The following is a 56277-nucleotide window of genomic DNA, read 5'->3' on the forward strand; positions in this document are numbered from 1 at the left end:
CAAGATGACGGGTCAACTGCATCGAATTGCTCTTCACAAAAAATCACGAAAATAAGGGATGAAAGCATCATCGCAGATCCTTTTGCCAATGCGACCGATCAAACCCGCATGCCGGAGGATTAGGCATGAGACCCGGAGGAATCGTCATGGCCGGACCGACAGTCGGCGCCCAGAATGCGCCGCCTCACTTGTTCCTGCTTTTGCGAGGTTTCACATGTATACCGCCATCGGTTATGCCGCCCAATCGGCCACCACCCCCCTCGCCCCGATGAAATTCGAACGCCGCAGTCCTCGTGCCGACGACGTAGCGATCGAGATCCTTTATTGCGGCGTCTGCCACTCCGACATCCACCAGGCGCGCAACGAATGGGGTATCGCCGTTTACCCGCTGATGCCCGGCCACGAGATTGTCGGCAAAGTCACCGCCGTCGGTGCGAACGTCACCCGACACAAAGTAGGCGATCTGGTCGGCGTCGGCTGCATGGTCGACTCGTGCCGCACCTGTGAAGCCTGCCAGTCGAACCTTGAGCAATATTGCCTCGAAGGTCCGACCATGACCTATGCCACCCCGGACCGGGTCGACGGCAGCAACACCATGGGCGGTTATTCGGACAGCATCGTCGTCAGCGAACACTTCGTCGTGCGCATCCCGGAGAAACTGGCACTCGCCAGCGCCGCGCCGATTCTCTGTGCCGGCATCACCACCTACTCGCCGCTCAAGCACTACGGCGTCAAGGCCGGCGACAAGGTCGGGATTCTCGGCATGGGCGGTCTGGGCCACATGGGCATCAAGTTCGCAAAGGCCATGGGCGCCGAAGTCACGCTGTTCACCCGCTCGGCGAGCAAGGCTGAAGAAGGCCGTCGTCAGGGCGCCGATCATGTGATCGTCTCCACCGACGCCGAGCAGATGAAAGCGGCTGCCGGTTACTTCGACTTCCTGCTCGACACCATTCCGGTGCAGCACGATCTCAACCCGTACCTCGACACCCTGCGCTTCGACGGCGTGCACATTTTGGTCGGTCTGATCGAACCGATTGATCCACCGGTACATGCAGGCAAACTGGTGATGAGCCGTCGCGTGCTGGCCGGCTCGTTGATCGGTGGCGTCGCCGAAACCCAGGAAGTCCTGGATTTCTGCGCCGAGCACAACATCACCTGCGACATCGAAATGCTCGACATCCGCCAGATCAACGAGGCTTATGCGCGCATGATCGCTGGCGACGTGAAGTATCGTTTCGTGATCGACATGGCGACGCTCAAAGTTTAAATCTTTAGACCGAGTTCCGCCGAGAGCCGGGCTGTGACCCCTTTGATCAGGGGAATCAGCTCGGCCATTTTTTCCAGCGGCATGTACGGCACGGTGCTGGCGATACTGATCGCCGCCACGATGCCCTTACTCGCATCACGAATCGGCGCCGCCACGCAGCGGATCGACGGTTCGTTGTCCTCCAGATCGAATGCGTAGCCACCGGCGACGTACTCGGTCATGCGCTGTTCGAGCTGTTCCCACGACTGCTGGGGATGCTGCGGCCAGAACTGACTTTTCCCACCCGCCGGCAGGCTGATGTCGTACAGGCGCTGCCAATCTTTCGGCGAGTCATCGAGCATCAACGCCTTGCCAATCCCGGTGCGCGCCAGCGGCATGCGATGGCCGACCCGCGAACGCATTTCCGGGCCGTTGCGCCCCGGATTTTTCAGCAGATACAACACTTCATCGCCTTCGCGAATGCCCAAGTGCACGGTGTCACCAGTCAGCGCCGACAACTCGTCCAGATACGGCCCGGCCAGGGTCACCAGCGGCAACTCTTCACGCGCCTGGAAACCCAGCTCGATCAGCTTCGGTCCGAGCAGGTAACCGATTTGCGGCACCACGCGCAGATAGCGCTCATCCACCAGGCAACTGGCCAGACGATGGGTGGTGCTGCGCGTGGTGCCGATCAGCCGGGCGATCTCCTTGAGATCGCGAGCGCCACTGGCGACCGCTTGCACCACACCCAAGCCACGCAACAGCGTCTGGGTGCCGGTGGGCGCGGCGTCCTTGGTTTTTTCCGGGGCGTCTTCCTGCATATCCAGCCTTTTACCGTTGAGCGAGGGAACGGGCGGCATTATGGTCGCCCGACGCAGACCACTACAACTCGATACGCTCGACCTTGCCGACCAGCAGCACATAGGACAACGCACCGACCAAGGCGAGCACCGCGATGTAGGTGATCGCCGGCGCGAACGAATCGCCGCTGGCAAGGAAGCCAATCACGATCGGCGTGGCGATCGCCGACAGGTTGCCGATGAAGTTGAACACCCCGCCGGTCAGCCCGAGCAACCGTGCCGGCGCCAGCGTCGACACCAGCGACCAGGTGATCGAGGCCAGACCGTTGCCGAAAAATGCCAACGCCAGAAAGGCAATCACCAGCGGCGTCGATTCAACAAAATTGGCACCAATGATCGAAGTGGAAATCAGCAGCCCGCCAATGATCGGCAGCTTGCGCGCAAAACCAACCGTGCAGCCGCGACGGATCAGCAAGTCGGAAAAGAATCCCGAGCACAGCACGCCAATGAACGCAGCGAGAAACGGCAGCGATGCCAGCAGGCCGGACTTGATGAAGTCCATGCCGCGATATTTCACCAGATAGGTCGGGAACCACGTCAGGAAAAACCACAGTGTCGAGTTCAGGCAAAACTGGCCGAGGTAGATGCCCCACAATTTGCGCTTGGTCAGCACGATGCCCAAATCGGTCCAGCTGAATTTGGCTTTGACCTTGGCGGACTCTTGCTGAATATCGACCAGACCACCGCCCTCGCGGATCAAGTCGATTTCGGCTTCATTGGCGCCTTTGAAATCCCGTGGCTCACGATAGACCGCGTACCAGATCGCCGCCCAAATGATGCCGACGGCGCCGGTGGCGACGAACACCATGTGCCAGCCGAACTCATGTTGCAGCCAAGCGAGTACCGGAGTGAGAAATGCCAGGCCGACAAATTGTCCGGAGGTATAGAAGCCGATGGCCGTGGCACGCTCGCGCTCGGGGAACCAGGTGGTGACCACGCGACTGTTGATCGGATAAGCCGGCGCTTCCAGCGCACCGACCGCCATGCGCAACACGAACAGCGCAATGAAGCTGGCCGCGAAACCGAGCATCACCGTGGCAATCGACCACAGCAGCAACGCGACGCTGTAAAGAATGCGCGGCGGCACGCGATCGACCAGCCAGCCGCCGGGGATCTGCATGGCGGCGTAGGTCCAGCCGAATGCGGAAAAGATCAGACCGACGTGAATCGGATCGATGCCCAGCTCACTGGTCAGCGCCGGTGCGGCAATCGACAGGTTGCTGCGGTCGAGGTAGTTGATGACCACGGTGATAAACAGCAACACCATGATGAAAAACCGCTTGCGGCTAGGCGTGACTAAAGACGCCTGCCCGGTGAGGGTTTGCGGTTGCATGGGGAGAGCCTCTTTTTATGTTTATTGAGGTCGGCCTGAGGCCTTGCATCTGATCGTTCCCACGCTCCGCGTGGGAATGCAGCCCGGGACGCTCCGCGTCCCAAAAGCGGACGCAGAGCGTCCATTGAGGCATTCCCACGCAGAGCGTGGGAACGATCTCATCGGGTGTGTCAGGCAATACTCACCACTCGGCAAAACTGCCATCGGCATGACGCCAGATCGGGTTGCGCCAGCGGTGGCCAACGGCCGCACGCTCGATCACGTATTCCTCGTTGATCTCGATACCCAACCCCGGGCCGTTGGGGATCTTCACGAAACCTTTGTCGTAATCGAACACCCGTGGATCCTTCACGTAGTCGAGCAAATCGTTGCTCTCGTTGTAATGGATGCCCAGGCTTTGCTCCTGGATAAACGCGTTGTAACAAGCCGCGTCCAATTGCAAACACGCCGCCAGCGCAATCGGCCCCAGCGGGCAGTGCAGCGCCAGTGCCACGTCGTAGGCCTCGGCCATGTTGGCGATCTTGCGAGTTTCGGTGATGCCGCCCGCGTGGGAGGCATCCGGCTGGATGATGTCGACGTAGCCTTCGCTCAACACACGTTTAAAGTCCCAACGCGAAAACAGCCGTTCACCCAGAGCAATCGGCGTGCTGGTCAACGGTGCGAGCTCTTTCAGCGCTTCGTAGTTTTCGCTGAGTACCGGTTCTTCGATAAACATCAGTTTGTACGGGTCGAGTTCCTTCATCAGCACCTTGGCCATCGGCTTGTGCACGCGGCCATGGAAGTCGACACCGATGCCGACGTTCGGCCCGACCGCGTCACGTACGGCGGCGACGTTGGCCAGCGCCAGATCGACTTTCTCGAAGGTATCGAGGAACTGCAGTTCTTCGGTGCCGTTCATTTTCACTGCAGTGAAACCACGGCTCACCGCCTCTTTCGCCGCACGCGCGGTGTCGGCCGGACGGTCACCGCCGATCCACGAATACACGCGAATCTTGTCGCGCACCTGGCCACCGAGCAGATCACTCACCGACACCCCAAGCGCCTTGCCCTTGATGTCCCACAGCGCCTGATCGATACCGGCCAGCGCGCTCATGTGGATCGCGCCGCCACGGTAGAAACCGCCGCGATACAGGACGGTCCAGATGTCTTCGATATTGCGTGGGTCTTTGCCAATCAGGTAGTCGGACAATTCTTCAACGGCAGCCGCGACGGTATGCGCGCGCCCTTCAACCACGGGTTCGCCCCAACCGGTCACGCCTTCGTCGGTTTCGACTTTGAGGAAACACCAACGCGGCGGGACGATAAAGGTGGTGAGTTTGGTGATTTTCATCTTTTTTGTCTCTCTTGTAGATGCAGCGCACACAGCGCCAAAAAGTCTTAGCGAAGGGCCTTCCAAGCAGCCACGTAGGCCTTGGCGTTCACCGCTACTTGCTCCGGCGTTATGCCCGGTTTGAACAGCCCGGAACCGAGGCCGAAACCTTTTACACCGGCATCGATAAACGCCTGCATATTGTCCGGCGTGATGCCGCCGACCGGCGCCAGCACCGTTCCGGATGGCAACACCGCAAGCCAGGCTTTGACGACTGCCGGCCCCATCTGCTCAGCCGGAAACATCTTGAGAATGTCCGCGCCCTCCTCCAGTGCCGCGAAGGCCTCGGTCGGCGTGGCGACACCCGGCGACAGAAACAGCCCCGCCGCTTTTGCTGCGCGTAAAACCTTGGCGTCACTGTGCGGCATGACAATCACTTGGCCGCCGGCTTCTTTCACCAGCTCGACCTGTGCCGGGGTCAACACCGTGCCGGCACCGACCAGGCAATCGGCGGGCAGGGCCTTACGCAGGATGCGGATACTTTCGTACGGCGAAGGGGAATTGAGCGGTACTTCGATGACGCGAAATCCGGCGGCATACAGGACTTCTCCGACAGCGGCGGCTTCCTGCGGATGCAGGCCCCGCAGGATCGCGATCAGACCGTTTTGCGCCAGTGCTTGCTTGAGCATGTCAGGCCTCCAGTCAGGTTTAACGGAATGAGGTGTCGATCAGTCCGGCGGCCAGCGCCAGTTGCCACAAGCCACGCTCGGTGGCCTGCTCCGCCAGCGTCACGTTGGCGAAACCACAGGCATCGAGCGCACGGCTGTAGCGCGCACAGAGCTGCGCGTTGCCGATGAGGATGATCGAAGGAAGATTCGTGTTGTTGCGACGACGTCGCTGAACCGTGGCGAGCGCCGCCAGCTCATGGCCGATCATCAGGCCGGACAGATAATCGGCCTGCGCGGTCGGGCTGAGTTCGCCGGTCAGGCCTAAGGTACGGGCGCTGAACAACGTCGACAGCACTCCGAGTTCACCGTCCGCCGACTGCGCAATCTGCACACCACGGTCAAACGCCAGAGCATCGAACGTCGCGCCTTGCTTCAGGGTCCGGCCGAGGATGCTGTGTTCACTGAGCACGGCGAACACTTCGCCGGTCATAAACGTGTCGAAGTGAATGATGCAGCCATCGACCACATCCACCCATTTCGAGTGGCTGCCCGGCAGGCCGATCAACAGATCAGCGCCTGCCTCAATCGGCAGATTCTGCAGCACGCCAAGCACCTGGGTTTCTTCGCCGCGCATCACATTCGGCAGACGCGAACGTTGGATCACGCCCGGCACGATATGCACCACGGTGCCGCGCAGACTGATCAGTGTTTGTAGGGATTTTCCGAGATTGGCGACGTTCGCCGGCGTCTCGCAGTAGGCCGCTTCACGCCAGCCCTGTGCGCTGCCAACCATGCCACAGGCAATCACCGGCAGATCCGGCTGCACATCGAGCCAGTCGCCGCACGCCTCGTCGAACGCCAGTTCAAAACCATCGGCGCATTCGCGACCGTTGATGATTCGCGGGGTCTTGGGCAACTGCATAATCCCGGACGACAGCGCGCGCTGCTCCAGCACCACACCGTCCGCCGCGAGTTTGTAAGCACGTAATGAGGTCGTACCCCAGTCGAGCGCGATCAATTGCGCCAGCATCGCTTCACCTGTTTTGTTTTTGGCAGTGAGTGCGACGGACTATAGACCTCTCAGACGGTAAATCTCAATATGTAATTTTGCATCCCATATTTTGGGATGATTACATCTACCCAACCTCCTCGAACAGATCCGTGATTCACCGTTATCAATATCACTACTGACGCTCTATCGCCTGAACGAAAACACTGGCAGGAATATTCATCGATTTTGAGTAATACGGACCGTAAGCGTAGGCAGCTGTCCTGAACTTACATGCCACGACCTGACGCGCGCTCAATACCATCAACAGTTGTTTTTTATTGAAGTACGTACTCAGCGTTCCACCGTCCGGTGTATGCACCGCAGAGACCTCAGCCGAATACACATATGGCCCCGCAGCAGATTCATTTAATACCGCGACGACCTCCCCTTCGAGATACCGGGTCAGGTCCTGTTTTGTTTCGAAGAAGCCACTCTCATCCAATGAACAGATCAAGGCATTGCCGACCTGATGTTGGCCGGCATTGATCTCGAAGAATCGCAACAGATCAGTCATTGAACTGAAGCGAACATCCAGAAGAGCACTGTCTCCAGGCTTGGTAACAGAAACAAATTCAATTTCGGTCTCTGGTAATGGCACTCTTTTTGCGCACGAAGCACACAAACAAAGAACTAGAACTGCAAGCAACACTCGCATGTCAAGACTCCAGGTATTTGATCATTTTTTCAGCGATGAGATCACATGCGGACTGTTCGCCAAGAATCCTCGCCTTGAACATTACGCCTGCATCTTCGTGGTTGGTGTCTACCGCTTTATTGATATCAGGACCCGAGCTCATAACCCAGCGTTCTCCCATCTCGGCGACATCATCGGACTGATTGGGTTTCGCCGGTGCAGCCAATATATTGATCCAGTACTCTGCACCAGGCTTCGGGGTGGTGGCGTAAATGTCTGAAATCAGCCAGACACCCAGTCCGCCGCCCACAGGATCAAGCGTGACCAAGGACTTCACCGTAAATCCCTGTTCTTTGAGTATGGCTGTCAGATGAGCGCCGTTCCATCCTCCCAGACTGTGACCGACGATACTTATATAAATTGATTTATCACCTTTCAGATAACTCAGCACATACTTTTCTATGTCTTTCTTGCCGCGCACATCCTTATAACTAAGGTACACCGACTTTATTTTTCCAATTTGCGCGTCGCTGAATTTTTTAGGCAATAAAACCTGCGCACTGGTTACGTTACCGTGAGGTGGTTGATCTTGATAATACGGCTCCTTGTCTCCAGCCCCGCCAATGAAAAACACGACGATTTTTTTGATTTTGATTGCCACGGTTTTTACAGTCTGATCGGTTTTGCAAGTCAACTCGTGACTCACCACCTCGTTTTTGCAATCTTTGAGTGCAGGGTTTGCGACTTCCATTTCGATCACTCTACAAACAGTTTGATTGTTTCGGCCAAATGCGAGCTGACCATATGAGTAAAGCCCTGCTCATTGGTGATTCCGTGTTCCATGCTGCCATCGCCCCGTTGAATCACATAGGGATGATCGGGCACCGGCTCGCCAGTTGCTTCATTCACCACTTGCAACCTGTCCGTAAAATGCACCGGCATCGGCAACAGCCCACTAAACGCTGCCCCTCCGCCACTCTGGCCAATAATCACCGTCCCCGACCCACCGACCACGACATTGCCGTGGCCTCCGGTGCTATCGAGCGTGGCAGCATTCAGGCCGTTGATGAATACGGTGCCGGAAACGGCGCCGGTAATCGGGCTGCCACACGCCGATTTATCGGTCATGCGCGCAGCCGCGAGGCCGTCGAAGAAGACGTTCGGCGAGCCGGAGGCAATCGGGTTGGTGCCATGCCCTGGCAATGGGCAGGCGGTCGGGTCGGTGACGCGTGCAGCGGGTTTACCACTCAATTCAAAGCTCCTTGCTTCAGGGGTTCCGGGTGCGGCTGGTGGAGATCGACATCGGTCGCGGCGAAGCGCCAGCGGTTGTCGACGGGGTCGAACAGGGCGTGGCAGTGTTCACGGCTGTCGGGGGATGTAGCGATTTGCAGATGCTGCCAGGCTTGATCGACATGCCATGCCAGCTCGGCAGGCGTCGCGTCATCCAGCTCGTTGAGCCAGGCGTTGTAGTTGCGCAGGTGATTGCGTTCGTAAGTCGATTGCAGCAAATCGGCCATTTGTGCGCCGAGGTCGAGATGATGCTGGGCCGTCCACTGGCCGATCTCGGAATAGACGTACCAGCCCATCGGCATCAACCCGCCGTCCTTGAGCAGCGAATGCCCGGCAGGGGCGACGAAACCACAACAAATGTGCAGCGTCAGCCAACCTTGATGGGCGTCGATAAACGCCGTTGGATCGAAGGTGCGTAGCGGTATCACGCGGTAATCGGCGAGCCCGGCACTGCGCGTCATCAACTCGGCATCAAGGCGTGACACGAACGCACGAATCGCGCTGCCGCCCGTGCGGTTTGTCATGCAGAGAATGTCGACCGGTTGCCGCTTGGGGTTGTCGCTTGAGCCTGAGTTTTTCACCAGGCCATACAGACGCATTGTCGCCCGTAGTCCGCTCATCGCTGGTCACTCGTTGACGCAGCGAAGGCTCCACGGGCGTGGAGAAATTGTGCCAGAGGCATTGCAGGTGTCGTCCGTGAGCGCGCAAAAATGGCGCGTAGAATGCCGGACTAGAGCGTTGGCGACAATCGAATTAGTACCGCAATGCCATCATTGTGATCAGCCCTCGGCAAACTCACGCAGAACCTGGCCATCCATGCGGTAGCGCACCCACTCTTCCTGGGGTTGTGCGCCGAGGGATTTGTAGAATTCGATGGCCGGCGTGTTCCAGTCGAGCACGCTCCATTCGAAGCGGCCGCAGTCGTTATCGCAGGCGATTTTCGCCAAGTGACGCAACAAGGTTTTGCCAGCACCGCCGCCGCGTTGTTCGGGGGTGATGTAGAGGTCTTCGAGGTACAGGCAGTTGCTGCCGAGCCAGGTCGAATAGCTGAAGAAGAACACCGCGAAACCGATTGGCAAACCGTCGCGTAGGCAGATCAGGCCGTGGGCGGTGGCGCCTTCGCTGAACAGGCTGCGTTCGATGTCGGCAACGCTGGCGATGACTTCGTGACGGGCCTTTTCGAAATCGGCGAGTTCAGTGATGAAGGCGAGGATTTGCGGGGCATCGCTGGGGGTCGCCGGGCGGATTTCGATCGTCATGGACGGGCCTTGTCGGAAAAAGGAAAACGCCATACTAAGGTGGTGAGCGGCGCTCGTCACATGGCAAAACACACACACTACCCTGCGCAATGTTGCAAACACTGCAGTTCCCTGTGGGAGCGAGCCTGCTCGCGAAAGCATTCTGTCATTCAACAATGCAAGTGACTGTAAGGACGCCTTCGCGAGCAAGCTCGCTCCCACAGGGACTTCGACAATCTGAAAGGATGCTCATGAACCCAGCGTTTTTTACCCCCGTAGAGGCACTCGCAGTAGCCCTGTTGCCCCACGCCCTCGAGCCATCAGACGACGGCGCTCACGACCTCGCTCACCTGCAGCGGGTCTGGCATAACGTGCGTACGCTGCAAGCAGAAGAAGGCGGCGATCTTGAGGTGTTGTTGGCCGCCGTGCTCTTGCACGATTGCGTCGCCGTCGAGAAGAACTCGCCACTGCGTTCGCAGGCTTCGCGGCTGGCGGCAGATAAAGCTTCGTCAGTGCTGGCCGATCTGAACTGGTCCGAAGAAAAAATCGCCGCCGTCGCCCACGCCATCGAAGCCCACAGTTTCTCCGCCAACATCACCCCGCTCACCCTCGAAGCGAAAATCGTCCAGGACGCCGATCGGCTCGACTCACTCGGCATGCTCGGCGTCGCCCGCACGTTCTACGTCGCCGGACGCATGGGCTCGGCGCTGTACGACCCGCAGGATCCCGAAGCGAAACAACGCGATTACGATGACACGCGTTTTTGCCTCGATCATTTCCAGACCAAACTGCTGCACCTCGCCGACGGTTTCCAGACCACCGCCGGCCAGCGTCTTGCGCAGGTCCGTCATCTGCGCCTGAAGGGATTCATGGAGCAGTTCAAGGAAGAGATCGGCCTCGCTTGAGCATTACTCCGGCGTGCAGTGATCCTGACTTCGCCAAGCTCAGACCTAAGCCGCCTGCCTGACGTGTTAAACAGATGACGCTGAATTTTTCCGCTTAAGGATTCACGTCATGTCGCAAGTAACACCCAAGGTTTCAGGCAAGTTGTTCGGCCTGTTCTGCCTCGCCAGTTATCTGTTGTCGCTTTCGTACGGCTCGACGTTTTTATTGTCACTGTTGATCAGTTCTCGCGGCGGCAATGAGCACGATGCCGGCAGTGTGATTTCGGCGGCGATGCTCAGTACGTTTGTGGCGGTGCTGGTGTCCGGGCATCTGTCGGACTGGCTCGGGGCGGCGCGCTCGATTGCAGTGTTCGGGTTGTTGCTGGTCGCGGCGAGTCTGGGCTTTGCGATGACGCCGGGGGTCGGCCATCTGCTGCTGTTTTTCGGTTTGCTGCTGGGTTTGGGCTGGGGCGTTTTCTATACCTTGGGGCCGATCATCGTCGCCAGTCTGGTGACTCCGGCGCAGCGGGCGAAATATTTCGCCTTGCTGTCCGGCAGCATGATGACCGGCATTGGCAGCGGCCCGTTGCTCGGGCGTGCGGCGAGTGCGTTGGGCCTGTCGCTGACCTCGGCGTTCTATCTGGCAGCGCTGGCGAGTCTGATCGGTGTGCTGCTGTTCTGGCGGCTCGGGGCTCGATTGAAAAGCACACAAGCCGCTTCAGCGGCGAGAATCACCTGGCAAGCGACCACTCAAGTGCTCGGCTCGCGTGCGCTGTTTCCGATCATCATGGTTGGTCTCGGCGGTTGCGTATTTGGCGGTCTGTCGAGTTTCCAGACCAGTTACGCCGCTGCGCGATCGCTGGATTATTCGCTATTCTTTCTGGGGTTCATGAGTGCGGCAATCAGCAGCCGCATGCTGATCGCCGGCTATGTGGTCAAGCGTGATCCGCTGCGCGCTTCTTGCCTGTTGTCGGGACTGATGCTCGGCTCGATCGTGCTGTTCGCCTTCGGCGTACACAGTGGATTCACCTATTTGCTGGCGGCGTTGATGCTCGGCGTCGGGTATGGGCTGACCTATTCGGTGATCAACGGCCTGGCGGCCAACGAAGCACCGGCCGGTACTACATCGCAGGCCTTGTTGCTGTTCAGTCTTTCGTACTTCATCGGCGTGTTTGGTTTCCCGCTATTGGCCGGCAAAATCATCGTTGAGCACGGCATGAGCACACTGCTTTTGACGGTCTTGATCGTCGCGTTGGCCAACTGGCTGATTACCCTTGGCCGCTTGCTCTGGCGGCGGATCAGTCTGAAAGCCGCGCAGGCAACCTAGACCGTTCGTCGCTGATCAGGCACCAATCCGATCACTGGGCAGACCAACGACAGGTAAGGATTCCAATCACTGGAGAAGCCCTATGATCCCGTCAAGGTTGACCGCTTTTGTATTCAGCGCCCTGCTCTGCCCTGCGGTTTTCGCCGCATCCGCCACCGCTGCGGGCACCGGCCCTACCGATCCGACTCCGCCACGCGCCCCCGCCATCAACAGTGCTCCCGGTATGAATACCGATGGCTCGGGCGTTCCCTTGATCAATCAGCCGCCCGCCACCGGTACTGATCCGCGCACCCAGGGCAGTGACCCGGGCCGGCAGGGCGGCATGAATACCCCCGACGCCCCCGCCACGCCAGACAACGCGGGCCCCGGCGTCGGCTCGAAAACCACCACCGGTGGCTCCGGTTCCGAAGGCTCCGGTCAGTAGTTCGCCGACGCGAGCGTCCTGTTCAACCCAATGAAGAGGTAACCATGAACGTCGATAAAAACCTGGAAAAAGAAGTCCTCACCCGTCTGTTGCACGCCCATCCGAGTGGTCTGGGAAAAGAGGTGCTGGATAATTACCGGGGCGAGAAGGTAGTGGCCAGCGCCCTCGCCGCTTTGCAGGATCGTGGACTGATTCACCACGGGCATGTGACCTGCAACGAGGCTGGCGAACATTCGTTGAACCTGCCGATCAAGCTCAGTGCGGCTGGCGTTGAGGTAGCGCGCAAGCTGGATAGCTGAGCGATATGATCGTGTGATCGCTAATCATGCAGGAGATGCAGTTGGCTGCGATCTTTGCTTTTATAAGATCAAAAGATCGCAGCCTTCGGCAGCTCCTACATTGGATCTGAGGCGAACATAAATCCCCTGTGGGAGCGAGCTTGCTCGCGAAAGCTATCTATCAGGCGCCGCCGGACTCGCGGATAAACGCATCCACTTCAGTCGCACCCGGCGAAGTCGCCGGCCCCCACCGCGTCACCGCCAAAGCTGCCGCCGCATTCGCCCGTCGCGCTGCTTCATGCGCTGTCAAACCCTGCGCCAGTCCCGCGACAAAGACGCCGGCATGGGCATCGCCGGCACCATTGCTGTCCACCGCTTTCACAGCAAACCCCGGGACATGCCGACGCTCATCGCGCTGATGAATCCAGCACCCTTGCGGCCCGTCACGGACCACGATCAGCACTTCATTGGGCAGATGCTCAGCGAGACGATCCAGCGCACCCCCAATATCCTCAGCCCCGGTAAAGCGCAGCGCTTCAACACTGTTGCTGGTCCACACATCAATGCGCGGCAGCAGCGCCTGCATCAGCGGCGAGTCCGGCGATTCCACCAACGGGCCCGGATCGAACACTACGTTGATCGACTCCGGTAACGCCAATGTCCAGTCGAGCAACGCCTGCGCTTTGCCTTCGTGCAACAGGCTGTAGCCACTGAGATAAACGTAATCGCCCGCCTCGACCGCAACGCTGTTCAGATCCTCCGCCGTCACCTCACCTTCAGCGCCGATGTAGGAAATGAAACTGCGCTCCGCCGACGCATCGGTCAGCGCCACACACAACCCGGTGTCGCGCTGCGCAGGCTGGCGAATGCCGATGTGAATCCCCTCGGCATTCATCGCTTCACGCGCCAGATCACCGAAACGCCCGCTGCCATGGCGGCCGAGATAAACCACCGGCAGGCGATTGCGCACGGCCGCCGCCATCACATTGAAACCGCCGCCCGCTTCGAAACCCGCCGACTGCGCCAGCACGTCGCCGCCAACCTGCGGCAGCTTATCCACGGCCATGACCAGGTCGATGATGACTTGGCCGGTGTGCAACATCTTAGGCATGAGCATTCTCGGTTTGCGCGGCGCGGCGGTCTTTCGCCCCGCCGAGGACAAAGTAAATGCCACCAGCCACCACGAAGGTCACGATCCAGCCGAGGCCGTTGTGGCCCAGCCACGAGTCGGACAAAAAGCCCTTGAACCAGACGTTCTCGGCGGTAGTGCCAATGGTGGTGAAACTGAAGCCAAGGACGATGGCAATCGCCCACGCGCCAAACGCGCGCCACTCGATACCGCCGTGATACCAGTAGGCACTGCTCGGGCTGACGTCGAGCAGGTCTTTCGGGCTGTAGTAATGACGGTGAATCAGGTCAACGACGAAGATCCCGACCCACGCGGTGATCGGCACCGCCAGCAGGGAAATGAAGGTAATGAACGGGCCGTAGAAGCTGTCGGCGATCAGCATGAAGTAGATTGAGCCGGCGAAGATCGCGACGATATCGACCACCACCGCGTAGACGCGTTTGACCTTCAGGCCGAGGGTCAGCGTGGTCAGACCGGCGGAGTACACCGACAGGTTGTTCGACAGCAACAAGCCACCGAACGCCGTGATCAGGTACGGCACGGCCATCCACGTTGGGAGCATGTCGCGGATTGCAACAATCGGGTCAGTCGCCGAAGCGAGGTCGTTGTTGCCCACCGACAGCAAGCCGCCGAGGGTGATCAGCAGCACCAGCGGAATGCCCGCGCCGAACGCGGCGGACGCGACCAGTCGCACAGCCTTGACGCTGCGATGCTGATAGCGCGACATGTCGGCGCCAGCGTTGGCCCAACCGATGCCGGTGCCGGCGGCCATGGTGCCAATGCCGATGATCATTGCGCTCATCGGCGCTGGCGTAGCGTTGAACACCGCGCTCCAGTCGATGGTCGCGCAGAGGAAACCGCCGACCAGAAGATTCAGCGCGCCGAACACGTAGGTCGCCCACTTCTGGATCACCAGCAAGGTCGCATGGCCGAGGCCGGATACCGACAGAGTCAGCAGCACGAAAATCGCGATAAAGATCAACGTCAGTATCGGCGCACTTTTCGCTTCCACTGGCGAGCCGAACAGGATCGAGCACAGCGACAACAGCACAAATGCAGCGGTGGTGGTGTTGACGGTTTCCCAACCCAGGCGCGACATCAGCGAGACCAGCGTCGGGCCGATATTGCCGCGCACGCCGAAGATCGCCCGCGACAAGGTCAGGCTCGGCGCGCGGCCACGGCGACCGGCAATCGATATGATCCCGACCACCGCGAATGAACCGGCAGCACCGATGATTGCGACGATGATCGCCTGCCAGATCGCCAGCCCGCGAAACGCCACCAGCGTGGCGCCCAGCGGCAGACCGAGGATGGAAATGTTGGCGGCGAACCAGACCCAGAACAGTTGCAGCGGATGGCCGTTGCACTCGGCTTCCGGCACCGGTTCGATGCCGCGGGTTTCCAGTTGCCCGGCGCTTTGCCCGGCGTTTGATGAACTCATGAAGGTGCTCCTGTTTGCCTTTTTTGTGGTTGTGGCAATGATGCAAAACGACAAGACATCGCGGCCGTCCTCGGCCTGTCTGCGCGATCCATTGCGGGTTAAAAATTCGAAATTCGCGGTGCGGCTTTCGCGAGCAGGCTCGCTCCCACAGGTACCGTGTAATCCTTGTGGGAGCGAGCCTGCTCGCGAAGGCGCTAACCTGGTTAGCGCAAGGCCAACAGCCCCTGCACCAACGGCTCCAGCTCCAGATGATTGACGGCCTTCACCGTGTCGATCATCGGCACTGGCCAGCTCTCAAGACCCAGGCAGGCCCCGAGCATGGCGCCGAGAATCGCCGCGATGGTGTCAGTGTCACCCCCAAGACTGGCGGCCATGCACAACGCATCAAACGCGCTCATCTCGCCGACGGCCACTTGCTGCGCCAGGGCAAACGAGACCACCACCGATTCCTGCGACGCCACCGAAGTACCGATCACGTCGTAGAGCAGATCCGCCAGCAAAGCCTTGTCGCTATCGACACTGATGGTGCGCGCCCAACTGATTCGCGAGCCAATGCGCCCACCGGCCACCCAGTGCCCGTGCGCCTCGGCTTGCTGAGCGATGTGCTGGCCGAGGTTCAACGCCTCGCCCAGGTCCATGCCATTGATGCCGGCAGATACCACCGCTGCCACCGCCGCCGCACTGGAAATCCCCAGTGTGGTGTTGTGGGTGACCTGACAGGCCTGTACCACCGCTGCGATAAACCGCTGAGGATCGGCAACATCCGCCGCGATCCCTACCGGCGTAATGCGCATGGCCGCGCCGTTGGTGGTGCCGTAGCGTCCGGCCTCTTCCGGCGAATGGCCGGCGAGGATCATTTCGATGGCGCGCTTGGTCGACGGCCCGAGCAAGTCCTGCGAGCCCTTGGCCTGCATCTCGGCTTCCCACTCGATCAAGCGTTGCGCGAGGATCGCCGGTTCGATGCGGCCTTTGCCTTCGACCAGCAACTCACCGACCAGAATGGCTTGTTCAGTGTCGTCGGTGATCGAGCCTTTGGGCAAGTTTGCGGCGATCGGTTGCAGTGGCCCGGCATCCTGCAGATCAGTGATCTGGCCGAAGCGGGTCTTGATCGTTTCGCGGTTCAGCGATTGCGTCGGCATGCCCAGTGCATCACCGAGGGCCAGGCCATAGAAAGCACCAAGGGCACGGTTGAGCGCGGTCATTTCGATTCTCCAAATTGCAGGTGCAAACGGAAATGCACCGGATCGAGCAGGCTTTCGACCAACTCCATGAAACGGTTCTGGCGATCATAGGTGGTACGCAACGCCTTGAGGAAAACGGTGCCGACCGGGCGCCCGAGCAATTCGGCGTCTTCGGCATTCAACGGCTCGGCACCGATCCACTGATCACCGCGTTCGCCGATGTAGCCGTATGCGGCAAGGGTGATGGTCAGGGAATTGTCGATCAGACCGACACGCGGCAGGCTTTCCAGGCCGCCAGTGGCCGGCATCAAAGAGCGTTCGAGGGAGACCAGTGTGCCTTCGTTAGAGCGGCGGCGACGGTCGAGGGTGATGAATTGGTCAGTGCCGAACCGCGAGAGCAGATCGGGCCGGGTCACGGCTTCCAGACGCAGCACTTCGGTGTTGATCAGCGCGCCGCTGTCGGCCAGCGCCTGCGCCCAGCCGCTGCGCTGGTCGAGCGCGACACCGTCGAAAGTGACGATGGAGCCGACGCCGCTTTGCGTGGCGATGTAATTGCGCCGTTTCAGTTCGGCCAGTGCTTCGCGCAGCGTGCCTCGGCTGACTTGGAATTCTTGAGCCAACTGATGTTCGCCGGGCAACAGAAAGCCGTCCTCCATGAGGCCGCTTTCGATGCGCCGGACGAGTTCGTCGACCACCCGTTGTTTCTTGTCAAATCGTACCTGTCTAATCATGTACAAGTTGATACCCGAAACGGGTGCGGGCGGGCAAGGAATATTTGGGGAGAGTGACGAAAGGCGGGAGAATCAAAAGCCCCTCACCCTAGCCCTCTCCCGGAGGGAGAGGGAACTGATCGAGGTGTTTATTCCAATTACATCGACCTGAAATATCCAGTCGAACTCAGGTTTGAAAAGCTAAGAGATCTGCTCCCTTTCCCCTCTCCCTCTGGGAGAGGGCTGGGCGGGCGGCGTTCCGATGAGGGTAGCCTTTGACTCAGCGTTGCTTCAGACGGTCAATCACTACGGCCAGCAGCAGGATCGAACCACGAATCACATACTGATAAAACGTGTCGATGTTCTTCAGGTTCATCGCATTCTCAATGATCGCCAGAATCAACACCCCGGCAATCACATGCCGAATCATGCCGATCCCACCGCTCAACGACACCCCGCCCAACACGCAGGCCGAGATCACCGTCAGTTCAAATCCCTGACCAATCATCGGCTGCCCCGAGGTCATCCGCGACGCCAGAATCACCCCGGCCAACGCACCAATCACACCATGCACGGCAAAGATAATGATCTTGGTCCGGTCAACGTTCACACCCGCGAGCAACGCCGCTTCCTGGTTGCCACCGATGGCCATGGTGTTGCGCCCGTAGGTGGTGTAATTCAACAGCCAACCAAAAAACAGAAAGCAAACAATGGTGATCAGAATCGGCACCGGCACGCCAAACAACTGGCCATTGCCGAAAACGAAGAACGATTCCTGCGACACGCCCACTGCTTTGCCGTTGGCAAAAATGTAAGCCAGACCGCGAACGATCTGCATGGTCGCCAACGTCGTGATCAACGCATTGACGCGCAACTTGGCAATCACGATGCCGTTGATCAACCCGACAATCAGGCCCATCACCAGCGCCGCGCTGACACCGAGAAACACGCTATTGGTGTCGCGCATCACCACCGCCGCAACCACCCCGGCGCAGGCAATCACCGAGCCCACCGACAGGTCGAAATGCCCCGACGCCAGGCAGTACAACATCGTGCACGCGGCAATCCCGGTGGTGGAAATCGCCAGGCCCAGGCCACGCATGTTCAGCGGCGAGAGGAAGTTGTCGATCAGCAGCGTGCAGGCAACGAATATGCCCACAGCCGCCAGCAACATGACCCAGTCATCAAGGAAGCGCCGCATGTCCAGCGGCTTGCGCTCTTTGGGCAGGGTTTCGTTTTGGGTTGTCATCATAGTCACCTCTCAGTTCGCCACGCCATCAGCGCGGTGGCGCGGCAAAGCCAGTTGCAGCAGGTTGGATTCATTGGCCTGGTCGCGGCTGATTTCGCCGCGCAAGGCGCCTTCGCAAAGCACCAGAATGCGATCGGAAATGCCCATCACTTCCATCAGGTCGCTGGACACCACGATCACCGAAATACCCTCAGCAGCGAGGTTATGGATGATCTGGTAAATCTCGGCTTTGGCACCGATGTCGATGCCGCGCGTCGGTTCGTCGAGCAGCAGGACCTTCATCGGCATCGACAGCCAGCGACCGAGAATGGCCTTCTGCTGATTGCCGCCGGAGAGGAATTTGATCTGCTGGCCGGCGTGCGGGGTTTTCACTTTCAGCGCTTTGATCTGTTTGTCGGCGTTGCCCTTTTCCCACAGACCGCGAATCAGGCAACCGAGGCCCGAATGGGCGCCGCGTGCGCTGATGTTGATGTTTTCGGCGACGCTGGCCAGCGGGATGATGCCTTCCTTCTTGCGATCTTCCGGGCAGAGCAGAATGCCCGCAGCAATCGCGTCGCGCGGTGAGCGCAGTTTCAGTTCGTGACCGCGCAATTCGAGGCGTCCGGCGGTGTTGCGTTCCAGCCCGCTGAGCAGGCGAAACAGCTCGGTGCGCCCTGCCCCGACCAATCCGAACAGGCCAAGGATTTCACCTTTGTGCGCTTCGAAACTGATCGGCTCGCGCAGACCCGGGCCGAGCAAACCATCAACCTTCAGCGCGACGGCACCGCGTGGTCGATGGCGATAATCGTAGATGTCCTGAATGTCGCGACCGACCATGCAGGTCACCAGTTGATCGTGGGTCAACTGGCTCATGTCGTCGAATGTGCGCACGTAGCGACCGTCCTTGAACACCGTCACGGCGTCACAGATGCGGAACACTTCTTCCATGCGGTGGGAAACGTAGAGCACGACTTTGCCCTCGTCACGCAAGCGGCCGATGATTGCCATCAAGCGGTCGATCTCGCGGGCCGAAAGGCTGCTGGTCGGCTCGTCGAAAGCGATGACGTGGGCACCGCGCGACAGCGCCTTGGCGATTTCCACCAGTTGCCGCTGGCCGAGGGACAAGCGCCCGACCTTGGTCTGCGGATCGATTTCGTCGGCCAGGCCTTTGAGGCAGTTCAACGCTTGCTGACGCAGGACACCGCGATTGATCAAACCGAAACTGGCCGGCAGATGGCCGAGAAACAGGTTTTCGGCGACGGTCATTTCCGGCACCAGATGCAACTCCTGGTGAATCACCGCGACGCCGCTGCCGATGCTGTCAGCGGTCGACTTGAACGCCATGGTCTGCTCGCCGATCTGCAACTCGCCGCTGCTCGGGATGTAAGCACCGCCGAGGATTTTCAGCAGGGTCGATTTGCCAGCGCCGTTCTCGCCCATCAAGGCGTGAACCTGGCCGGGATGGGCGACAAAGCTGATGGCGTCCAGCGCTTTCACCCCGGGAAAGGTTTTGCCGATCCCGTTGAAGCGCAGGCTGCCGCTGGCACCGTGTTGTTCTTGTGTTTGTACTTGCGCGTGCATAAAGCCACCTCTTCACACCGAAAAACGGCCCGGCTGCCCGGGCCGTCACTGCGTCAGTTCCACAGGCCGATTTTTTCCAGCTCTTGCTTGAAGTTCTCGCGGGTGATCAGGGTGACGTCGTCCATCGCGGTGTACTTCGGCGGTTCTTTGCCGGTGGTGACCCACTCGTACATCATCTCGGCAGTCTTGTAGCCTTCGATGTGCGGGCTTGGCAGCATTGAGCCAAAGAAGCCGCTGTTAGGCTTTTTCAGTTCGCCGATGGCGTCGGTGCCGTTGATGCCGATGCCGATCACGTTGGCCGCGGCAAAACCGGCGGCTTCGGTGGCGCGTACGCCGCCGAGCACGGTGTTGTCGTTCATGCCGCCGATGATCAGGTTTTTCGCCGCGCTCGGCAGTTTCACCAGCGCCGAGTTGGTGGCGTCCATGCTGCCCGGCACGTCGAGGGTTTTCAGCGCGGCAAACAGAATGTGATCCTTCGGCATCCCGGCGTCCTCGAGGGATTTCACCGAACCGTCGGTGCGCTTCTTGCCGGTGTCGAGTTCGTTGTAGGTGTTGACCACCGCGTAAGTGTCTTTCCAGTCCCAGTTACGTTTCTTCGCTTCGGCGACCATGGCGTTGCCCTGCTTCTGGCCAACTTCAAACGCGGCCATGCCGAGGTACGGCACGTCTTCCATGAACTTGCCGTTGGCGTCGACGAAACGGTCATCGACGGCAATCACTTTCAGGTCGTTGAGTTTGGCCTTGGCCATGATTGCCGGGCCGAGCGAGACGTCCGGCGGGCAAATCACGAAGCCCTTGGCACCGTTGGCAGCAAGACTGTCGATCGCCGAGAGGGTTTTCTCACCGTCCGGCACGGCAATCTTGATCAGTTCAAAGCCCTTGTCCTTGGCGGCTTTCTCGGCGAAGGCCCACTCGGTCTGGAACCACGGTTCTTCCGCCTGCTTGACCAGAAAACCGATTTTCACGGTGTCGGCAGCGAGCAGCGCACTGCTCAGGCTGAACGCGGTGACCGCCAGGGCGGTACTGCACAGGGTACGAATCCCGAAACGACGTTTCATAAGCTGACTCCTTGTTATTTTTTTGAGCAATATTTGAAAAGCGTTAAAGCGTGTTCCTGCAATGCCTGTTGAAAATAGTCATATCGTATGATGATTGGATTTCACACGGATTTATCCGCGTGAAAGCCACTGTGCTCAGTCGTGGTACATCACCGAGCGACCACCATCGATGGTGATGCATGAAGCATTGATGAACGGCGCTTCATCACTGGCCAGAAACACCGCCGTCATTGCCACTTCGAGCGGCTGACCGATGCGTTTCGGCGGGTGCAGATCGAAGGCGCGCTGACGCTCGGCGTGCGGGTCGGCGAAACCGTTCCAGTAATCGACGTTCAGTTGCGTTTCGATATAGCCCGGGGCGATGGCGTTGACGCGAATACCTTTCGCCGCGTATTCGATGCCGAGCGCGCGGGTCAGGCCGAGCAAACCGTGCTTGGCCACCGGGTACGGAAAGCAACCGGGAATGATGTGGCTGGAATGGGTCGAGGCGATATTGATGATGCTGCCGACGCCCTGCTCGATCATCTGCGGCAGCACTGCCTTGCAACCAAACCAGGCGCCGTCCAAATCAATGGCGAAGCAGCGACGCCAGTCTTCTTCGGTCATGGCCAGCGGATCACGGAACACGTTGACCCCGGCGCAGTTGACCAGCACATCGATGCGCCCGTGCAGCTCAACGGCGCGTTTGGCCATGGCATGCAGGTCGGGCTGATGCGAGACATCCGCCTTCAGCGCTTGCACGTCGTAACCTTGCTCACGCCAGTGCACGGCAACCGTCTCGACTTTTTCCGCCTGAATATCACTGATCACCAGTTTCGCTTGCTGCGAGGCGAACGCCGCAACAATGGCTTCGCCGATGCCTTGCGCGGCCCCGGTCAGCAGCACGACCTTGTTTTTCAGACGCTCGCCCTTCGGCGGTGCGGGCACCGACGGCAGGGAAAGAGGTTCAGCCATGGATCAGGACTCCTGTTTCGCAAGCACAAAAAAACCGGGCATCTGCCGATGTCCGGTCTGGAAGGCGGTTGGAACGAAACAGGCAAGCGCACGCGACAGCTTGGGGCCGTTGCGAGACGCGGACTCCACACGGGAGTGCGATAGACATTCGCTGCATCACTTCACCTGTTTTGTTTTTTTAAGTGTGAGTGCGTGTTACTGCTGGAGCCGACTATAAACCCGACTGCCGAATAATCTCAATATATAATTTTGCATCCCATATTTTGGGATTTAACTGGCAAACCGTGTACAGAGTTTTCCTGCGACATCCACGCGCATCGACAGCACCGCGCCATCCAGCGGATGGTTGTGCGGACTCTTGGCACTGGTGATGTACAGGGTTTTCAGGTCTTCACCGCCGAACACACAACTGGTCGGGCGGCTGACTGGCAGATCAATCCTGCGGTCGACCTTGCCGTCAGGCGTCAGGCGCAGCAGGCAGCTACCGTCCCAGCGGGCATTCCACACGTAGCCTTCGGCATCCATTGCTGAACCGTCCGGGCCACCGTTCTGATCAGGGCCGTACCAGGGAGTGGCCACATCAAGGTTGCCGTCGGCGTGAATAAAATAGCGATACAGCGTGTCCTCGAGACTGTCACCGAACAGGACTGTGGTGCCGTCGTCGCTCCACAGCAACGTATTGGGAATGCCCAGGCCGCGCAGCAATGGCGTGACCCGTTTATCCGGATCAATGCGGAACAGGCCACCGCAGCGCTGGGTGATCGGCAGATCTTCGCCCTGCTCGCCGATGTTGTTTTGCATGGTGCCGAGCCACAGTCGCCCCTGAGCATCGCAACGCGCTTCGTTGGGGCGATTGCCCGGTTGCGGGTCGGCGACGCAGAACAGTGTCAGGCGTGGTTCTAGGCCCGGGGAATCGAGGTCGAGGCGATAGACGCCGCTGCTCAGGGTCACCAGTGCATCGCCGCTGGCGCAGGGGATGAAGGCGGAAACGTGTTCGGGCATCTGCCAGATCTGCACGTTCTGGCCGATCAGGCGCAGGGCCTGTTTGCCGGCGATGTCCACCCAGTACAACGCCTGCGTCGGTGCGTCCCAGAACGGGCCTTCACCGAGTCGGGCGCGGTGTTGGGTCAAGGCGGTCCACGGCATATAACGGTCTCCATTGTTCTTGTGATTTTCTGTAGGAGTGAGCCTGCTCGCGATGGCGTAGTGTCAGTTGACTTCAATGCGGCTGATAGACCGCTATCGCGAGCAGGCTCACTCCTACAGGGGATCTGGGTGTTAGCCGGCTTTTTTGTCGGCCATGACTTTCGGGTAGAAGCGTTTGATCGCCAGGTCCGCATTGTCGATCAGTGTCATGCACGCCCACACGCCCCGCGCGGAATCCCGGGCGGCGATGGCGTCGGCCATGTCCTTGTGGATCGGCAAGGTGCGGCGCAGTTCATCCGGATCGGCAGCAGACACTTCGAACGACACCGCCAGCAATGCGCCGAGGGCCGGAACCATTTGTTCAATGAATTGATTGTGGCTGGCCGCGAGGATGCATTCGTGGAAGAACTGGTCGGCGCGGTTGTAATCGGTGCCGCTGTCGACCGCGCGCTCGAGGGCGTTGTAAGCCAGTTGCACCGCTTCGATCTGGTCCAGCGTCGCCCGCTCACACGCCCAGCGCACGGCCATAGGTTCGATGGTACGGCGCAGGTCGAGCAAGTCATCGACGAAATTTTCCGGCAGACCGTTGCGCGACAGCCAACCGACCACTTGCGGATCGAACAGGTTCCAGCGCCGCACCGGCAGCACGCGGGTGCCGACTTTCGGCCCGACTTCGAGCATGCCTTTGGCGACGAGGGTTTTGATTGCTTCGCGAATGACCGTGCGACTGACGCCGAGCTGTTCACCCAGATCGGCCTCAACCTTGATGGTCTGCCCCGGCTTGACCTGGCCAGCGGCAATCCAGCTGCCAAGCCAGTCAACGGTCGACGAATGAAAGCTGCTGGACATGAACACCTCAAAGCGGATCGCGATAGGTGAACACGCTAATCATCATATGATTAACAGTCAATCAGGATTTTTCAGGCAACCCACAAAACCAAATGTGGGAGCGAGCCTGCTCGCGAAGGCGGTAGGTCAGTCAATACCCAGGCTGACTGATACACCGCTTTCGCGAGCAAGCTCGCTCCCACAGTTCGGGATTTGTATTGCTCAGGGTTCCAGGCCGACGCGGAAGAACTCGCCGCCGCTCCACACACCGAGCCAGCGCTGGCCATCGATTTCGAGACTGACCGCCAGCTCCACCAGTTGATAGAACACATTGCGGTGAATCAGCGCTTCAAGGTTGGTGCGCACATGCACGTAAGGCGCCGGCTCCTGGGTCACGGGATCAATCTCAACCCGGATCGGATGCGCCGGCCCGGCCTCGGTGGTTTCCTCAACGTTAGTGGTAAAGCGCAACAGCTGCGCCTCCCCTTCGCCTTCAACCTCGACCGCAATCGCCACAAACGGCGCATCGTCGACCTTGACCCCGACCTTCTCGACCGGGGTAATCAGGAAATAATCATCGCCGTCGCGGCGCATGATCGTGGAGAACAATTTGACCATCGGCTTGCGCCCGATCGGCGTGCCCAGGTAATACCAGGTGCCGTCGCGGGCGATGCGCATGTCGATGTCGCCGCAGAAGTCCGGATTCCACAAGTGCACCGGCGGCAAGCCTTTGGTTTTGGGGATCTGTCCCAACAGGTCATTGGCTTTTTGCGGGCCACTCATGGCGTTCTCCTTGAATTATTGGTCGCCGACTCCCAACAGGCTGCGCGCGTACTGGGCCAGCGGCGGGCCGATCAGGTCTTCGGGTTTGTTGTCGTGGAACGTCAGTAAACCGCCACGACTCTTGATGCGTGCAGTATCAATCAAATACTGGGTGCTGGTCTCGATCAACATGATCTGAATCACACCGCCGTCGATGCCGAGGCGATCAACCGCTTCTTCATCGAGCCACTCATCGGAGTTGCCGATGCGATCGTCAGCCTTGGCGAAACGCGTGTACAGCAGATAGTGCGCACCAGCATCGCGAGCTTCGCCCATCGCCTGATCGAGGCCTTCCGGCGCGCGAGCACGGCGGACCATCGGGAAGTACTCGACGAAGCCCTTGAAGGCTTCTTCGGCCACCACGTTCGGACGCGGGTAGGAACCGCCCGGCGGTGCGAACGCGCCTTGGGCGATGTAGATGAACGAGTCCGGCTGAATGCGGAAGTTGTTCACGCGACGGCTGTCGCTATGATCCAGCAAGCCCGCGTCGCTCATCTGGTAGCGAGTGCCTTCGGCCATATCGCTGACAGTCATACAGCCGCCAAGCGCCAAAACGGCCAGCAGCAAAACCAGGCTACGCATCCTATTCCTCCAGAGGCCGGTGACGGAAAACCGGCGAATGGCCGTAGGATGCAGCTTTTGCGCCAGCTCTGGTTCTTCGTTGATTGATAAATCGTATTCGCGAGCAAGCTCGCTCCCACCAGTGGAATGCATTCCAAGGTGGGAGCGAGCCTGCTCGCGAATAGGGGGATGTCAGCCGCCGATAATCTTCATGATCGTTGCGCCGCCGGAGAACGCCACTTCCTGCTTGTCGCCCAACGCTTTGACCAGCAAACGCTGGAGCGCTGGCAAGGCCTGATGACGCGGCTTATCGAGCAAATCGCCGACATAGTGACGGTTGCTCGACGACAGGCAACCATGTAGCCAACCGGTCGACGACAGGCGCAAGCGCGAGCAGGTCCGGCAGAACGGCACGCTTTCGTTGGCGATCACGCCAAAGTTGCCCAGGCCAGGAATCGCATAGCGCACCGCCGTAGCGTCCACTGGCGCGTCGGTTTGCGCGTACTCGTAACGTTCGCCAATCAGCTGCAGCAATTGCTGCAGGCTGACGAACTGTTGCAGGAACGCATTGGAGTCCTTGGCCAGATGGCCCATGCGCATCAGCTCGATAAAGCGCAGTTCGTATCCGCGCTCCAGGCAGTAATCCAGCAGCGGCATCACCTGGTCGAGGTTCTGCCCACGCAACGGCACCATGTTGACCTTGATCTTCATCCCCGCCGCTGCCGCTTGATCCATGCCGTCGAGCACGGTGGCCAGATCGCCGCCACGGGCGATGCTGCGGAAAGCACCGGCGTCGAGGGTATCGAGGGACACGTTGATCCGGCGCAGACCGGCATCCACCAGCAGCGGCAGTTTTTTTGCAAGGAGTTGACCGTTGGTGGTCAGGCTGATGTCTTCAAGGCCCATCTTGCCGACAGCGGTCATGAACGTTTCGAGTTTGGGGCTGACCAGCGGCTCGCCACCGGTAATTCGCAGCCGCTCGATGCCGGCGGCCTCGATCAGATACGCCACGCCACGCGCCATGGCTTCGGCCGACAGTTCATCCTGCGCAGCCACCAGCCGCTTGCCGTTGGGCACGCAGTAGGTACACGCGTAATTGCAGGCTGAAGTCAGACTGATCCGCAAATTGCGAAAACGCCTGCCTTGACGGTCAACGATCATGATCACTCCGGCGATAGAAAATCGAGCCGCTAAAACTTGACTCACAAATCAAGTTTTAGCAAGCCCTATGCCTGAGTATATTCCTGCGTTACTGCGTCATGTAGCGAATTCATGGCGCAATAAGGCGGCTGAATGGCTCAGCTGCTTGGCGTTTCCGGGTCACGCTTGCGTTTGTTGCCCATGCGCACGCCAATGTCCATCAGGAACTGGAAGAAACCTTCCTGATCTTCCAGCACATTGCTCCAGAACGGCGAGTGATACAGCGCCACAGCGCCGTGCACCAGCGCCCAGGAGGCGCAGTAGTGGAAGTATGGCGGCACGTCTTCGAGCTTGCCTTCGCTGATACGGCCCTTGATCAGCAGGGTCAGGCGTTCGAAGTTCGAGGCACGGATCTTGTGCAGCTCCTCGACCATTTCCGGCACCTGATTGCCTTTGACGACCTTCTCTTCGAGACGGTCGAACAGGCGATAACGCTGCGGGTCGCGCATGCGGAATTCGAAGTAGGCGCGGGACAGCGCTTCCTTGTCCTTGTCGACATCGGCCGAATGCAGCAGCTCGTTCAAATCACGCTCGTAATCGAGCATGAGGCGCAGATAGATCTCGGCCTTGGATTTGAAGTGCTTGTAGATCGTGCCTTTGCCGATACCCACGGCATCAGCAATCATCTCGACGGTGACACTGTCTTCACCTTGGTCGAGGAACAGCTTGAGCGCGGTATCGAGAATTTCTTGCTCGCGGCGACGAAACTCACGGACCTTACGAGGTTCTTTGTGCATAAGAAAAGGTCTGAAGGGTCAAAATTCGAAGCCGCGTATTATGCCTAACTTGCGCAAAAATGCACGGATCATCCGACCATATCTGTGTTTCATGTTCATTTTGAGAACGTTTTGGGCGCAATGAGAACTCAACTGAAGCGAACGTATTCCAAATTTGTTTAAAAACCCCGACCGGCTAACTGGACTGCACGCCAGACTGATCAATACTTGAACTGTCGGGCGACATCTCCCCCAAGTGTCGTGCCGGTAAAGGTACCAAGGGACCGCGTGCCTTTGTTTTACTCCTAATGGTCTTAACCCGGATTCACCCCCCAGAACCCGGGTTTTTTTTGCCTGCGATTTGGCTAAGGCCTACAGGGCAGATTTAACACAGGCCAGCGGGAACAGACGCTTGAAGTTCTCGGTTGTCTGCTCAGCAAAACGCTCGTAGTTTTCCCCACGCAACATCGCCAGAAACTCCGCCACTTCACGCACGTACTGCGGCAGGTTCGGCTTGCCGCGATAAGGGATCGGTGCCAGATACGGTGAATCGGTTTCCACCAGCAAGCGATCCGCCGGGACCTTGCTCGCGACGTCGCGCAACGCATCAGCATTGCGGAACGTGACAATACCCGACAGGGAAATGTAATAACCCATGTCAAGTGCAGCCTTGGCCATGCCCCAGTCTTCGGTGAAGCAATGCAGCACACCGGCCTGAGGCAACGCCGCTTCGCGCAGCAATTCAAGGGTATCGGCACGCGCGCCACGGGTGTGGATGATCACCGGTTTGCCGGTCTGCTGCGCCGCTTGCAGGTGCAGACGGAACGACTCCTGCTGCAGTTCGGCGGCTTCCGGTTCGTAGTGATAATCGAGGCCGGTCTCACCGATCGCCACGACTTTCGGGTGATTGAGTTCGTGCAACAGCCAGTCCAGCGCTGGCGCCGCACCGGGTTGTACATCGAGCGGATGCACGCCGACCGAACAATCGACATCGTCATAACGCTCAGCCAGGGCTTTGACGTCGGCGGCGTTATCGGCACTCACGCCGATGCACAAGAAGTGCCCTACTCCGCGCTCACGGGCCGCATCCAGTGCAGCATCCAGCGAGCCGTCATGGGCGGCGAGGTCGAGGCGATCAAGGTGACAATGGGAATCTACAAGCATAAAAAGACGGCTACTTACATCGTATGAGTGGGACGGTCGGATTTAAGCGCTCCGGCCAGATGGGTTTCGATGCGACTGCGCGCCGTGTTGTCGCCATCGTTGAACTGTACGCCAACACCGGCAGCGCGATTGCCTTGCGCCCCTTTGGGGGTGATCCACGCGACCTTGCCGGCCACCGGGATCTTCTCGGCCTCGTCCATCAGGTTGAGCAGCATGAACACCTCATCGCCCAAGCGGTAACTCTTGTTGGTCGGGATGAACAAGCCACCGTTCTTGATAAACGGCATATAAGCGGCGTAGAGCACCGACTTGTCCTTGATGTTCAGGGACAAAATGCCGTTGCGCGGCCCGGGGCTGACGGATTCATTCATGTTGACCTCCACTGCTGATGCTCAGAGTCTAGGTACACATTCTTATCTTTGACCAGGCAATCCCCCCCATTGCACCAACAACGCTTCCAGCAGCAAGGCCGGATTGAGGTTGGCTTTGCTCATGACTTTCTGGCGCTGGGCGAGAATCCAGTCCTGAATCTCGAGGACTTTGCCTTGCGCACTTTTCTGCGCCAGGTATTGCACGACTTTGCGCATGTCGGTCAGACCGAGCCCTGCTTCATCCTGAGTCAATTGATAACGCAGGATCAGGCTCGACCAATCGCAGAACCAGTCAAACAGACGCAGCATCGGAATGCTTTTCCACTCCTCAGCCAGTTGCGTCGGCGATTGCTGCTGCTTGAGCAACTTCTTCACGCCTTCGACCACTTGCGCGCGCTGCTCGCGCACGCCCTGAGACTGCAGACTGACCGCCATCAACGGTGAGCCGGCGGCCAGCGTCAGCAGTTCGACACGTTCGTCTTCGGAGCAGTCCGGCAGCGCCTGAGCCAGCCATTGCAGGCTCATCGCCTCGCCCGGCAGCGGACAGGCCTGCTGCACGCAACGGCTCTTGATCGTTGGCAGCAAGCGACTGGTCTGGTGGCTGACCAACAGCAAAACGGTATCGCCGGAAGGCTCTTCAAGGCTCTTGAGCAAGGCGTTGGCGGCATTGATGTTCATCGACTCGACCGGCTCGATCAGCACCACTTTGCGCCCGCCCAGTTGCGCGGTCTGCACCACGAAGCTGACCAGATCGCGGACCTGATCGACCTTGATCGCCTTATCGGCTTCTTCCGGTTCGAGAATGTAATTATCGGGGTGACTGCCGGCCTTGAGCAGCAGGCAGGATTTGCACTCGCCGCAAGCTTCCGGCGTCGGCCGCTGGCACAACAGGCTGGCCATCAAGCGTTCGGCCAGCGCACGTTTGCCGATGCCGGCCGGGCCATGCAGCAGATAGGCGTGGGCGTGCTGTTTACGCCCGGCCAGTTGCTGCCAGAGGCTGTCCTGCCATGGATAGGCCTCAGCCACGGGCCAGCTCCAGCAAATTCGGAATCAGGGTATCCAGCGATTGTTGAACCTTGGCCAATGGCTGACCGGCATCGATGCGCACATAGCGCGCGGGATCGGCTTCGGCGCGCTTCAGAAACGCATTGCGTACAGCCTCGAAAAACGCCCGGCCTTCCAGTTCGAAACGATCCAGACGGCCACGGGCACTGGCGCGGGCCAGGCCGATTTCTACCGGCAGATCGAAAATCAGCGTCAGATCCGGACGCAGGTCGCCCTGCACGAAAGTTTCCAGTGTGGCGATGCGCTCCAGCGACAAACCGCGACCGCCGCCCTGATAGGCGTAAGTCGAGTCGGTGAAACGATCACACAGCACTACCGCCCCCCGGGCCAGCGCCGGTCGAATCACTTCAGCCAGGTGCTGAGCGCGCGCGGCGAATACCAGCAACAACTCGGCGTCCGGGTTCATGACCTCGTCGGCCGGCGCCAGCAGCACTTCGCGAATCCGCTCGGCCAATGGCGTGCCACCCGGCTCGCGGGTCAGCACCACTTCGATACCGGCGGCGCGCAGGCGCTCGGCAAGGTATTCGCGGTTAGTGCTTTTGCCGGCGCCTTCCGGGCCTTCCAGGGTAATAAACAAGCCAGTCACAGGCAGTCCTTAATCAAAGTCATTGCGTGTTTTGTGGGGCGGCGGCTTCTGGAGCCGGCGCAGGCTCCTGAGGCGTAACTTGCGGCAACGCTTCCGGGGCGGTATCCGGAGAGGCGGCAGGAATCGCCTCTTCAGCAGCGGGAGCGGTTTCAGGCGTTGTCGCCGGCGCAGGGCTGGAACGGTAATCGGCACGGCGTTTGAGCTGGTACTCACGCACCGCATTATTGTGCGCATCCAGATCATCAGAGAAGACATGGCTGCCATCGCCACGTGCAACGAAGTACAGACTGGTGCCGTCCACAGGATTCAGTGCCGCGTGAATCGCTTCACGCCCGACCATCGCAATCGGAGTCGGTGGCAGGCCGGGAATTACGTAGGTGTTGTAAGGCGTCGGCTCTTTCAAATGCGCCCGAGTCAGCTTGCCGGTGTAGCGATCGCCCAGACCATAGATGACGGTCGGGTCAGTTTGCAGTTGCATGCCCAGCGCCATGCGACGCACGAAGACACCGGCAATCTGCCCACGCTCCTGCGGTACACCGGTTTCCTTTTCGACCAGCGACGCCATGATCAGCGCTTGATAGGGTTCGGTATACGGCACATCGGCAGAACGACTTTCCCACTCTTTCGCCAGCACTTCATCGAGGCGATCAAAGGCTTTCTTCAGCAGTTCGGCATCGGACATGCCGCGCACAAAGCGGTAAGTGTCCGGGAAGAAACGGCCCTCAGGGAACAACCCTTTATGACCAATCTTCGCCATGACGTCGCTGTCGCTCAAACCGTTGAGGGTCTGCTCGACCTTGTCGTCTTTGGCCAACGCCGCGCGCACTTGATGGAAATTCCAGCCCTCGACCAGCGTCAGGCTGTACTGGACCACTTCACCGCGCTTCCACAAGTCGATCAGACCGTTGACGGTCATGCCCGGCTGCATACGGTATTCGCCGCTATGGATCGGTGTACCGGCGAGATTGAAGCGCCAATAGACTCGCAACCAGAATGCGTCCTTGATGACGCCATCGGTTTCGAGGGAAAGGAACGTACGGGTCGGAGTGGAGCCTTTCGGCACATCCAGCAGTTCTTCCTGCGTGATGTTCAGAGGCTGTTCCAGCGCGGAGTGAATCTTCCAGGCGCTGGCGCCCATCAACAGCCCTGCCAGAACCAGTCCGGTTTCCAGCAGCAGCAAAAGTTTACGTCTCACAAATCAGGCATCCAGTAGGGCGCGGGCAATGGTTTGCAGTTTACGGGTGAGCGGGCCAACCGGCCAGCTCAGTGCAGCGTAGGCGCGTACCGGCCAGACGCCATACACGCTGTTGCAGACAAACACTTCATCGGCCCATTGCAGCTGTTCGAGGCTGATGTCGGCGATCTGCGTGGGAATGGCCAGTGACTCGGCCTGAAACAATATTTCGGCGCGCATCACACCGGCAACGCCGCAGCGTTTCAGATCCGGCGTGATCAATACGCCGTCGCGTACCAGAAACACATTACTGAACACCCCTTCGATCACTCGACCGGCCTGATCTAGCATCAAGCCTTCGGCGTGCTCGCTGTCCTGCCATTCGGCACGGGCGATGACTTGTTCCAGTCGATTGAGGTGTTTGAGTCCAGCCAGTAAAGGCTGTATGGAGAGTCGCGTGTTGCACGGAAACAGACGAATGCCTTGTTCAGCATGCACAGCGGGATAAGCTGCCGGAGGATTGCCTTGCAGAATACGTCGGCCAGACGCCGCCGGATCAGGTGCGTAACCGCGCAGACCGTCGCCACGGGTGAGGATCAGCTTGAGTACACCCTCGCCCATCGCTGCCGCATAACTCAGCAGCTCGTGGCGAACCCGTTCGATATCGGCGGCGATGGCCAGACGCGAACAGCCATCGGCCAGACGCGTCAGGTGCCGATCCAGCAGGATCGGCTGTCCATCACGCACGGCGATGGTCTCGAACAGACCGTCGCCGTAAGCCAGGCCGCGATCTTTCAGCGACAGAGCGTCAGCCGGTTGACCGTCGACCCAGCTGTCCATCAGCCTGCGAACCGACGGAACGCCAAGGTGCCGTTGGTGCCGCCAAAACCGAAGGAGTTGGACAGCACGACATCGATGTCCATGTTGCGCGCAGTGTGCGGCACGAAATCGAGATCGCAGCCTTCATCCGGCTCATCGAGGTTGATGGTCGGCGGTGCCACTTGGCTGTTGATCGCAAGAACGCTGAAGATCGCTTCAACCGCGCCCGCCGCACCTAACAGGTGACCGGTCATCGATTTGGTCGAGCTCACTGCCAGTTTGTAGGCGTGATCACCGAACACGGTCTTGATCGCATTGGCTTCGGCGAGGTCGCCGGCCGAAGTCGAAGTACCGTGAGCGTTGATGTATTGCACTTGATCGGCGTTGATCTTCGCATCGCGCAGCGCGTTGGTGATGCAGCGTGCTGCACCGGCGCCGTCGGCAGGTGGCGAGGTCATGTGGAACGCGTCGCCACTGGTGCCAAAGCCGATGAGTTCAGCATAGATGGTCGCGCCGCGCGCCTTGGCGTGTTCCAGCTCTTCGAGAACCAGTGCACCGGCACCGTCGGACAGGACGAAACCATCACGGCCCTTATCCCATGGACGGCTGGCGCGGGTCGGTTCGTCATTGCGGGTCGACAGCGCACGGGACGCGCCGAAGCCACCCATGCCCAGACCGCATGCGGCCATTTCGGCACCGCCGGCAATCATCACGTCAGCTTCGTCGTACATGATGTTGCGTGCCGCCATGCCGATGCAGTGCGTACCGGTGGTACATGCAGTGGCGATGGCGTAGTTAGGTCCCTGTGCCCCCAGGTGGATGGACAGGAAACCGGAAATCATATTGATGATCGAGCCAGGTACGAAGAATGGCGAGATTCGACGCGGGCCCGTCTCATGCAGAGTGCGGCTGGTTTCTTCGATATTGGTCAGACCGCCGATACCCGAACCCATGGCCACGCCAATGCGTTCACGGTTGGCGTCGGTGACTTCCAGACCAGCGTTGCGTACAGCCTGAAAGCCGGCAGCGAGACCGTACTGAATGAACAGGTCGAGCTTGCGCGCTTCCTTGACCGACAGGTATTCCTCGACATTGAAGCCCTTTACCGAGCCGCCAAAGCGGGTGGAATAGGCAGAAAGGTCGGTGTGTTCGATCAGACCAATGCCACTGCGGCCAGCCAGAATGCCCTGCCAACTGCTCGGCACATCCGTGCCCAGTGGCGACAACATACCCATACCGGTGACTACGACGCGTCTACGCGACACAGCACTCTCCTTTTTCAAATGACGATTTTGCATCAGGCCTAAAGAAAAAACCGCACGCCATGATGGCAGTGCGGTTTTTCCATGACAGCAAACAACGATTACAAACTATTACGCCTGGTGGCTAGTAACGTAGTCGATTGCAGCTTGTACAGTAGTGATCTTTTCAGCTTCTTCGTCAGGGATTTCGGTCTCGAATTCCTCTTCCAGAGCCATCACCAGCTCAACGGTGTCAAGGGAGTCGGCACCCAGGTCTTCTACGAAGGAAGCAGTGTTGACCACTTCTTCTTCTTTAACACCCAGTTGCTCGGCAACGATTTTCTTGACGCGCTCTTCGATGGTGCTCATACCTTGTTTTCACTCCTAATGGACAAATTCAGGCAGCTGGCCAGTGGGTAAGTGTATAGAAAGACTTTTCAGTTTTTCAACTGAAAGCTTCACTCCTCAAACCCTGCAGCCCTCTGCCTATAAATAGATTGCAGCTTTATAACGGATTTTAGACAGCTCGTATGACATTTTTTTGAAGCAATCCGTCACATTTTACTTACATGTACATCCCACCGTTCACCGGGATTGTAGCCCCAGTGACGTATGCCGCACCGTCGGATGCAAGAAAAGCGACCACAGACGCGATCTCTTGAGCTTGCCCCAGACGACCCAGCGGAATCTGCGTCTGCAAGGCTTCACGCTGTGCTTCAGGCAGTTCGCGCGTCATATCGGTGTCGATAAACCCTGGGGTTACCGAGTTGACCGTAATCGAACGCGAACCGACTTCACGCGCCATCGCACGGCTGAAACCTTCCAGACCGGCCTTGGCGGCTGCATAGTTTACTTGGCCAGCGTTGCCCATGGCACCCACCACCGAGCCAATACTGATAATTCGACCCCAACGCGCCTTGGTCATGCCGCGCAGAACGCCCTTGGACAGGCGATACAGACTGTTCAGGTTGGTATCGATCACGTCGTACCACTCGTCGTCTTTCATGCGCATCATCAGGTTATCGCGGGTGATGCCGGCATTATTGACCAGGATTGCCACCGGCGCACCGAACTGTTCCTGAATACCCGCCAGCACTGCACTGACCGATTCATCGCTGGTGACATTGAGTTCGAAGCCAGCGCCCTGAATACCGTTTTCCTTCAGGGTCGCAGCGATACGCTCGGCGCCCGAAGCGGAAGTCGCGGTGCCAATGACGATGGCGCCCTGACGACCCAGTTCCAGCGCGATAGCCTGGCCGATGCCGCGGCTTGCACCGGTGACCAGTGCAACTTTACCTTGCAGACTCATGCAAGTATCTCCTGATTCAGGCTTGCGCTGCGCGAGCGGCAGCGAAAGCGTCTGGGGTATTGAGGTTGGAAGTCGCCACGCCTTCGGCGCAACGTTTGTTCAGGCCGGCCAGGACTTTGCCCGGGCCGCATTCGACCAGATTGGTCGCGCCTTTGGCAGCGAGAGTCTGTACCGACTCGACCCAGCGCACGGGCTTGTACAGTTGTTCGAGCAGATCACGCTTGAGGGTTTCCAGATCAGCCGGCACTTGCGCGCTGACGTTCTGTACCACCGGGATCTGCGGCGCCTGCCAGTCGATGGCGGCGATGGATTCGGCAAAGCGCTCGGCGGCCGGACGCATCAGCTCGCAGTGCGACGGCACGCTCACCGGCAGCGGCATGGCACGCTTGGCGCCACGCGCCTTGCAGCCTTCGATGGCGCGCTCGACGGCAGCCTTGGCTCCGGCAATGACCACTTGGCCCGGCGAGTTGAAGTTGACCGCGCTGACCACTTCACCTTGCGCCGCTTCGGCGCAGGCAGCCAGCACATCGGCATCTTCCAGACCGAGGATGGCAGCCATGCCACCCTGCCCGGCCGGAACAGCTTCCTGCATCAACTGACCGCGACGCTCGACGAGCTTCACCGCATCAGCCAGTGTCAGGCTGCCGGCAGCAACCAGCGCGCTGTATTCACCCAGGCTGTGACCGGCAACAAAGGCCGGACGCGCACCACCTTCCGCCAGCCACAAACGCCACAGGGCGATCGAAGCGGTCAGAATGGCCGGTTGAGTTTTATCGGTTTGATTGAGCAGCTCTTCCGGGCCCTGCTGGGTCAGCGCCCACAGGTCATAGCCCAGAGCCTCAGAGGCTTCTTTGAAAGTTTCGAGGATCAACGGATATTCCGCGCCCAGCTCGGCCAGCATGCCGAGGGACTGCGAACCTTGTCCTGGAAAGACGAATGCGAGGGAAGCAGACATGTAACAAGCCCCTAATGATCTTGTCGTCGGAAAATGGCGCCCCACTGGGGACGCAAGAAACTGACAGTTGGATGGCCCTTTGAACCGGGCGGTCACATTTAAGCATTGTCCGACGAAAACGCCTAAGACAACAAATCCTCCAGACGGCCATGGAGACGCTCGGGAAGATTTTCCTGAATCTCGATCAGCGCACGGGAAATAGCACTCTGAAAGCCCTGAACACCGGCCGAACCGTGGCTTTTCACCACGATACCCTGCAAGCCGAGAAAGCTTGCGCCGTTATGTCGCGCCGGCGCCAGATCCGCCTGCAAACGTTTCATCAGCGGCAACGCCAACGCCCCCACGGCACGGGAGGCCAGATTCTTTTTGAACAGCGCCTCGATACGCGCAGCAATCATCGTCGCCAGACCTTCGCTGGACTTGAGCAGGATGTTGCCGACGAAACCATCGCACACCACAACATCCGCCTCGCCGCGATACAAACCGTCGCCTTCGATAAAGCCGATGTAATTGATGCCACGGGCAGCCTGCAACAGCGTCGCAGCCAGCTTGACCTGCTGATTGCCCTTAATGTCTTCGGTGCCGATGTTCAGCAGCGCGACGCGCGGGCGATGGATGCCCAGCGTTTGCGCCGCAACAGAACCCATCACCGCAAACTGCAGCAAATGCTCGGCGCTGCAATCGACGTTGGCGCCCAGATCAAGCAACTGGCAATAACCCTTCTGCGTCGGGATAGCCGCGACCATTGCCGGCCGATCGATACCGGGCAGCGTCTTCAGCACGAATCGTGACAGCGCCATCAACGCACCGGTATTGCCGGCGCTGACACAGGCCTGAGCCTTGCCGTCACGCACCAGCTCAAGGGCGACACGCATCGACGAGTCCGGCTTGCCACGCAACGCCTGGGTCGGTTTTTCGTCCATGGTGATGACTTCGCTGGCCGCAACAATCGTCAGGCGCGCGCGATCGGCAGCCGATTGGCCGTGGATCAATTCTTCAAGAAGGGAGGGTTGACCGACGAGGGTCAGGTGCAGCGAGGGCGTAGCAGACAGACAAGCAAGGCTGGCCTGAACAATGCTGCGGGGACCGAAGTCCCCGCCCATTGCGTCAATCGCGATGACTTGAGCGGACAAGTGATTACTCGTCAGCGCCCTTGTCGATCACTTTACGGCCACGGTATACGCCTTCTGGCGATACGTGGTGACGCAGGTGAACTTCACCAGTGGTTTTTTCTACAGACAGGGTGCTAGCCTCGAGAGCGTCGTGCGAACGGCGCATGTCACGGGCAGAGCGGGATTTTTTGTTCTGCTGAACAGCCATAATTGATTAACTCCTAAACGTTTGGGTCACGCTTTAACTGCGCCAATACACTGAACGGGTTGGACCGCGTTACCTCGTCCTCGCTCGGTTCGGGCTCATCTGCTCCCGCCGGCTGCTGGCATTCTTCCGGATGATGAGCAGGCACAATAGGCAAGGCAAGCAAAAGCTCTTCCTCGACCAGTGACTGCAGATCCAATGGATCTTCGCCCAGTTCCAGCACGTCATAACCTTTCGGTAACGACTGGGTATTCGCACCCTCCTTCACTACAGCGTAACTGCATTCGCTGTGGATCGGCAGGGTGACCAGCTCAAGACAACGCTGGCAAACCATTTTGACCTCGGTGTCGATAAAGCTGTGGATCACCACAGATTTACGTTCATCTCGTTCAAAAACGAATTTCGCCTGCACCGTACCGACATCGTCGGAAAGCGGGTCGCAGAGTCTCTTCAAATCGGCCAGCAGCAGTTCACCTTGAAGGGTGGTGCCACGGTCAGCCAATTTGCGCGGGTCAACGTGAGGTGGAATCGGGTCATTCAACATAGGCGCAGCATTATAGGGATGCACCCACCCATGTCAAAGGAAATTGTGCCCTGTCCGTCACTTGCGTGCCTCCGCTAGAATTCGCACCTGCCTCAGGAGACGCGAATGCTGCCTTTATTACTCGCTTCAAGCTCGACCTATCGTCGGGAATTGCTCGCCCGCCTGCACCTACCGTTCGTCTGCAGCTCGCCGGATATCGATGAAAGTCACCGCCCGGGCGAATCGGCGATCGAACTGGTCAAGCGCCTCGCCGAACAAAAAGCCCGGGCATTGGCTGACAGCTATCCCACCCATCTGATTATCGGCTCGGACCAGGTTGCCGTGCTCGGCGAGCAGATCATCGGCAAGCCGCATACCTTCAAGAAGGCTCGCGAGCAACTGATGGCTGCCAGTGGCGCCAGCGTAACGTTCCTCACCGGCCTGGCCCTGCTTAACAGCCAGACCGGCCAATGCCAGGTCGACTGTGTGCCGTTCACCGTGCACATGCGCCAACTCGATCAGGCACGCATTGAGCGCTACCTGCGACTGGAGCAGCCCTACGATTGCGCGGGCAGCTTCAAGGCTGAAGGACTGGGCGTGAGCCTGTTTCAATCCACCGAAGGCCCTGACGCCACCAGCCTGATCGGCCTGCCGCTGATTCGCCTGATCGACATGCTGTTGGCTGAAGGCGTGCAAATTCCCTGACCCACAAAAAACCGGCCATCAAGGCCGGTTTTTTTCAGCTGCAACTTCTTAACGCAATGAAGGCCCGTGGAAACCCATCCACATCGCCAACTGCTCAGCCACGCTGGCACCCAGCTTCTTCGAGAAGCGATCGAACGGCGACTCCTGAACAGTGAAGTCGACCAGCTCTTTCTCGCCAATCACATCACGCGCCACCGAACTGGTATTGCCCAGACCATCGATCAAGCCCAGCGGCAGCGCTTGCTCACCCGACCAGACCAGCCCGGAGAACAGCTCCGGATGCTCTTTGTCTTTCAGACGATCGCCACGGCCCTGCTTGACGCTGTTGATGAACTGCTTGTGCGTGGTGTCCAGCACCGTTTGCCAGAACGCCGTTTCATCAGACTTCTGCGGCTGGAACGGGTCAAGGAACGACTTATGCTCGCCCGAGGTGTACGTGCGACGCTCGACACCCAGTTTCTCCATGGTGCCGACAAAGCCGTAACCGGCCGCCGTCACACCAATCGAGCCAACCAGACTCGCCTTGTCGGCATAGATCTGATCCGCCGCACTGGCAATGTAATAAGCACCGGAGGCGCCCAGATCGGAAATCACCGCGTAAAGCTTGATCTCCGGATGCAGACCGCGCAGACGCTTGATCTCGTCATACACATAACCCGATTGCACCGGACTGCCGCCAGGACTGTTGATGCGCAGGATCACGCCTTTGACCTTCTTGTCCTCGAACGCCGCCCGCAGGCTGCCAACAATGTTGTCGGCACTGGCGGGCTCTTTGTCGGCGATCATGCCGGTGACGTCGATCAACGCGGTGTAGTTCGGCCCGCGCGTGGCGCTCTTTTCCATGTCCATCAGCGGCGTGAACAGGATCAGCGCCACAAACAGATAAACAAACGTCAGCAGCTTGAAGAAAATCCCCCAACGCCGCGAACGACGCTGTTCCTGAACACCAGCCAGCAGAGTCTTTTCCAACAGCTTCCAGCTTTTTTCGTCACCGCCGTCGGCACTTGCCTTGGCCGGTGCTTTCCATTCGTCGGTCATGCCATCCACCCCAGCAAAAACGTATTAGGCCTGCTTCCCCAGCCAGGCATGCAATTCGGAAAAACGGTCGATCGACAGACGTGGCTCGAATTGTTGCAGCGATTCGATCGATTGCGCGCCATAACTGACCGCGACCGAATCCATCCCCGCATTACGCGCCATCAACAGATCGAAGGACGAATCGCCGACCATCAAGGCCTGCTCCGGGCGCACACCACAATGAGCAAGGATCTGCTCCAGCATCAGAGGGTGCGGCTTGCTCGCAGTTTCATCGGCAGCGCGGGTGATATCGAAATAATCTTCCCAGCCATTAGCCTTGAGCACTCGATCCAGTCCGCGACGATTCTTGCCGGTCGCCACCGCGAGGTGATAACCCTGCTCGCGAAAGGACACCATCGACTCGACTACGCCTTCGAACAACGGCGAAGGCACAGCTTCTGCGGCGATGTAGTGATCGGCGTAATACTCGCGAAACGCGGTCATTTCGGCGTCACTGATCTCGGGATACAGCGTGCGAATCGCCTCGGGCAAGCCCAGACCGATAATGCCTTTGACAGCAAAGTCGTCGCGCAACTCGAAACCGGAGCGCCCGGACGCCGAATGCATGGCTTCGACAATCCGATGAATGGAATCGGCCAGGGTGCCGTCCCAATCGAAAATCAGCAGTTTGTAATCAGATGGGCGCACTCAATCGCTCCACGGTCTTGGCCCACATTTCATCGACCGGCGCCTGCAAGGTCAGCTTGCCGCCATCGGGCAGCGGCACGGTCAGCATGTAGGCGTGCAGGAACAGGCGCTTGCCGCCCAGATCACGGATTTCCTTGGTGAAATCCTCATCGCCATACTTGCTGTCGCCAGCAATGCAATGACCGGCATGCAAGGTATGCACGCGAATCTGGTGGGTGCGACCGGTCACCGGTTTAGCCTCGACCATGGTGGCAAAATCACCGAAACGGCGCAGCACCTTGAACATTGTCAGGGCTTCTTTACCTTCTTCGTTGACTTCAACCATGCGCTCGCCGGAACGCAGATTGCTCTTGAGCAATGGCGCGCTGACTTTCTTGATCGAGGTCGCCCAGTTGCCGCGTACCAGCGCCATGTAGCGCTTGTCGACGCCATCGCCGCGCAATTGCTCGTGCAAGTGGCGGAGCATGCTGCGTTTTTTGGCGATCATCAGCAGGCCGGAGGTGTCACGGTCGAGACGGTGTACCAGCTCCAGCTCCTTGGCATCGGGACGCAACTGACGAAAGGCTTCGATCACACCGAAATTCAAGCCACTGCCACCGTGAACCGCAATGCCGGCGGGCTTGTTGATCACGATCAGGGCTTTGTCTTCGAAGACAATCGAGGCTTCCAGGCGCTGCAACAAGCCTTGGGCTAGTGGCACCGGCTCATCACGTTCAGGCACGCGAACCGGCGGCACGCGCACGATATCACCGGCCTGCAGCTTGTATTCGGGCTTGATCCGACCTTTGTTCACGCGCACTTCGCCTTTACGCAAAATGCGGTAAATCAAGGTCTTGGGCACGCCTTTGAGCCGGGCGAGGAGAAAGTTGTCGATTCGTTGGCCGGCATACTCCGGCGAGACTTCAAGCAATTGAACGCCTGGAGTCGAAGGGGCAGTAGTTGTCATGCCGCGGATGATAACAATTTTTATGGAATTGAAGCACTTAATCATTGCTGCTATAGTCGCGAACGCCGCCAAAAGCGGCCTGGACAGAGGAACCACGGTCAAAAACCGGCCCTGACCAACGCAATTCACCAGGACGCGAGGCCGTCCTACGGGGCTTTCGCTACGTAACGGTGGAGTTTTCAGTTGTAACAAGCGCAGGTGACATGAGGCCTGAATTACACCGTCGAGCAGAGTTTTTACTCGCCTGACAGGCACACATTCAAGGCCAGTTCACAAAGTGCAGTCAGCTGCAGATGACCCCGAGCGAATGCTTCGGAAACAACGCCTGAATTAGCCATGATGCGTGACCTCCCCTTTCGGAGCTCACGGTAAATGCCAACCCGCTGCGGATTCTGCGCGCGGCAGCACCCGAATTATCAGGGATACGTGTAGGGTGGAGATGCACAACCGCTGGACTGTGTAGCAATAGGCTTTATCAAGACGCTTCATCTCGTCCACAGCCGCTGGTTGATTCCTCCTCCTGACTGAGTGCTTAAGTAGCCACAGCAAGCAGGACGCGTACGTCGCTATATCGGCCCAATTGGCCGCATATCGCTGGACACGGGAATGGCCAACCACTCCCGACGCACCTGACACCGACCGTGAGAAGTCGTGTGTGCCGAACGCCGTTTCCGGCAGCCCGGAAACCGACGGTACTACATGAAAAGAATGCTGATTAACGCAACTCAACCCGAAGAGTTGCGTGTTGCACTGGTAGATGGCCAACGCCTCTACGACCTGGACATCGAATCCGGTGCACGCGAGCAGAAGAAGGCCAACATCTATAAAGGCCGCATCACTCGCATCGAACCAAGCCTTGAGGCTGCCTTTGTCGATTTTGGCTCCGAGCGCCACGGCTTCCTGCCCCTCAAAGAAATCTCCCGCGAATACTTCAAGAAAGCCCCTGAAGGCCGCGTCAACATCAAGGACGTCCTGAGCGAAGGCCAGGAAGTCATCGTTCAGGTCGAAAAAGAAGAACGTGGCAACAAGGGCGCAGCCCTGACCACCTTCATCAGCCTGGCCGGTCGTTACCTCGTGCTGATGCCGAACAACCCGCGTGCCGGCGGTATCTCCCGTCGCATCGAAGGCGAAGAGCGCAACGAACTGCGCGAAGCGCTGAACGGTCTGGTCGCACCAGCCGACATGGGTCTGATCGTGCGCACTGCCGGCCTTGGCCGCAGCAGCGAAGAAATGCAGTGGGACCTCGACTACCTGCTGCAACTGTGGACCGCCATCAAAGAAGCCTCGCTGGATCGCTCCGCGCCATTCCTGATCTACCAGGAAAGCAACGTGATCATCCGCGCCATCCGCGATTACCTGCGCCAGGACATCGGCGAAGTGCTGATCGACAGCGTTGAAGCCCAGGACGAAGCCCTGACCTTCATCCGCCAGGTGATGCCGCAGTACGCCAGCAAGATCAAGCTGTACGAAGACAGCGTACCGCTGTTCAACCGTTTCCAGATCGAAAGCCAGATCGAGACCGCTTTCCAGCGCGTCGTTGAACTGCCTTCCGGTGGTTCCATCGTTATCGATCCGACCGAAGCCCTGGTGTCGATCGACATCAACTCGGCGCGCGCCACCAAAGGCAGCGACATCGAAGAAACCGCTCTGCAGACCAACCTTGAAGCTGCCGAAGAAATCGCCCGTCAGTTGCGCCTGCGCGACATCGGCGGCCTGATCGTCATCGACTTCATCGACATGACCCCTGCCAAGAACCAGCGCGCCGTGGAAGAAAAAGTCCGCGAATGCCTGGAAGCCGACCGCGCTCGCGTGCAGATCGGCCGCATCTCGCGCTTCGGCCTGCTGGAAATGTCCCGTCAGCGCCTGCGTCCATCGCTGGGCGAAAGCAGCGGCATCGTTTGCCCGCGTTGCAACGGCACCGGCATCATCCGTGACGTTGAATCGCTGTCGCTGGCGATCCTGCGCCTGATCGAAGAAGAAGCCCTGAAAGACCGCACCGCCGAAGTGCGCGCCCAGGTGCCGATCCCGGTCGCTGCGTTCCTGCTCAACGAAAAACGCAACTCGATCACCAAGATCGAACTGCGCACCCGTGCCCGCATCATCATTCTGCCGAACGACCACCTCGAAACCCCGCATTTCGAAGTTCAGCGTCTGCGTGACGACAGCCCGGAAGCCGCGACCAACCAGTCCAGCTACGAAATCGCTGCTGCCGCTGCTGAAGTCGAAGAAGTTCAGCCAGCCGCTGCGACCCGCACCCTGGTTCGCCAGGAAGCCGCGGTCAAGACTGCTCCGGCCCGTGCCAACGCTCCGGTTCCGACCGAAGTTGCCGCCCCGGCCGTTGCTGCACCAGCTCCAGTCGCTGCACCAGAGCCAAGCCTGTTCAAAGGCCTGGTGAAATCGCTGGTCAGCCTGTTCGCCACCAAAGAAGAGCCAGCCGCTCCGGTTGTGGTTGAAAAACCAGCCGCCGAACGTCCGGCCCGCAACGAAGAGCGTCGCAACGGTCGTCAGCAGAGCCGCAATCGTAATGGTCGCCGCGATGAAGAGCGCAAGCCACGCGAAGAACGTGCTCCACGTGAAGAACGTGCGCCACGCGAGCCGCGCGAAGAGCGCGCGCCACGTGAAACCCGTGAAGTCCGCGAACCACGTGAAGCTCGTACCGAAGCGCCAGTTGCCCGCGAAGAACGTGCACCACGCGCTCCGCGTGAAGAACGTGCACCACGTGCGCCGCGCGAAGACCGCAAGCCACGCGGCGAGCGTGAAGAGCGTGTGCGTGAACTGCGCGAGCCACTGGACGCCGTTCCAGCCGCTGTAGCTGACGTTGCCGTTACCGCTGAAGAACGCCCGACCCGTCAGCCACGTGAAGAACGCGCACCGCGTCCGCCACGTGAAGAGCGTCAACCGCGTGCCGAACAGGCCGCTGCTGCCGTCGCTGAAGAAGAAGTGAACACCAACGAAGAGCAACTGCCGGAAGACGGTTCGGAGAACGCCGAAGGCGATCGCCCACGTCGTCGTTCGCGCGGTCAGCGTCGTCGCAGCAACCGTCGTGAGCGTCAGCGTGATGCCAACGGCAACGTGATCGAAGGTTCGGAAGAATCCGAAGCCGGCGAAAACGCTGAAGCGCCAAGCACCGCCGATCTGGCTGCTGGCCTGGCTGTGACCGCCGCTGTTGCCAGCACCGTGATCAGTGCACCGGCTGAAGCTCAAGCCCACGAGCAAGCTGAACGCGCCACCGCGGCTGTTCAGGAAACCGCTCCAGTGGAAGCGCCGGTTGTTGAAGCGACTACTCCAGTAGAAGTGGTTGCTGCTCCGGAAGTCGAAGTGGCTCCAGTTCAAGAGACCCTGCCTCAGGTAGAGCCAGCGCCAGTTGTGGCTGCGGAGCCGGTGGTTGAAACCGTCGCAGAAACCGTAACCGAAACCGTGCGTGAAGTTCGCGAAGAGCAGACTGCCTTCAACTGGGTTGCCGAACCGACTGTTGCTGAAACCCCAGCGCCAGTGGTGGAAGCACCGGTTGTTGAAGCGCCAGTGTTTGAAACCCCGGTGTTTGAAGAACGTAAGGCTGCCGAACCAGCACCTGTCGTTGAAGCAGCGGTTGTCGAAGCACCCGTGGTGACCGAAGCGCCAGCCCCGGTGGTTGAAGCTCCAGCACCGGTCAGCGCTCTGACGCCAAGCGGCCGCGCGCCAAACGACCCACGTGAAGTGCGTCGTCGCAAGCGTGAAGAAGAGCGTCTGCAGAAGGAAGCCGAATTGGCTGCCGCTGCTGCGCCAGTCGCTGCCGAGCCAGCCGTGGTTGCTGAAGTGGTCGAGGCAGCTCCTGCCCCGGTGACTGAAGAAGCTGTGGTTGAGTCGGTGATTGCAGAAGCACCACGCTCCGTTCAGGACGCGGTCGAGCAGCACCAAGAGGCCGAGGAAAAAGAACACGAGCCTAAACCACTCGTGTAATTTCCAAAGCCAATAAAAAGCCCCGTCCGACTATTCAGGCGGGGTTTTTTTATGCCTCGATTTTTTGTGCTGGACTCTAGATCAACCCCCTCACCCCAGCCCTCTCCCCAAAGGGCGAGGGGAAAAGGGAGCCGATCTCCGTGTGTTTCAAGGCCGGAGTTCGACTCAAAGTTTCAGGTCGGTGTACCTCGAAAGAACACCTCGGTCAGTCCCCTCTCCCTCTGGGAGAGGGTTAGGGTGAGGGGCTCTCAGGAATTTACGCAGCTCTCAAGACGAAGTAAAAACCAAAGCCTCCGGCACATCGATATCCCACAACACCCCAGGATCATCCACCGTCACCTCAACCACCCTGCCCTGTTTGAACAATGGTCTGGCCCCTCGATCGCCACTCAACGCCTGCAACCCCGCACCAAACGACCGCCCAAACCCCACAGGATGACCAAACTCCCCTTCCTGCACCGGCACGCTCACTGCATCATCGGCAATGGCCGCGACCACCCGCTCAATACTCGACGGCAAGATAAACGGCATATCACCCAGCACAATCAACCAGCCATCTGCCTCAGGGCATGCCGCGACGCCAGCGGCAATGCTGTCACCCATCCCGGTCGATTCAATCGAGACCACGTCACAGCCATAGGCCTGCGCCATGCGCATCGCTTGCGGCCGCGCTTCAGTCGTCACCAGCACACGCTTGTCGAGACTGACCGGCAGATTCAACAGCACCTGCTCAATCACCGAACGCACCGCGCCATCACGCCCGGTGCAGTCCGCCAGCAACTTGTCCTTATCAGCACCTGCCACCTGGCGAAAACGACTACCCTCACCCGCCGCCAGCACAATCACTGCAATGGATCGACTCATGCGTCCTCCAAAGTTTTCTTCTGCTTCAACTCGACGCCGTTCTTGATCGCGACGATTTCCGCCAACAGGGACAAAGCAATTTCCGCTGGCGAATGACTGCCGATGTGCAAACCGATCGGCCCGTGCAGCCGATCGATCGCCTGCACCGACAAGCCTAGCTGAGCCAGATTCTCCCGACGCTTCCGGCTGTTAACCCGAGAGCCGAGAGCGCCGACATAGAAGGCCGGAGAATCCAGCGCCGTGAGCAGCGCCATGTCGTCCAGCCGCGGATCATGGGTCAACGCGACAATCGCCGTACGTTCGTCGGTCTGGATACTCAACACCGCCTCATCCGGCATGCCCGAGACGAAACGCCCGTGATGCTCTTCCCAGCCGTAGACGAATTCGCTGCGCGGATCGCAGATCAGTACTTCGAAATCCAGCAGGCGCGCCATATCCGCCACGTAGCGCGACAACTGCCCGGCGCCGATCAACAATAGACGCCAACGCGGGCCGTAGATTGCGCGCAGGGTTTTGCTGTCGAACTCCAGCGAGTCGGACTTGCTGGCCGGCGACAGAAGCACTTCACCGGTTTCAATGTTCAACTCACGGGCAACGATCTCGTGTGCTTCGCACCGCGCGAGCAACTCGGCAACCCACGTGGGATCGCCGATCCGTTCTTCAGTCAGGCGCAACGTGCCGCCACAAGGCAAGCCAAAGCGCGCCGCCTCCTCGCGTGTAACGCCATAGGTAATCAACTGCACCGGCGGCCCATCGCTGGCGATGCGGCCGTCGTGTAGGCGGGCGATCAAGTCATCCTCGACGCACCCGCCCGACACCGAACCGATCACCACGCCATCCTCACGCAAGGCGAGCATGGCACCGGGTGCCCGGGGCGCCGTGCCCCAGGTCTGCACTACGCTGAACAGCACCACCCGCTGTCCGGCGCGGCGCCATTCGAGGACGCTGCGCAGGACATTGAGGTCGACGCCGTCCATTACGCCTCTGCCTTCTGCCAGCCCTGCAACTGGTAACGCACCGGCAGGTTGCGAATACGCTTGCCGGTGGCGGCGAAGATCGCGTTACACAAGGCCGGGGCAATCGGCGGCACGCCCGGTTCGCCTACACCGCCCAACGGCACCTCGCCCGGCGGCGTCACCAGATGCACGGCAACTTCCTTCGGCGCCAGCGACATGCGCGCCACTTCGTACATGTGGAAGTTGTCCTGCTGGACCTTGCCGTCCTTGAAACTGATTTCACCCAGTACCGCGTTACCCAAGCCCATCACGCAAGCGCCTTCGAATTGCGAGCGGATGCGCTCAGGATTGATCTGCGGCCCGCAGTCCACAGCGATGTCAGCCTTATGCACGATCAGCGTACCGTCGTCCTTGACCTCGACTTCGATCACCGCCGCCACATACGTGACGAAGCTGTAATGTACCGCCAGACCCAGACCACGGCCCTTGGGCAGTTTGCGTCCCCAACCGGCAGCCTTCGCGGCAGTTTCCAGCACCGTGCGCATGCGTCCGGTGTCGATCGGATAACGCTTGGGAGACTCGCCATAGTTCCACTCTTCGCTCAAGGTGCGTGGATCGATCTGCCGATCCGGACCGAGCAGTTTGACCTGGTACTTGAGCGGATCCTCGCCAGCCTTGTGCGCCAGCTCATCGACGAAGCTCTGGATGGCAAAACCATGAGGAATGTTCGACACCGAGCGATACCAGCCAACCCGTGTGTGCACGGTCGCCTCGGGGTTTTCCAGGCGTACGTTGGGAATCGCGTAGGCCATGTTGGTGAAACCCATGCCCAGCTCGAAAGCCGCTTCATGGTTCATCCCCGGCGCGAACAGCGCGGTGATGCTCGGCGCCACGGTGCGATGCAACCAGCCGGACGGCATCCCGTCCTTGCCCACGCCAGCCTTCAGATACTCGGCGGACACGGTGTGGAAATACGAGTTGTGGATGTCATCTTCACGCGTCCACTGCACCCGTACGGCTTTGCCGGGGAACTCTTTGGCGAGAATCGCCGCTTCGACGACGAAATCCGGTTTCGACTTGCGACCAAAACCACCGCCAAGCAAGGTGACATTGAATGTGACATTGTCGAACGGCAGTCCAAGACGCTCGGCAATGCGCTCACGAGTGACTTGCGGCGCCTGACTCGGTGCCCACGCTTCGCAAACGCCGTCCTTGTAGCGAGCGATGGCAACCATTGGCTCCATCGGTGCCTGGGCCAGATGCGGCAGGTAGTAGGATGCTTCAAGCGTACTCGCAGCACCGCTCAGGGCCTTGTCGATATCGCCGGTGTTGCGCACCACTTTGCCGGGTTTCAGCGAGGCGGCTTCAAGCTCTTTGCGATAGGCGATCGAGTCATAGCTGGCGTTCGGGCCGTCATCCCATTCGATTTTCAACGCTTCACGGCCCTTGATCGCGGCCCAGGTATTGCTGGCGACCACGGCCACACCACCCAGTGGCTGAAACTCGGAAGGCAGCGGACGGCTTTCGATCTGCAGCACTTTGAGCACACCGGGGACTTTCAGCGCTGCGCTGTCATCCAGCGATTTGACCTTGCCGCCGTACACCGCCGGACGGGCGATAGTTGCGTACAACATGCCGTCGAAATGCACATCGGCGCCGTACACCGCACGACCGTTGACGATGTCTGCGCCATCGATGGCTTTCGTACCTTCCTTGCCGATGTAGCGAAACTCCGACGGCTGCTTGAGGCGCAGGCTGTCACGCGTCGGTACCGGCAACGCACTGGCTGCGGCGGCTAGCTCGCCATAGCCCAGCTCACGGCCAGACGGTTTGTGAATGACTTTGTGCAGTTGCGCGTGGCATTCACCGACCGGCACTTTCCACTGCGCAGCGGCGGCCTGTTCAAGCATGGTTCGCGCCGCCGCACCGCAACGCCGCATTGGTTCATACCAATGGCGCATGCTGCGCGAACCGTCGGTGTCCTGGTTGCCGAAGCGCACTTCATCACCCGGCGCCTGCTGCACTTTGACGCGCGCCCAATCGGCTTCCAGTTCATCAGCAACAACCATGGTCAGACTGGTGCGCACGCCCTGGCCCATCTCGGAACGGTTGCACACCACAGTGACCGTGCCGTCAGCGGCAATGCTGACGTAGACCTTCGGATCGTCGATCCAGCCATTGGGCATGCCATCGGCGCCGAATTGCTTCGGTTTGTCTTCAGCCAACGCATCCTGCCAACCCCAACTGGCGGCTAGCACCAGCGCGCCGGTGGCGCCGACGCCTTTGAGGAAACCGCGACGGCTGAGATTGCTCAGGGCGAAATCATTCGGAAGGCGACTCATGCCTTGGCCTCCTTCAAGTGAGTGGAAGCCTGCCGGATCGCAGTCTTGATCCGGTTGTAGGTGCCGCAGCGGCAAATGTTACCGACCATGGCTTCTTCGATCTGCTCGTCGCTCGGGTTCGGGTTGGTCTTGAGCAACGCGGTAGCCGACATGATCTGCCCGCCCTGACAGAATCCGCATTGCGCTACAGCGGTGTCGAGCCAGGCTTGCTGTACCACCTGCCCCACCGGGTCGGCGTGCAGGTTGTCGATGGTGGTGACGTTCTGGCCGATCACCGAACCGATCGGCGTGATGCAACTGCGCGCCGGCAAGCCGTCGATATGAATGGTGCAGGCGCCGCACAGCCCCATGCCGCAGCCGAACTTGGTGCCGTTATAACCGGCGACATCACGAATCGCCCACAACAGCGGCATGTCTTCGGTGACATCGAGAGGATGGTCTTGACCGTTGAGTTTCAGGGTAATCATGGGCACGCCCGCATATTTTTAGTGGTTATGGGGTCGAGCAATCTGCCGCCGTTGAATCGGCGGTGGTTCACGCAGATCGACTCAGGCTAATCAGGCTCTCTTGTGCCGACGCGAACGTCTGCACCGGGCCTTTGGTGGAGCAAATGACGGTTATCGTTAGCTCGCTAAGTTAACCCAGCGTTAATAAAAAAGCCCTGCACTTTTTATCAGTGCAGGGCTTTGGATGGCGCTTTGAAAGCGTAGCCTCAATAGCGATTAGGCTCCATCTCCAGGTCGACATTGAAACGTTCGGCAATGTCTTTCTGGATGCGTTGCGCCAGATCGAGCAGTTGCAGCCCGGTTGCCGCGCCGTAGTTGACCAGCACCAGCGCTTGCAATTTATGCACGCCGGCATCGGCTTCACGGAAACCTTTCCAGCCGGCGCGCTCGATCAGCCAGCCTGCCGCGAGCTTCATTTGTCCGTTCGGCTGCGTGTAGGCGACCACATCCGGATGCTGTTCCTTGATCCTCGCGACGATGGCCGCCGACACCAGCGGATTCTTGAAGAAGCTGCCGGCATTGCCGAGTACCGCCGGATCCGGCAGTTTTTCGCTGCGGATACTGCAAATCGCACGGCTGACGTCGGTAGGCGTCGGCTGCTCGATGCCCTGCTCGGTCAGGCGCTGACGCACCGGGCCGTATTCCAGATGCAAATGCGCAATGCGGTCGAGTGCAAAGCGCACGCGCAGAATCAGCCAACGCCCCGGCTGCTGCTTGAACAAGCTGTCGCGGTAGGCGAAGTTGCATTCTTCGAGGGTGAAATCGCGCAGCTCGCCGGTCTGGCGATCCAGCGCGGTGAGGCCGGCAAACACATCCTTGATCTCGACGCCGTAGGCACCGATGTTCTGCATCGGCGCAGCGCCAACCGTACCGGGAATAAGGCTGAGGTTTTCCAGCCCGGAGAATCCTTGCGCCAACGTGTGCTGCACAAACGGATGCCACGGCTCGCCCGCTTCCGCCTCGATCACCACACGGTTGCCGTCATCGCTGATCACGCGGATCCCGCGTGTCGCCATGCGCAGCACCAGCGCGGCAATGTCGGCGGTCAGCAGCAAGTTGCTGCCGCCGCCAATCACCAGCAACGGCATATCGTGTGCGGTGGCGTAGGCCAGCGCTTCACGGACATCGGCATCGCTGTGGGCTTCGGCGAACAGTTGCGCGCGCACATCCACGCCAAAACTGTTGAACGGTTTCAGGGAAACCTGCGGTTGCACCTGCAAACTCATAACCGGCCCTTCACTTCGATCAACAATTGGTCACAGGCTGCTTCGATCAGATCCAGCACTTGCTCGAAACCCTGATCGCCGTCGTAATACGGATCCGGCACTTCATCTACCACCCCGGCATAACGGCGCAAAAACAGGTCCAGCTCGGCTTTGCCGGTGGACGGCTGCAACGCTTTGAGGTTGCGCAGGTTGCTGTTGTCCATGGCCAGGATCAGGTCGTAACTGGCGAAATCGGCACGGCGGACCTGCTGCGCGCGTTGCGCCGACAGGTCATAGCCACGCACTTTGGCGGCGGCCTGGCTGCGCTTGTCCGGCGGGTTGCCGACGTGCCAGTCACCGGTGCCGGCGGAGGCCACTTCGACCTGATCCGCCAGCCCTGCTTCACGCAGTTTGTGACGCAATACGCCTTCGGCCGTGGGCGAACGGCAAATGTTGCCCAGGCACACAAACAGAACGCGCATCAGGCCTCCAGCAGGCGACGAACGCGCTCGAGGTCTTCGGCCGTGTCAACGCCAGTCGGCGGTGCGATCAGCGCGTCGGCGACATGAATCCGCACACCGTGCCACAGAGCACGCAGTTGCTCGAGGGATTCAGTGTTTTCCAGCCAGCATGGGCCCCAGCTCACAAAGTCCTGGAGGAAACCGGCGCGGTAGGCATAAATGCCTATGTGACGACGGTACGGCACGCCTTCGGGCAATTGCTCGCGACTCTTGGCAAACGCATCGCGCGCCCATGGCAAAGTCGCGCGGCTGAAGGTCAGCGCCAAACCGTTGAGATCACTGACGACCTTGACCACGTTCGGGTTGAACAGGGTTTCCACGTCTTCGATCGGCTCGGCCAGCGTGGCCATGCGCGCTTCGGTGTGGGCAGCCAGATTGGCGGCGACCTGATCGATCACGCTCGGCGGAATCAGCGGCTCGTCACCCTGCACGTTGACCACGATCGCGTCGGGTTCAAGACCCAGTTTCGCCGCGACTTCGGCCAGACGATCGGTGCCGGAATTGTGATCTTCACGGGTCAGTACCACTTCGGCACCAAAAGCCTTGCAGGCCTCGACGATGCGCGCATCGTCAGTCGCGACGACCACACGGCTGGCGCTGCTTTTGCTCGCCTGTTCCCAGACGTGCTGGATCATCGGCTTGCCGGCGATGTCGAGCAGCGGTTTGCCGGGCAGGCGGGTCGAGGCGAAACGCGACGGGATGACAACGGTGAAGGCAGTGGTCATTTATCCAGACGCTCGTCGGTGGTCAGAGTGCGGGCTTCGCTTTCGAGCATGACCGGGATGCCATCGCGGATCGGGTACGCCAGACCGGCGCCCTTGCTGATCAGTTCGGTCTTGTCGGCGCTGAGCTTGAGCGGGCCTTTGCAGATCGGGCACGCGAGGATATCGAGCAATTTGGTGTCCATGAACATTCCCTGAGTAAAGAGTTAAGGCAAAAGACGATCCGGCAACAGGCGCATCAGCTGCGTGTCGAACCAGGCCACAAAGGCCGGCGACGGCAGCGCATCGACCGCCAGATACCACCAGTCGTCAGCCGCAAAGGCACGGCACTTCACCGCGTCCTTTTCGGTCATCACCAACGGCAATGACGGTGTGAAATTCAACGCCTGCACGCTGTATTCGGCGTGGTCGGCAAACGCATGGGGGACTGCTCGCCAGTCTAGCGCTTCGAGGGTATTGAAGAAACGTTGCGGATTGCCGATCCCGGCGACCGCGTGCACGGCCTGGCCGGGCGAAAAATGATCGAGCGACTTGCGCTCGCCGCTGCGCAGATTGACCAGCGCGGTCGGTTGCAGACGGAAAGCGAAACCGTCATCGCGATCCTCGGTGGCACCATTGAACAGCACGCCGTCGACACTTTGCAGGCGCTCGATCGGCTCACGCAACGGCCCTGCCGGCAAGCAGCGTTTGTTACCGAGACCGCGAGCGGCGTCGATCAGCACCAGCTCCAGATCCCGCGCCAGACGGTAATGCTGCATACCGTCATCGGACAGAATCAGGTCCAGCGGTTCGCTGGCGAGCAAGGCTTTGACCGCTGCGCTGCGATCGGGGTCGATCATCAGCGGCACGCCGGTGCGCTGGACGATCAGCAACGGTTCGTCACCGGCGATGTCAGCGGTTTGCTCGGCCGCAACGCGCCACGGCAGTTGCGGCGGTTTGGCGCCGTAACCACGACTGACCACGCCGACGCGCAAACCGCTGCGCCGGCAATGTTCGATCAACCAGAGAATCATCGGCGTCTTGCCGGTGCCACCGACGGTGATGTTGCCGACCACGATCAACGGCACCGATGGCTGGTAGATCTGACCTTCACCGGCAAGAAAGCGCTGGCGCTTACCCACCACCACGCGGCGATAGAGCATTTCCAGCGGCCGCAGCAGCGTCAGGGCCGGGTGCCCCTGATACCACGCGGCGAGCAAGCGATCGGACAGGCTCATCAGGATTTGGGCGCCGCCTCGACCGTGGTCATGCGCAGATGGCTGAAACCGAGCTTGCCGGCCGCATCCATGGCGGTGATCACGGATTGATGCTGAGTCTTGCCATCGGCACTGATCGACAACGGCATGTTGGTGTCGCCGTTGGACTCTTTCTGCATGGCTTCCATCAGGGTCGCCAGGTCGTTCTTCGGCAGAATCTTGTTGTTCACCGAAAACACGCCTTCGGCGCTGATAGCCACGTCGATCTGCTTGACTTGCTGGTCTTCGGCCGGGGAGCCGCTGACCGCTTCCGGCAGGTCAACACGCAACTGGGTTTCGCGAGTGAACGTGGTGGTCACGACGAAAAACAGCAGCAGAATGAACACCACGTCGATCAGCGACGCGAGGTTGATGTCCACGGTTTCCCGGGGTTTGCGACGGAACTTCACGCGCGGCCCTCGGCCAGGTCAACGTCACGGTCGCCCTGCACCACTTCAACCAGCTTGATCGCTTCCTGCTCCATGCCCACCACCAATTCATCGATGCGGCGTTGCAGGAACCGGTGGAAGAACACCGCCGGAATACCGACCATCAGGCCCGCAGCGGTGGTGATCAGCGCCTTGGAGATACCGCCTGCCAGCACCGAGGCATTGGTGGTCATGCCGGAGCCGGTGAACGCGCTGAAGATATCGATCATGCCCAGCACGGTGCCAAGCAGACCCAGTAATGGCGCCATGGCTGCGATAGTGCCAAGAGCATTGATGTAGCGCTCGAGTTCATGAATGACCCGGGCGGCGGCCTCTTCGATGCACTCTTTCATGATCTCGCGACCATGTTTGGAGTTGGCCAGGCCCGCCGCGAGGATTTCCCCCAGCGGCGAATTGGCGCGCAATTCCTTGAGTTTTTCTTTATTGAGCTGCTTGTCCTTGATCCAGACCCAGACCTGGCCCAGCAGATGCTCGGGGGTAACGCGACTGGCGCGCAGGGTCCACAGGCGCTCGGCGACGATCGCCATGGCCGCGATGGAGCTCAGAATGATCGGCAACATCATCCAGCCGCCGGATTTGACCAATTCCCACACAGTGACAGTCCCCTCGAAAAAGTGCGCCACTTTACCATACCGATCCACGATTAAGACCCGCCACCCCGACGACCGTGACGCCCCATTTACCTACGTCCCGATCAGCGGGCCAGTGCGGGCGGATCACGCCAGAAACGCCGCTGATGACGCATCGTGCGTGGCGCCCTGAAGGTGCCCAGTTGCAGATGAATGGCGCCCTGCTCGGCGCTGTCGTAAATATTCAGGCCCAGTTTGCGATAACGCGCCAGCACGGTCGGGTGTGGATGGCCAAATGAGTTGCCATGACCTCGAGAGATCAGCACGGACTCGGGTTTCAAGACGTTGAGCAGCGCCATTGACGATGAACTGCGGCTGCCATGATGGGGCGATTGCAGCCATTGCGTCGGCACGGCCAGTGGACCGTCGAGCAGCACGCGCTCGGCATGGCTGTCGATGTCGCCGGTCAACAGCAGGCGCTCGCCATTGGCCTCGATCTGCAATACACAGGAACGCTGATTGCTGTCGTCAGCGTCCGCCCACTGCCAGAGTTGAAAACGCACGCCGTCCCATTGCCATTGCTGGCCACTTGCACAGGCTTCGGCGTTCAATTGCGCGGGCAGCCCCGCCGGGTCACCGCTGATTACCTGATCGACGGTCAAACCCCGGCTGATCGCCAAAGCGCCGCCGGCGTGATCGGCGTCGGCATGGCTGAGCAGCATCAAATCGAGTTTTTCCACGCTCAGTTTGCGCAATGAAGGCAGCACCACACGCTCGCCGAGGTCGAACTCACCAAAGCGCGGCCCCGCATCGTAGAGCAACGCGTGATGGCGGGTCCGGATCAGGATGGCCAAGCCTTGGCCGACATCGAGCTGCCAGATATCGGCCAATCCTTCATCTATCTGATCGCGTGGCGGCACGACCAGCAGCAACAACAACGGCCAGCCCAGTGGACGCAGCGGCACGCCGCGCGGCAACAGTAATAACCCGGCGCCGAGGCTGCCAATGGCCCAGACCCAAGCGGGTATCGAGGGTGCGATCCACGCCGGCCAATGCCCGGCAATCGTCGCCAGCGCGTGAAACAACCCATCGATCAAACCGCCGGCCAGCCACAGCAGGCCGGCGCCGACAAAAGGAACAGGCAGCAACACGGTTCCAAGCAGCGCCGGCGGTAACACCGCAAGACTGACCCAAGGCACCGCAAGCAAATTGGCCAGCGGCCCGCTGAGGCTGATCGGCAGGTTCAGCGCCAGCAACACCGGACATAAGCCGATCGCGATCAACCACTGCGCCCGCGTCCAGGTCTGCCACCAGCGCCACGCGCCCAAGCGGCCGCCAAAGGTAAAGATCAGCACCGCTACCGCCGCAAACGAGAGCCACAGACCCGGACGCAAACTGGCGAGCGGGTCCAGCAACAGCACAGCGTTGAACGCCAGCAACAACGGCCACCCTGCGCCAAGATGACGAAAGCGCAGGCGCCACAACAGCACCAGTCCGACCATCACGCAGGCGCGCTGCACCGGCACGTCGAACCCGGCAAGCAGGCCATAACCGAGTGCTGCCGCGAACCCCATACCACAGGCCCACGGCAGCCACGGCCAGCGCAGCGGCCACAGGCCATATCGCGCCATGCCGGCGACCAGCCCATACATCAGCGCCGCCAGCAAACCGATGTGCTGACCGGAAATCACCAGCAAGTGCACGGTGCCGGTGTCCTGCAGAGTCTGCCAGTCCTCGCGACTGAGCCCCGAGCCGTCACCCAGCACTAACGCCGCCAATGCGCCGTTTCGCCCCTGCGCATCCACACTCAGCAAACGCTGGCGAATACTGTCACGCCAGGCCCAACGCGCTTCGCTCAAGCGCTGGCCGTCCTTGATCGTGCCGGTGGCGCCAATACGTTGCGCCAGCAGCCAGGCTTCGTAGTCAAAGGCCTCAGGATTGCGCAATCCACCGGGACGCTTGAGCTTGACCG

Annotated in this window: 60 protein-coding genes (2 of these 60 only partly in view); 7 read left to right on the forward strand and 53 right to left on the reverse strand. The window is 59.7% G+C overall.

Annotated features, from left to right (window positions below):
• Positions 1-22, reverse strand: the 5' end (the start) of a protein-coding gene (locus tag BMY54_RS18540; protein ID WP_093435363.1) for an AraC family transcriptional regulator. It extends 869 nt beyond the left edge of the window; the window shows 22 of its 891 coding nt (coding positions 1-22); the start codon lies at positions 20-22; its stop codon lies off the left edge, out of view.
• A 192-nt stretch (positions 23-214) separates the two neighbouring features.
• On the opposite strand from BMY54_RS18540, the gene BMY54_RS18545 reads away from it, so the two are divergent.
• Positions 215-1267, forward strand: a complete 1053-nt coding sequence (locus BMY54_RS18545; RefSeq protein WP_093435364.1) for an NAD(P)-dependent alcohol dehydrogenase — start codon at positions 215-217, stop codon at positions 1265-1267.
• On the opposite strand, the gene BMY54_RS18550 is transcribed toward BMY54_RS18545, so the two are convergent.
• The 10 genes from BMY54_RS18550 to BMY54_RS18600 form a co-directional block, all read right to left on the reverse strand.
• The gene (locus tag BMY54_RS18550) at positions 1264-2067 is read right to left on the reverse strand and encodes an IclR family transcriptional regulator (protein WP_093435365.1); all 804 of its coding nucleotides are present in this window, start codon (positions 2065-2067) and stop codon (positions 1264-1266) included. The genes BMY54_RS18545 and BMY54_RS18550 overlap by 4 nt on opposite strands.
• A 61-nt stretch (positions 2068-2128) precedes the next feature.
• Entirely contained in the window at positions 2129-3439 is a 1311-nt protein-coding gene (locus BMY54_RS18555; protein WP_093435366.1) for an MFS transporter, read from the reverse strand.
• Positions 3440-3620: 181 nt separating this feature from the next.
• Complete coding sequence (gene dgoD, locus BMY54_RS18565; RefSeq protein WP_007908327.1) at positions 3621-4769, reverse strand: galactonate dehydratase; 1149 nt, start codon at positions 4767-4769, stop codon at positions 3621-3623.
• Positions 4770-4816: 47 nt separating this feature from the next.
• Positions 4817-5437: a 2-dehydro-3-deoxy-6-phosphogalactonate aldolase gene (locus BMY54_RS18570; protein ID WP_093435368.1), complete on the reverse strand. Its 621-nt coding sequence runs from the start codon at positions 5435-5437 to the stop codon at positions 4817-4819.
• A gap of 19 nt (positions 5438-5456) precedes the next feature.
• Positions 5457-6446 (reverse strand): 2-dehydro-3-deoxygalactonokinase, encoded by a 990-nt coding sequence (locus BMY54_RS18575; RefSeq protein WP_093435369.1) that lies wholly within the window; start codon positions 6444-6446, stop codon positions 5457-5459.
• 154 nt (positions 6447-6600) lie between these two features.
• Positions 6601-7122, reverse strand: a complete 522-nt coding sequence (locus BMY54_RS18580; protein ID WP_093435370.1) for a hypothetical protein — start codon at positions 7120-7122, stop codon at positions 6601-6603.
• Position 7123: 1 nt separating this feature from the next.
• The gene (locus BMY54_RS18585) at positions 7124-7852 is read right to left on the reverse strand and encodes an alpha/beta hydrolase family protein (RefSeq protein WP_093435371.1); all 729 of its coding nucleotides are present in this window, start codon (positions 7850-7852) and stop codon (positions 7124-7126) included.
• Between the two features lie 5 nt (positions 7853-7857).
• The gene (locus BMY54_RS18590) at positions 7858-8352 is read right to left on the reverse strand and encodes a PAAR domain-containing protein (RefSeq protein WP_093435374.1); all 495 of its coding nucleotides are present in this window, start codon (positions 8350-8352) and stop codon (positions 7858-7860) included.
• Positions 8349-9011: a hypothetical protein gene (locus tag BMY54_RS18595; RefSeq protein WP_093435377.1), complete on the reverse strand. Its 663-nt coding sequence runs from the start codon at positions 9009-9011 to the stop codon at positions 8349-8351. The genes BMY54_RS18590 and BMY54_RS18595 overlap by 4 nt, the downstream gene beginning before the upstream one ends.
• Before the next feature lie 159 nt (positions 9012-9170).
• On the reverse strand, positions 9171-9650 hold the full coding sequence (locus BMY54_RS18600; RefSeq protein ID WP_093435380.1) for a GNAT family N-acetyltransferase: 480 nt from the start codon (positions 9648-9650) through the stop codon (positions 9171-9173).
• A 230-nt stretch (positions 9651-9880) separates the two neighbouring features.
• Here BMY54_RS18600 and BMY54_RS18605 point away from each other — a divergent pair, with 230 nt between their 5' ends.
• From BMY54_RS18605 to BMY54_RS18620, 4 genes are all read left to right on the forward strand, one after another.
• Entirely contained in the window at positions 9881-10534 is a 654-nt protein-coding gene (locus tag BMY54_RS18605; RefSeq protein ID WP_093435382.1) for an HD domain-containing protein, read from the forward strand.
• A gap of 109 nt (positions 10535-10643) precedes the next feature.
• On the forward strand, positions 10644-11840 hold the full coding sequence (locus BMY54_RS18610; RefSeq protein WP_093435384.1) for an MFS transporter: 1197 nt from the start codon (positions 10644-10646) through the stop codon (positions 11838-11840).
• 82 nt (positions 11841-11922) lie between these two features.
• Positions 11923-12264, forward strand: coding sequence for a hypothetical protein (locus BMY54_RS18615; protein WP_007908306.1), 342 nt, complete (start codon positions 11923-11925; stop codon positions 12262-12264).
• 44 nt (positions 12265-12308) lie between these two features.
• Positions 12309-12563, forward strand: coding sequence for a hypothetical protein (locus tag BMY54_RS18620; protein ID WP_093435386.1), 255 nt, complete (start codon positions 12309-12311; stop codon positions 12561-12563).
• Between the two features lie 160 nt (positions 12564-12723).
• On the opposite strand, the gene BMY54_RS18625 is transcribed toward BMY54_RS18620, so the two are convergent.
• The 27 genes from BMY54_RS18625 to BMY54_RS18755 form a co-directional block, all read right to left on the reverse strand.
• Entirely contained in the window at positions 12724-13653 is a 930-nt protein-coding gene (locus BMY54_RS18625) for a PfkB family carbohydrate kinase (RefSeq protein ID WP_093435388.1), read from the reverse strand.
• Positions 13646-15112 (reverse strand): purine-cytosine permease family protein, encoded by a 1467-nt coding sequence (locus tag BMY54_RS18630; RefSeq protein WP_093435390.1) that lies wholly within the window; start codon positions 15110-15112, stop codon positions 13646-13648. The genes BMY54_RS18625 and BMY54_RS18630 overlap by 8 nt, the downstream gene beginning before the upstream one ends.
• Before the next feature lie 203 nt (positions 15113-15315).
• Entirely contained in the window at positions 15316-16314 is a 999-nt protein-coding gene (locus BMY54_RS18635) for an ADP-ribosylglycohydrolase family protein (protein ID WP_093435393.1), read from the reverse strand.
• Positions 16311-17024 carry a GntR family transcriptional regulator gene (locus BMY54_RS18640; protein ID WP_093435395.1) on the reverse strand — a complete coding sequence of 238 codons (714 nt, stop codon included), beginning with the start codon at positions 17022-17024 and terminating at the stop codon, positions 16311-16313. The genes BMY54_RS18635 and BMY54_RS18640 overlap by 4 nt, the downstream gene beginning before the upstream one ends.
• 259 nt (positions 17025-17283) lie before the next feature.
• Entirely contained in the window at positions 17284-18252 is a 969-nt protein-coding gene (gene araH, locus BMY54_RS18645) for an L-arabinose ABC transporter permease AraH (protein WP_026000669.1), read from the reverse strand.
• Between the two features lie 12 nt (positions 18253-18264).
• Positions 18265-19812 carry an L-arabinose ABC transporter ATP-binding protein AraG gene (araG, locus tag BMY54_RS18650; protein WP_093435398.1) on the reverse strand — a complete coding sequence of 516 codons (1548 nt, stop codon included), beginning with the start codon at positions 19810-19812 and terminating at the stop codon, positions 18265-18267.
• A gap of 53 nt (positions 19813-19865) precedes the next feature.
• A complete protein-coding gene (locus tag BMY54_RS18655) occupies positions 19866-20870 on the reverse strand; it encodes a substrate-binding domain-containing protein (protein ID WP_064120360.1) in 1005 nt (334 codons plus the stop codon).
• 135 nt (positions 20871-21005) lie between these two features.
• Complete coding sequence (locus BMY54_RS18660) at positions 21006-21824, reverse strand: SDR family oxidoreductase (protein ID WP_093435401.1); 819 nt, start codon at positions 21822-21824, stop codon at positions 21006-21008.
• A gap of 270 nt (positions 21825-22094) precedes the next feature.
• On the reverse strand, positions 22095-22970 hold the full coding sequence (locus BMY54_RS18665) for an SMP-30/gluconolactonase/LRE family protein (RefSeq protein WP_093435403.1): 876 nt from the start codon (positions 22968-22970) through the stop codon (positions 22095-22097).
• A 132-nt stretch (positions 22971-23102) separates the two neighbouring features.
• Positions 23103-23819 (reverse strand): FadR/GntR family transcriptional regulator, encoded by a 717-nt coding sequence (locus BMY54_RS18670; RefSeq protein ID WP_093435405.1) that lies wholly within the window; start codon positions 23817-23819, stop codon positions 23103-23105.
• A 201-nt stretch (positions 23820-24020) separates the two neighbouring features.
• Positions 24021-24581: a DUF1285 domain-containing protein gene (locus BMY54_RS18675; protein ID WP_093435408.1), complete on the reverse strand. Its 561-nt coding sequence runs from the start codon at positions 24579-24581 to the stop codon at positions 24021-24023.
• A 15-nt stretch (positions 24582-24596) separates the two neighbouring features.
• Entirely contained in the window at positions 24597-25202 is a 606-nt protein-coding gene (locus BMY54_RS18680) for a DUF4823 domain-containing protein (protein WP_093435410.1), read from the reverse strand.
• Between the two features lie 171 nt (positions 25203-25373).
• The gene (locus BMY54_RS18685) at positions 25374-26342 is read right to left on the reverse strand and encodes a GTP 3',8-cyclase MoaA (RefSeq protein ID WP_093435412.1); all 969 of its coding nucleotides are present in this window, start codon (positions 26340-26342) and stop codon (positions 25374-25376) included.
• Positions 26343-26479: 137 nt separating this feature from the next.
• Positions 26480-27118 (reverse strand): TetR/AcrR family transcriptional regulator, encoded by a 639-nt coding sequence (locus BMY54_RS18690; RefSeq protein ID WP_007908276.1) that lies wholly within the window; start codon positions 27116-27118, stop codon positions 26480-26482.
• A 351-nt stretch (positions 27119-27469) separates the two neighbouring features.
• Positions 27470-28261, reverse strand: a complete 792-nt coding sequence (locus tag BMY54_RS18695) for a TatD family hydrolase (RefSeq protein WP_093435414.1) — start codon at positions 28259-28261, stop codon at positions 27470-27472.
• 14 nt (positions 28262-28275) lie between these two features.
• Entirely contained in the window at positions 28276-28632 is a 357-nt protein-coding gene (locus BMY54_RS18700; protein ID WP_093435417.1) for a PilZ domain-containing protein, read from the reverse strand.
• 42 nt (positions 28633-28674) lie between these two features.
• A complete protein-coding gene (locus tag BMY54_RS18705; RefSeq protein ID WP_093435419.1) occupies positions 28675-29658 on the reverse strand; it encodes a DNA polymerase III subunit delta' in 984 nt (327 codons plus the stop codon).
• On the reverse strand, positions 29651-30283 hold the full coding sequence (gene tmk, locus BMY54_RS18710; RefSeq protein ID WP_093435422.1) for a dTMP kinase: 633 nt from the start codon (positions 30281-30283) through the stop codon (positions 29651-29653). Before tmk ends, BMY54_RS18705 begins: the two co-directional genes overlap by 8 nt.
• Before the next feature lie 19 nt (positions 30284-30302).
• On the reverse strand, positions 30303-31478 hold the full coding sequence (gene mltG, locus BMY54_RS18715) for an endolytic transglycosylase MltG (protein ID WP_093435425.1): 1176 nt from the start codon (positions 31476-31478) through the stop codon (positions 30303-30305).
• Between the two features lie 3 nt (positions 31479-31481).
• On the reverse strand, positions 31482-32297 hold the full coding sequence (pabC, locus tag BMY54_RS18720; protein ID WP_093435428.1) for an aminodeoxychorismate lyase: 816 nt from the start codon (positions 32295-32297) through the stop codon (positions 31482-31484).
• Complete coding sequence (fabF, locus tag BMY54_RS18725) at positions 32297-33541, reverse strand: beta-ketoacyl-ACP synthase II (protein WP_093435430.1); 1245 nt, start codon at positions 33539-33541, stop codon at positions 32297-32299. The genes pabC and fabF overlap by 1 nt, the downstream gene beginning before the upstream one ends.
• A gap of 108 nt (positions 33542-33649) precedes the next feature.
• Positions 33650-33886, reverse strand: a complete 237-nt coding sequence (gene acpP / locus BMY54_RS18730) for an acyl carrier protein (protein WP_003175607.1) — start codon at positions 33884-33886, stop codon at positions 33650-33652.
• Positions 33887-34082: 196 nt separating this feature from the next.
• Positions 34083-34826 (reverse strand): 3-oxoacyl-ACP reductase FabG, encoded by a 744-nt coding sequence (fabG, locus tag BMY54_RS18735; protein ID WP_034155354.1) that lies wholly within the window; start codon positions 34824-34826, stop codon positions 34083-34085.
• A gap of 16 nt (positions 34827-34842) precedes the next feature.
• Complete coding sequence (gene fabD, locus BMY54_RS18740; RefSeq protein ID WP_034155355.1) at positions 34843-35781, reverse strand: ACP S-malonyltransferase; 939 nt, start codon at positions 35779-35781, stop codon at positions 34843-34845.
• A 122-nt stretch (positions 35782-35903) separates the two neighbouring features.
• Positions 35904-36914, reverse strand: a complete 1011-nt coding sequence (gene plsX / locus BMY54_RS18745) for a phosphate acyltransferase PlsX (protein ID WP_093435433.1) — start codon at positions 36912-36914, stop codon at positions 35904-35906.
• Between the two features lie 4 nt (positions 36915-36918).
• Positions 36919-37101, reverse strand: coding sequence for a 50S ribosomal protein L32 (rpmF, locus tag BMY54_RS18750; RefSeq protein ID WP_003179396.1), 183 nt, complete (start codon positions 37099-37101; stop codon positions 36919-36921).
• Between the two features lie 13 nt (positions 37102-37114).
• A complete protein-coding gene (locus BMY54_RS18755; RefSeq protein ID WP_038364482.1) occupies positions 37115-37642 on the reverse strand; it encodes a YceD family protein in 528 nt (175 codons plus the stop codon).
• A gap of 105 nt (positions 37643-37747) precedes the next feature.
• Here BMY54_RS18755 and BMY54_RS18760 point away from each other — a divergent pair, with 105 nt between their 5' ends.
• Complete coding sequence (locus BMY54_RS18760) at positions 37748-38326, forward strand: Maf family protein (protein WP_093435435.1); 579 nt, start codon at positions 37748-37750, stop codon at positions 38324-38326.
• 48 nt (positions 38327-38374) lie between these two features.
• Here BMY54_RS18760 and BMY54_RS18765 read toward each other — a convergent pair whose 3' ends face one another.
• Genes BMY54_RS18765 through rluC form a run of 3 tightly spaced genes read right to left on the reverse strand, consistent with a single transcriptional unit; the run spans position 38375 to position 40997 of the window.
• Complete coding sequence (locus BMY54_RS18765; RefSeq protein WP_093435437.1) at positions 38375-39364, reverse strand: S49 family peptidase; 990 nt, start codon at positions 39362-39364, stop codon at positions 38375-38377.
• 24 nt (positions 39365-39388) lie between these two features.
• Positions 39389-40051: an HAD-IA family hydrolase gene (locus BMY54_RS18770; protein ID WP_093435439.1), complete on the reverse strand. Its 663-nt coding sequence runs from the start codon at positions 40049-40051 to the stop codon at positions 39389-39391.
• Positions 40038-40997 (reverse strand): 23S rRNA pseudouridine(955/2504/2580) synthase RluC, encoded by a 960-nt coding sequence (gene rluC, locus BMY54_RS18775; protein ID WP_038364486.1) that lies wholly within the window; start codon positions 40995-40997, stop codon positions 40038-40040. The genes BMY54_RS18770 and rluC overlap by 14 nt, the downstream gene beginning before the upstream one ends.
• A gap of 699 nt (positions 40998-41696) precedes the next feature.
• On the opposite strand from rluC, the gene rne reads away from it, so the two are divergent.
• A complete protein-coding gene (rne, locus tag BMY54_RS18785; RefSeq protein WP_093435441.1) occupies positions 41697-44936 on the forward strand; it encodes a ribonuclease E in 3240 nt (1079 codons plus the stop codon).
• Between the two features lie 267 nt (positions 44937-45203).
• Here the strand turns inward: rne and BMY54_RS18790 are convergent, their stop codons facing one another.
• From BMY54_RS18790 to BMY54_RS18845, 12 genes are all read right to left on the reverse strand, one after another.
• Complete coding sequence (locus tag BMY54_RS18790; RefSeq protein ID WP_093435444.1) at positions 45204-45800, reverse strand: nucleotidyltransferase family protein; 597 nt, start codon at positions 45798-45800, stop codon at positions 45204-45206.
• Positions 45797-46777: an XdhC family protein gene (locus BMY54_RS18795; RefSeq protein ID WP_093435446.1), complete on the reverse strand. Its 981-nt coding sequence runs from the start codon at positions 46775-46777 to the stop codon at positions 45797-45799. Before BMY54_RS18795 ends, BMY54_RS18790 begins: the two co-directional genes overlap by 4 nt.
• Positions 46777-49098 carry a xanthine dehydrogenase family protein molybdopterin-binding subunit gene (locus BMY54_RS18800; RefSeq protein ID WP_093435449.1) on the reverse strand — a complete coding sequence of 774 codons (2322 nt, stop codon included), beginning with the start codon at positions 49096-49098 and terminating at the stop codon, positions 46777-46779. Before BMY54_RS18800 ends, BMY54_RS18795 begins: the two co-directional genes overlap by 1 nt.
• Positions 49095-49565 (reverse strand): (2Fe-2S)-binding protein, encoded by a 471-nt coding sequence (locus tag BMY54_RS18805; protein ID WP_008086294.1) that lies wholly within the window; start codon positions 49563-49565, stop codon positions 49095-49097. The genes BMY54_RS18800 and BMY54_RS18805 overlap by 4 nt, the downstream gene beginning before the upstream one ends.
• Positions 49566-49810: 245 nt before the next feature.
• Positions 49811-50830, reverse strand: a complete 1020-nt coding sequence (gene murB / locus BMY54_RS18810; RefSeq protein WP_093435451.1) for a UDP-N-acetylmuramate dehydrogenase — start codon at positions 50828-50830, stop codon at positions 49811-49813.
• Positions 50827-51291, reverse strand: a complete 465-nt coding sequence (locus BMY54_RS18815) for a low molecular weight protein-tyrosine-phosphatase (RefSeq protein WP_093435454.1) — start codon at positions 51289-51291, stop codon at positions 50827-50829. Before BMY54_RS18815 ends, murB begins: the two co-directional genes overlap by 4 nt.
• The gene (kdsB, locus tag BMY54_RS18820; RefSeq protein WP_093435457.1) at positions 51291-52055 is read right to left on the reverse strand and encodes a 3-deoxy-manno-octulosonate cytidylyltransferase; all 765 of its coding nucleotides are present in this window, start codon (positions 52053-52055) and stop codon (positions 51291-51293) included. The genes BMY54_RS18815 and kdsB overlap by 1 nt, the downstream gene beginning before the upstream one ends.
• Complete coding sequence (locus BMY54_RS18825) at positions 52052-52237, reverse strand: Trm112 family protein (RefSeq protein ID WP_003174668.1); 186 nt, start codon at positions 52235-52237, stop codon at positions 52052-52054. Before BMY54_RS18825 ends, kdsB begins: the two co-directional genes overlap by 4 nt.
• A gap of 21 nt (positions 52238-52258) precedes the next feature.
• Positions 52259-53269 (reverse strand): tetraacyldisaccharide 4'-kinase, encoded by a 1011-nt coding sequence (lpxK, locus tag BMY54_RS18830; protein WP_093435460.1) that lies wholly within the window; start codon positions 53267-53269, stop codon positions 52259-52261.
• Positions 53269-53697: an ExbD/TolR family protein gene (locus BMY54_RS18835; protein ID WP_093435463.1), complete on the reverse strand. Its 429-nt coding sequence runs from the start codon at positions 53695-53697 to the stop codon at positions 53269-53271. Before BMY54_RS18835 ends, lpxK begins: the two co-directional genes overlap by 1 nt.
• Positions 53694-54329, reverse strand: coding sequence for a MotA/TolQ/ExbB proton channel family protein (locus BMY54_RS18840; RefSeq protein ID WP_042560451.1), 636 nt, complete (start codon positions 54327-54329; stop codon positions 53694-53696). Before BMY54_RS18840 ends, BMY54_RS18835 begins: the two co-directional genes overlap by 4 nt.
• A gap of 101 nt (positions 54330-54430) precedes the next feature.
• Positions 54431-56277, reverse strand: partial view of a DNA internalization-related competence protein ComEC/Rec2 gene (locus BMY54_RS18845; protein WP_093435466.1) — the 3' portion only. It continues 388 nt past the right edge of the window; 1847 of the gene's 2235 nt are visible here — the last part of the coding sequence; its start codon lies off the right edge, out of view; its stop codon occupies positions 54431-54433.

It is taken from the genome of Pseudomonas sp. ok266 (genome assembly GCF_900110195.1).
GTDB classification, from domain to species: domain Bacteria; phylum Pseudomonadota; class Gammaproteobacteria; order Pseudomonadales; family Pseudomonadaceae; genus Aquipseudomonas; species Aquipseudomonas neuropathica.

What these genes read in the sequence shown, in the direction of transcription:
- BMY54_RS18670 (WP_093435405.1), bottom strand. Translation starts at nt 23,819, where the DNA reads ATGTCCAGCAGCTTTCATTCGTCGACCGTTGACTGGCTTGGCAGCTGG.
- BMY54_RS18635 (WP_093435393.1), bottom strand. Translation starts at nt 16,314, where the DNA reads ATGACCGCGCTCAACCGTGCCCTTGGTGCTTTCTATGGCCTGGCCCTC.
- BMY54_RS18610 (WP_093435384.1), top strand. Translation starts at nt 10,644, where the DNA reads ATGTCGCAAGTAACACCCAAGGTTTCAGGCAAGTTGTTCGGCCTGTTC.
- BMY54_RS18655 (WP_064120360.1), bottom strand. Translation starts at nt 20,870, where the DNA reads ATGAAACGTCGTTTCGGGATTCGTACCCTGTGCAGTACCGCCCTGGCG.
- BMY54_RS18575 (WP_093435369.1), bottom strand. Translation starts at nt 6,446, where the DNA reads ATGCTGGCGCAATTGATCGCGCTCGACTGGGGTACGACCTCATTACGT.
- BMY54_RS18595 (WP_093435377.1), bottom strand. Translation starts at nt 9,011, where the DNA reads ATGAGCGGACTACGGGCGACAATGCGTCTGTATGGCCTGGTGAAAAAC.
- BMY54_RS18755 (WP_038364482.1), bottom strand. Translation starts at nt 37,642, where the DNA reads ATGTTGAATGACCCGATTCCACCTCACGTTGACCCGCGCAAATTGGCT.
- BMY54_RS18580 (WP_093435370.1), bottom strand. Translation starts at nt 7,122, where the DNA reads ATGCGAGTGTTGCTTGCAGTTCTAGTTCTTTGTTTGTGTGCTTCGTGC.
- BMY54_RS18765 (WP_093435437.1), bottom strand. Translation starts at nt 39,364, where the DNA reads ATGACCGACGAATGGAAAGCACCGGCCAAGGCAAGTGCCGACGGCGGT.
- BMY54_RS18800 (WP_093435449.1), bottom strand. Translation starts at nt 49,098, where the DNA reads ATGAGTCGCCTTCCGAATGATTTCGCCCTGAGCAATCTCAGCCGTCGC.
- BMY54_RS18625 (WP_093435388.1), bottom strand. Translation starts at nt 13,653, where the DNA reads ATGCCTAAGATGTTGCACACCGGCCAAGTCATCATCGACCTGGTCATG.
- BMY54_RS18690 (WP_007908276.1), bottom strand. Translation starts at nt 27,118, where the DNA reads ATGCACAAAGAACCTCGTAAGGTCCGTGAGTTTCGTCGCCGCGAGCAA.
- BMY54_RS18815 (WP_093435454.1), bottom strand. Translation starts at nt 51,291, where the DNA reads ATGCGCGTTCTGTTTGTGTGCCTGGGCAACATTTGCCGTTCGCCCACG.
- BMY54_RS18665 (WP_093435403.1), bottom strand. Translation starts at nt 22,970, where the DNA reads ATGCCGTGGACCGCCTTGACCCAACACCGCGCCCGACTCGGTGAAGGC.
- dgoD (WP_007908327.1), bottom strand. Translation starts at nt 4,769, where the DNA reads ATGAAAATCACCAAACTCACCACCTTTATCGTCCCGCCGCGTTGGTGT.
- BMY54_RS18660 (WP_093435401.1), bottom strand. Translation starts at nt 21,824, where the DNA reads ATGGCTGAACCTCTTTCCCTGCCGTCGGTGCCCGCACCGCCGAAGGGC.
- BMY54_RS18675 (WP_093435408.1), bottom strand. Translation starts at nt 24,581, where the DNA reads ATGAGTGGCCCGCAAAAAGCCAATGACCTGTTGGGACAGATCCCCAAA.
- BMY54_RS18630 (WP_093435390.1), bottom strand. Translation starts at nt 15,112, where the DNA reads ATGAGTTCATCAAACGCCGGGCAAAGCGCCGGGCAACTGGAAACCCGC.
- rluC (WP_038364486.1), bottom strand. Translation starts at nt 40,997, where the DNA reads ATGACAACTACTGCCCCTTCGACTCCAGGCGTTCAATTGCTTGAAGTC.
- BMY54_RS18685 (WP_093435412.1), bottom strand. Translation starts at nt 26,342, where the DNA reads ATGATCGTTGACCGTCAAGGCAGGCGTTTTCGCAATTTGCGGATCAGT.
- BMY54_RS18680 (WP_093435410.1), bottom strand. Translation starts at nt 25,202, where the DNA reads ATGCGTAGCCTGGTTTTGCTGCTGGCCGTTTTGGCGCTTGGCGGCTGT.
- BMY54_RS18600 (WP_093435380.1), bottom strand. Translation starts at nt 9,650, where the DNA reads ATGACGATCGAAATCCGCCCGGCGACCCCCAGCGATGCCCCGCAAATC.
- fabD (WP_034155355.1), bottom strand. Translation starts at nt 35,781, where the DNA reads ATGTCTGCTTCCCTCGCATTCGTCTTTCCAGGACAAGGTTCGCAGTCC.
- BMY54_RS18585 (WP_093435371.1), bottom strand. Translation starts at nt 7,852, where the DNA reads ATGGAAGTCGCAAACCCTGCACTCAAAGATTGCAAAAACGAGGTGGTG.
- rpmF (WP_003179396.1), bottom strand. Translation starts at nt 37,101, where the DNA reads ATGGCTGTTCAGCAGAACAAAAAATCCCGCTCTGCCCGTGACATGCGC.
- BMY54_RS18825 (WP_003174668.1), bottom strand. Translation starts at nt 52,237, where the DNA reads ATGGACACCAAATTGCTCGATATCCTCGCGTGCCCGATCTGCAAAGGC.
- BMY54_RS18795 (WP_093435446.1), bottom strand. Translation starts at nt 46,777, where the DNA reads ATGGACGGCGTCGACCTCAATGTCCTGCGCAGCGTCCTCGAATGGCGC.
- BMY54_RS18620 (WP_093435386.1), top strand. Translation starts at nt 12,309, where the DNA reads ATGAACGTCGATAAAAACCTGGAAAAAGAAGTCCTCACCCGTCTGTTG.
- BMY54_RS18760 (WP_093435435.1), top strand. Translation starts at nt 37,748, where the DNA reads ATGCTGCCTTTATTACTCGCTTCAAGCTCGACCTATCGTCGGGAATTG.
- BMY54_RS18695 (WP_093435414.1), bottom strand. Translation starts at nt 28,261, where the DNA reads ATGCTTGTAGATTCCCATTGTCACCTTGATCGCCTCGACCTCGCCGCC.
- BMY54_RS18550 (WP_093435365.1), bottom strand. Translation starts at nt 2,067, where the DNA reads ATGCAGGAAGACGCCCCGGAAAAAACCAAGGACGCCGCGCCCACCGGC.
- araG (WP_093435398.1), bottom strand. Translation starts at nt 19,812, where the DNA reads ATGCACGCGCAAGTACAAACACAAGAACAACACGGTGCCAGCGGCAGC.
- BMY54_RS18555 (WP_093435366.1), bottom strand. Translation starts at nt 3,439, where the DNA reads ATGCAACCGCAAACCCTCACCGGGCAGGCGTCTTTAGTCACGCCTAGC.
- araH (WP_026000669.1), bottom strand. Translation starts at nt 18,252, where the DNA reads ATGACAACCCAAAACGAAACCCTGCCCAAAGAGCGCAAGCCGCTGGAC.
- BMY54_RS18615 (WP_007908306.1), top strand. Translation starts at nt 11,923, where the DNA reads ATGATCCCGTCAAGGTTGACCGCTTTTGTATTCAGCGCCCTGCTCTGC.
- BMY54_RS18545 (WP_093435364.1), top strand. Translation starts at nt 215, where the DNA reads ATGTATACCGCCATCGGTTATGCCGCCCAATCGGCCACCACCCCCCTC.
- BMY54_RS18640 (WP_093435395.1), bottom strand. Translation starts at nt 17,024, where the DNA reads ATGATTAGACAGGTACGATTTGACAAGAAACAACGGGTGGTCGACGAA.
- BMY54_RS18605 (WP_093435382.1), top strand. Translation starts at nt 9,881, where the DNA reads ATGAACCCAGCGTTTTTTACCCCCGTAGAGGCACTCGCAGTAGCCCTG.
- BMY54_RS18570 (WP_093435368.1), bottom strand. Translation starts at nt 5,437, where the DNA reads ATGCTCAAGCAAGCACTGGCGCAAAACGGTCTGATCGCGATCCTGCGG.
- rne (WP_093435441.1), top strand. Translation starts at nt 41,697, where the DNA reads ATGAAAAGAATGCTGATTAACGCAACTCAACCCGAAGAGTTGCGTGTT.
- BMY54_RS18790 (WP_093435444.1), bottom strand. Translation starts at nt 45,800, where the DNA reads ATGAGTCGATCCATTGCAGTGATTGTGCTGGCGGCGGGTGAGGGTAGT.
- murB (WP_093435451.1), bottom strand. Translation starts at nt 50,830, where the DNA reads ATGAGTTTGCAGGTGCAACCGCAGGTTTCCCTGAAACCGTTCAACAGT.
- lpxK (WP_093435460.1), bottom strand. Translation starts at nt 53,269, where the DNA reads ATGAGCCTGTCCGATCGCTTGCTCGCCGCGTGGTATCAGGGGCACCCG.
- BMY54_RS18700 (WP_093435417.1), bottom strand. Translation starts at nt 28,632, where the DNA reads ATGAATGAATCCGTCAGCCCCGGGCCGCGCAACGGCATTTTGTCCCTG.
- BMY54_RS18805 (WP_008086294.1), bottom strand. Translation starts at nt 49,565, where the DNA reads ATGATTACCCTGAAACTCAACGGTCAAGACCATCCTCTCGATGTCACC.
- kdsB (WP_093435457.1), bottom strand. Translation starts at nt 52,055, where the DNA reads ATGACCACTGCCTTCACCGTTGTCATCCCGTCGCGTTTCGCCTCGACC.
- acpP (WP_003175607.1), bottom strand. Translation starts at nt 33,886, where the DNA reads ATGAGCACCATCGAAGAGCGCGTCAAGAAAATCGTTGCCGAGCAACTG.
- fabG (WP_034155354.1), bottom strand. Translation starts at nt 34,826, where the DNA reads ATGAGTCTGCAAGGTAAAGTTGCACTGGTCACCGGTGCAAGCCGCGGC.
- pabC (WP_093435428.1), bottom strand. Translation starts at nt 32,297, where the DNA reads ATGGACAGCTGGGTCGACGGTCAACCGGCTGACGCTCTGTCGCTGAAA.